This is a genomic window from Pontibacter saemangeumensis, from assembly GCF_039541895.1.
GTDB lineage: Bacteria > Bacteroidota > Bacteroidia > Cytophagales > Hymenobacteraceae > Pontibacter > Pontibacter saemangeumensis.
The window spans coordinates 1-57,671 of record NZ_BAABHC010000002.1; the positions used below are offsets into that span (position 1 = coordinate 1).

General features: G+C 52.6%; 51 protein-coding genes and 1 tRNA gene (1 of these 52 running past the window's edge). 22 read left to right on the forward strand and 30 right to left on the reverse strand.

Going from position 1 to position 57,671, the window contains the following annotated elements; all coding sequences use genetic code 11:
• Positions 1-216: 216 nt before the first annotated feature.
• The 4 genes from moaA to ABD920_RS01635 all read right to left on the reverse strand — a co-directional run bounded on the left by moaA (position 217) and on the right by ABD920_RS01635 (position 4,840).
• Entirely contained in the window at positions 217-1,206 is a 990-nt protein-coding gene (moaA, locus tag ABD920_RS01620; RefSeq protein ID WP_345156394.1) for a GTP 3',8-cyclase MoaA, read from the reverse strand.
• A gap of 350 nt (positions 1,207-1,556) precedes the next feature.
• A complete protein-coding gene (locus tag ABD920_RS01625) occupies positions 1,557-3,701 on the reverse strand; it encodes a xanthine dehydrogenase family protein molybdopterin-binding subunit (RefSeq protein ID WP_345156395.1) in 2,145 nt (714 codons plus the stop codon).
• A gap of 2 nt (positions 3,702-3,703) precedes the next feature.
• Positions 3,704-4,165 carry a (2Fe-2S)-binding protein gene (locus ABD920_RS01630; protein ID WP_345156396.1) on the reverse strand — a complete coding sequence of 154 codons (462 nt, stop codon included), beginning with the start codon at positions 4,163-4,165 and terminating at the stop codon, positions 3,704-3,706.
• 78 nt (positions 4,166-4,243) lie between these two features.
• Positions 4,244-4,840, reverse strand: a complete 597-nt coding sequence (locus ABD920_RS01635) for a nucleotidyltransferase family protein (RefSeq protein ID WP_345156397.1) — start codon at positions 4,838-4,840, stop codon at positions 4,244-4,246.
• 439 nt (positions 4,841-5,279) lie between these two features.
• On the opposite strand from ABD920_RS01635, the gene ABD920_RS01640 reads away from it, so the two are divergent.
• Complete coding sequence (locus tag ABD920_RS01640; RefSeq protein ID WP_345156398.1) at positions 5,280-5,747, forward strand: MaoC family dehydratase; 468 nt, start codon at positions 5,280-5,282, stop codon at positions 5,745-5,747.
• Between the two features lie 26 nt (positions 5,748-5,773).
• Here ABD920_RS01640 and ABD920_RS01645 read toward each other — a convergent pair whose 3' ends face one another.
• Positions 5,774-6,517, reverse strand: coding sequence for a Mut7-C RNAse domain-containing protein (locus ABD920_RS01645; RefSeq protein WP_345156399.1), 744 nt, complete (start codon positions 6,515-6,517; stop codon positions 5,774-5,776).
• 113 nt (positions 6,518-6,630) lie between these two features.
• Positions 6,631-6,933 carry a Dabb family protein gene (locus ABD920_RS01650; protein WP_345156400.1) on the reverse strand — a complete coding sequence of 101 codons (303 nt, stop codon included), beginning with the start codon at positions 6,931-6,933 and terminating at the stop codon, positions 6,631-6,633.
• Positions 6,934-7,267: 334 nt separating this feature from the next.
• On the opposite strand from ABD920_RS01650, the gene ABD920_RS01655 reads away from it, so the two are divergent.
• Complete coding sequence (locus tag ABD920_RS01655) at positions 7,268-8,584, forward strand: NCS2 family permease (RefSeq protein WP_345156401.1); 1,317 nt, start codon at positions 7,268-7,270, stop codon at positions 8,582-8,584.
• Positions 8,585-8,826: 242 nt separating this feature from the next.
• The gene (locus ABD920_RS01660; protein WP_345156402.1) at positions 8,827-9,504 is read left to right on the forward strand and encodes a hypothetical protein; all 678 of its coding nucleotides are present in this window, start codon (positions 8,827-8,829) and stop codon (positions 9,502-9,504) included.
• Between the two features lie 201 nt (positions 9,505-9,705).
• Here the strand turns inward: ABD920_RS01660 and glgX are convergent, their stop codons facing one another.
• Entirely contained in the window at positions 9,706-11,835 is a 2,130-nt protein-coding gene (gene glgX, locus ABD920_RS01665; protein ID WP_345156403.1) for a glycogen debranching protein GlgX, read from the reverse strand.
• Positions 11,836-12,270: 435 nt separating this feature from the next.
• Here glgX and ABD920_RS01670 point away from each other — a divergent pair, with 435 nt between their 5' ends.
• Entirely contained in the window at positions 12,271-13,650 is a 1,380-nt protein-coding gene (locus ABD920_RS01670) for a mechanosensitive ion channel family protein (protein WP_345156404.1), read from the forward strand.
• A gap of 21 nt (positions 13,651-13,671) precedes the next feature.
• Here ABD920_RS01670 and ABD920_RS01675 read toward each other — a convergent pair whose 3' ends face one another.
• From ABD920_RS01675 to ABD920_RS01690, 4 genes are all read right to left on the reverse strand, one after another.
• On the reverse strand, positions 13,672-14,034 hold the full coding sequence (locus tag ABD920_RS01675; protein WP_345156405.1) for a DUF6122 family protein: 363 nt from the start codon (positions 14,032-14,034) through the stop codon (positions 13,672-13,674).
• Positions 14,035-14,135: 101 nt separating this feature from the next.
• Positions 14,136-14,870, reverse strand: a complete 735-nt coding sequence (locus ABD920_RS01680) for an oxygenase MpaB family protein (protein WP_425568531.1) — start codon at positions 14,868-14,870, stop codon at positions 14,136-14,138.
• Between the two features lie 196 nt (positions 14,871-15,066).
• Positions 15,067-16,152 (reverse strand): PAS domain-containing sensor histidine kinase, encoded by a 1,086-nt coding sequence (locus ABD920_RS01685; protein ID WP_345156407.1) that lies wholly within the window; start codon positions 16,150-16,152, stop codon positions 15,067-15,069.
• 484 nt (positions 16,153-16,636) lie between these two features.
• Complete coding sequence (locus ABD920_RS01690; protein ID WP_345156408.1) at positions 16,637-17,173, reverse strand: YceI family protein; 537 nt, start codon at positions 17,171-17,173, stop codon at positions 16,637-16,639.
• A 345-nt stretch (positions 17,174-17,518) separates the two neighbouring features.
• On the opposite strand from ABD920_RS01690, the gene ABD920_RS01695 reads away from it, so the two are divergent.
• Positions 17,519-17,782 carry a hypothetical protein gene (locus ABD920_RS01695; RefSeq protein ID WP_345156410.1) on the forward strand — a complete coding sequence of 88 codons (264 nt, stop codon included), beginning with the start codon at positions 17,519-17,521 and terminating at the stop codon, positions 17,780-17,782.
• Positions 17,783-18,003: 221 nt separating this feature from the next.
• Positions 18,004-18,750: an EcsC family protein gene (locus ABD920_RS01700; RefSeq protein ID WP_345156411.1), complete on the forward strand. Its 747-nt coding sequence runs from the start codon at positions 18,004-18,006 to the stop codon at positions 18,748-18,750.
• A gap of 105 nt (positions 18,751-18,855) precedes the next feature.
• On the opposite strand, the gene ABD920_RS01705 is transcribed toward ABD920_RS01700, so the two are convergent.
• Complete coding sequence (locus ABD920_RS01705) at positions 18,856-19,701, reverse strand: DNA/RNA non-specific endonuclease (RefSeq protein WP_345156412.1); 846 nt, start codon at positions 19,699-19,701, stop codon at positions 18,856-18,858.
• Between the two features lie 750 nt (positions 19,702-20,451).
• Between ABD920_RS01705 and ABD920_RS01710 the strand changes: the two genes are divergently transcribed.
• Both ABD920_RS01710 and pulA read left to right on the forward strand, forming a co-directional pair.
• Positions 20,452-21,291, forward strand: a complete 840-nt coding sequence (locus tag ABD920_RS01710) for a Cof-type HAD-IIB family hydrolase (protein WP_345156413.1) — start codon at positions 20,452-20,454, stop codon at positions 21,289-21,291.
• 296 nt (positions 21,292-21,587) lie between these two features.
• Positions 21,588-23,522 carry a type I pullulanase gene (gene pulA, locus ABD920_RS01715; RefSeq protein ID WP_345156414.1) on the forward strand — a complete coding sequence of 645 codons (1,935 nt, stop codon included), beginning with the start codon at positions 21,588-21,590 and terminating at the stop codon, positions 23,520-23,522.
• 184 nt (positions 23,523-23,706) lie between these two features.
• On the opposite strand, the gene ABD920_RS01720 is transcribed toward pulA, so the two are convergent.
• The gene (locus tag ABD920_RS01720; RefSeq protein ID WP_345156415.1) at positions 23,707-24,165 is read right to left on the reverse strand and encodes a Crp/Fnr family transcriptional regulator; all 459 of its coding nucleotides are present in this window, start codon (positions 24,163-24,165) and stop codon (positions 23,707-23,709) included.
• Between the two features lie 6 nt (positions 24,166-24,171).
• Positions 24,172-26,916, reverse strand: a complete 2,745-nt coding sequence (locus ABD920_RS01725) for an NTP/NDP exchange transporter (protein ID WP_345156416.1) — start codon at positions 26,914-26,916, stop codon at positions 24,172-24,174.
• Positions 26,917-27,312: 396 nt separating this feature from the next.
• Between ABD920_RS01725 and ABD920_RS01730 the strand changes: the two genes are divergently transcribed.
• Complete coding sequence (locus ABD920_RS01730; RefSeq protein ID WP_345156417.1) at positions 27,313-27,783, forward strand: DUF4126 family protein; 471 nt, start codon at positions 27,313-27,315, stop codon at positions 27,781-27,783.
• A gap of 76 nt (positions 27,784-27,859) precedes the next feature.
• Here the strand turns inward: ABD920_RS01730 and ABD920_RS01735 are convergent, their stop codons facing one another.
• The 4 genes from ABD920_RS01735 to ABD920_RS01750 all read right to left on the reverse strand — a co-directional run bounded on the left by ABD920_RS01735 (position 27,860) and on the right by ABD920_RS01750 (position 30,766).
• Positions 27,860-28,666, reverse strand: a complete 807-nt coding sequence (locus tag ABD920_RS01735; RefSeq protein ID WP_425568544.1) for a DUF4249 domain-containing protein — start codon at positions 28,664-28,666, stop codon at positions 27,860-27,862.
• Between the two features lie 82 nt (positions 28,667-28,748).
• Positions 28,749-29,447, reverse strand: a complete 699-nt coding sequence (locus ABD920_RS01740; RefSeq protein WP_345156419.1) for a CPBP family glutamic-type intramembrane protease — start codon at positions 29,445-29,447, stop codon at positions 28,749-28,751.
• A gap of 149 nt (positions 29,448-29,596) precedes the next feature.
• Positions 29,597-30,034 carry an acyl-CoA thioesterase gene (locus ABD920_RS01745; protein WP_345156420.1) on the reverse strand — a complete coding sequence of 146 codons (438 nt, stop codon included), beginning with the start codon at positions 30,032-30,034 and terminating at the stop codon, positions 29,597-29,599.
• A 294-nt stretch (positions 30,035-30,328) separates the two neighbouring features.
• Entirely contained in the window at positions 30,329-30,766 is a 438-nt protein-coding gene (locus ABD920_RS01750; RefSeq protein ID WP_345156421.1) for a nucleoside deaminase, read from the reverse strand.
• A 965-nt stretch (positions 30,767-31,731) separates the two neighbouring features.
• Between ABD920_RS01750 and ABD920_RS01755 the strand changes: the two genes are divergently transcribed.
• Positions 31,732-31,959 (forward strand): helix-turn-helix domain-containing protein, encoded by a 228-nt coding sequence (locus tag ABD920_RS01755; protein ID WP_345156422.1) that lies wholly within the window; start codon positions 31,732-31,734, stop codon positions 31,957-31,959.
• Between the two features lie 209 nt (positions 31,960-32,168).
• Here ABD920_RS01755 and ABD920_RS01760 read toward each other — a convergent pair whose 3' ends face one another.
• Positions 32,169-32,876 (reverse strand): response regulator transcription factor, encoded by a 708-nt coding sequence (locus tag ABD920_RS01760; protein ID WP_345156423.1) that lies wholly within the window; start codon positions 32,874-32,876, stop codon positions 32,169-32,171.
• Positions 32,877-33,131: 255 nt separating this feature from the next.
• On the opposite strand from ABD920_RS01760, the gene ABD920_RS01765 reads away from it, so the two are divergent.
• The gene (locus tag ABD920_RS01765) at positions 33,132-33,719 is read left to right on the forward strand and encodes a heme NO-binding domain-containing protein (protein ID WP_345156424.1); all 588 of its coding nucleotides are present in this window, start codon (positions 33,132-33,134) and stop codon (positions 33,717-33,719) included.
• 11 nt (positions 33,720-33,730) lie between these two features.
• Here the strand turns inward: ABD920_RS01765 and ABD920_RS01770 are convergent, their stop codons facing one another.
• Positions 33,731-34,246 carry a DUF1905 domain-containing protein gene (locus ABD920_RS01770; RefSeq protein ID WP_345156425.1) on the reverse strand — a complete coding sequence of 172 codons (516 nt, stop codon included), beginning with the start codon at positions 34,244-34,246 and terminating at the stop codon, positions 33,731-33,733.
• Positions 34,247-34,640: 394 nt separating this feature from the next.
• Between ABD920_RS01770 and ABD920_RS01775 the strand changes: the two genes are divergently transcribed.
• A complete protein-coding gene (locus tag ABD920_RS01775) occupies positions 34,641-35,117 on the forward strand; it encodes a DinB family protein (protein ID WP_345156426.1) in 477 nt (158 codons plus the stop codon).
• A 90-nt stretch (positions 35,118-35,207) separates the two neighbouring features.
• Here the strand turns inward: ABD920_RS01775 and ABD920_RS01780 are convergent, their stop codons facing one another.
• Together ABD920_RS01780 and mscL are read right to left on the reverse strand one after the other, a co-directional pair.
• Positions 35,208-35,495 carry a hypothetical protein gene (locus ABD920_RS01780; RefSeq protein ID WP_345156427.1) on the reverse strand — a complete coding sequence of 96 codons (288 nt, stop codon included), beginning with the start codon at positions 35,493-35,495 and terminating at the stop codon, positions 35,208-35,210.
• Positions 35,496-35,787: 292 nt separating this feature from the next.
• Complete coding sequence (gene mscL / locus ABD920_RS01785; protein WP_345156428.1) at positions 35,788-36,222, reverse strand: large conductance mechanosensitive channel protein MscL; 435 nt, start codon at positions 36,220-36,222, stop codon at positions 35,788-35,790.
• 485 nt (positions 36,223-36,707) lie between these two features.
• Here mscL and ABD920_RS01790 point away from each other — a divergent pair, with 485 nt between their 5' ends.
• Positions 36,708-36,944 (forward strand): hypothetical protein, encoded by a 237-nt coding sequence (locus ABD920_RS01790; RefSeq protein WP_345156429.1) that lies wholly within the window; start codon positions 36,708-36,710, stop codon positions 36,942-36,944.
• 613 nt (positions 36,945-37,557) lie between these two features.
• Here the strand turns inward: ABD920_RS01790 and ABD920_RS01795 are convergent.
• The 5 genes from ABD920_RS01795 to ABD920_RS01815 all read right to left on the reverse strand — a co-directional run bounded on the left by ABD920_RS01795 (position 37,558) and on the right by ABD920_RS01815 (position 42,264).
• Positions 37,558-37,917, reverse strand: a complete 360-nt coding sequence (locus tag ABD920_RS01795) for a hypothetical protein (RefSeq protein WP_345156430.1) — start codon at positions 37,915-37,917, stop codon at positions 37,558-37,560.
• 415 nt (positions 37,918-38,332) lie between these two features.
• Positions 38,333-38,917, reverse strand: a complete 585-nt coding sequence (locus ABD920_RS01800; protein WP_345156431.1) for a TaqI-like C-terminal specificity domain-containing protein — start codon at positions 38,915-38,917, stop codon at positions 38,333-38,335.
• Between the two features lie 56 nt (positions 38,918-38,973).
• The gene (locus ABD920_RS01805; RefSeq protein WP_345156432.1) at positions 38,974-40,074 is read right to left on the reverse strand and encodes an Eco57I restriction-modification methylase domain-containing protein; all 1,101 of its coding nucleotides are present in this window, start codon (positions 40,072-40,074) and stop codon (positions 38,974-38,976) included.
• Complete coding sequence (locus tag ABD920_RS01810; protein WP_345156433.1) at positions 40,059-41,393, reverse strand: type IIG restriction enzyme/methyltransferase; 1,335 nt, start codon at positions 41,391-41,393, stop codon at positions 40,059-40,061. Before ABD920_RS01810 ends, ABD920_RS01805 begins: the two co-directional genes overlap by 16 nt.
• 79 nt (positions 41,394-41,472) lie before the next feature.
• A complete protein-coding gene (locus ABD920_RS01815; protein ID WP_345156434.1) occupies positions 41,473-42,264 on the reverse strand; it encodes a DUF7149 domain-containing protein in 792 nt (263 codons plus the stop codon).
• Between the two features lie 1,000 nt (positions 42,265-43,264).
• Between ABD920_RS01815 and ABD920_RS01820 the strand changes: the two genes are divergently transcribed.
• Both ABD920_RS01820 and ABD920_RS01825 read left to right on the forward strand, forming a co-directional pair.
• Positions 43,265-43,645 carry a hypothetical protein gene (locus ABD920_RS01820; RefSeq protein WP_345156435.1) on the forward strand — a complete coding sequence of 127 codons (381 nt, stop codon included), beginning with the start codon at positions 43,265-43,267 and terminating at the stop codon, positions 43,643-43,645.
• Between the two features lie 126 nt (positions 43,646-43,771).
• On the forward strand, positions 43,772-44,938 hold the full coding sequence (locus tag ABD920_RS01825; RefSeq protein ID WP_345156436.1) for a sigma-54-dependent transcriptional regulator: 1,167 nt from the start codon (positions 43,772-43,774) through the stop codon (positions 44,936-44,938).
• A 454-nt stretch (positions 44,939-45,392) separates the two neighbouring features.
• Here the strand turns inward: ABD920_RS01825 and ABD920_RS01830 are convergent, their stop codons facing one another.
• Positions 45,393-47,144, reverse strand: coding sequence for a hypothetical protein (locus ABD920_RS01830; RefSeq protein ID WP_345156437.1), 1,752 nt, complete (start codon positions 47,142-47,144; stop codon positions 45,393-45,395).
• 306 nt (positions 47,145-47,450) lie between these two features.
• Here ABD920_RS01830 and ABD920_RS01835 point away from each other — a divergent pair, with 306 nt between their 5' ends.
• Together ABD920_RS01835 and ABD920_RS01840 are read left to right on the forward strand one after the other, a co-directional pair.
• Positions 47,451-48,794, forward strand: a complete 1,344-nt coding sequence (locus ABD920_RS01835) for an MATE family efflux transporter (protein ID WP_345156438.1) — start codon at positions 47,451-47,453, stop codon at positions 48,792-48,794.
• 81 nt (positions 48,795-48,875) lie between these two features.
• The gene (locus tag ABD920_RS01840; RefSeq protein ID WP_345156439.1) at positions 48,876-49,451 is read left to right on the forward strand and encodes a DUF922 domain-containing protein; all 576 of its coding nucleotides are present in this window, start codon (positions 48,876-48,878) and stop codon (positions 49,449-49,451) included.
• Positions 49,452-49,942: 491 nt separating this feature from the next.
• Here ABD920_RS01840 and ABD920_RS01845 read toward each other — a convergent pair whose 3' ends face one another.
• Complete coding sequence (locus ABD920_RS01845) at positions 49,943-51,475, reverse strand: FAD-dependent oxidoreductase (RefSeq protein WP_345156440.1); 1,533 nt, start codon at positions 51,473-51,475, stop codon at positions 49,943-49,945.
• Between the two features lie 213 nt (positions 51,476-51,688).
• Between ABD920_RS01845 and ABD920_RS01850 the strand changes: the two genes are divergently transcribed.
• The 5 genes from ABD920_RS01850 to ABD920_RS01870 all read left to right on the forward strand — a co-directional run bounded on the left by ABD920_RS01850 (position 51,689) and on the right by ABD920_RS01870 (position 56,651).
• Positions 51,689-52,750, forward strand: a complete 1,062-nt coding sequence (locus tag ABD920_RS01850) for a PA0069 family radical SAM protein (protein WP_345156441.1) — start codon at positions 51,689-51,691, stop codon at positions 52,748-52,750.
• Positions 52,751-53,021: 271 nt separating this feature from the next.
• A complete protein-coding gene (locus ABD920_RS01855) occupies positions 53,022-53,816 on the forward strand; it encodes an FRG domain-containing protein (protein ID WP_345156442.1) in 795 nt (264 codons plus the stop codon).
• A 317-nt stretch (positions 53,817-54,133) separates the two neighbouring features.
• Positions 54,134-55,033 (forward strand): hypothetical protein, encoded by a 900-nt coding sequence (locus ABD920_RS01860; protein ID WP_345156443.1) that lies wholly within the window; start codon positions 54,134-54,136, stop codon positions 55,031-55,033.
• Between the two features lie 513 nt (positions 55,034-55,546).
• Entirely contained in the window at positions 55,547-56,440 is an 894-nt protein-coding gene (locus ABD920_RS01865; RefSeq protein WP_345156444.1) for a transglutaminase-like domain-containing protein, read from the forward strand.
• 139 nt (positions 56,441-56,579) lie between these two features.
• Positions 56,580-56,651: transfer RNA gene (locus ABD920_RS01870), tRNA-Glu, on the forward strand.
• Between the two features lie 194 nt (positions 56,652-56,845).
• Here ABD920_RS01870 and ABD920_RS01875 read toward each other — a convergent pair.
• On the reverse strand, positions 56,846-57,671 hold the 3' portion of the coding sequence (locus tag ABD920_RS01875; RefSeq protein ID WP_345156445.1) for a TolC family protein. 347 nt of this gene lie beyond the right edge of the window; only the last 826 of its 1,173 coding nucleotides appear in the window; its start codon lies beyond the right edge, outside the window; the stop codon is at positions 56,846-56,848.

The window sequence follows — 57,671 nt, forward strand, 5'->3', positions numbered from 1 at the left end:
AAGCCATAAGTCTGCAAACTTTTCTTACCCAACAGCCGGCACCTGCTTTTTTATCCAGCTAAATCAAAACAGCCTCTTATATGCTTTGATGGAGTTGCTTCAGCCTTGAGTTATCCGCCACCATGACAGGCTTGCTTCTGATAGGCCCTTGTGATGTGTGGCGCAGCTCTGCCACTGAAAAACCCGGCAGAAGGAGCTTGACTAACCTACGCAATCTTAGCCACCGATCGTAGCCATAGAGGCGCTTAAGGAGGCCAGGCCGGAATTATTTTTCTCGGCTTCCCAACCGTTTAAATCTTTCATGCTTACGGCCTTGTATAAAGCTGCCTGAATTTCCTCTTCACTTGCCCCCGCTCGCATGAGGTCTTTAAAATTAAGCACGCTACCTCCGTACAGGCAGGTTTTCAGGTCGCCCAGCGGCGTAAGCCGGATCCGGTTACAGGTGCCGCAGAAAGAGCGCGTGTAGGCGGCAATGATGCCCACATTCCCTTTGTGCCCCGGAATCTGGTAGTTAAAAGAGGTAGAGAATGCCGGGTCCGGCAGCTTATATAGGTTGGGATATTTGGCTTTGATCGAATCCAGAATCTGCACATGGTCCCAACTAAGGAGCTTAGGCGCCGCATCGCCGCCGTTGAATGGCATTTCCTCAATAAAACGCACGCTGATGGGCAGTTCCTTGGTGAGTTCCACAAGCGGTAGGATATCGTCAGTGTTCTTCCCCTCCATCACCACGGCATTCAGTTTCACGTCTACATCGTGCTGCAACAGCTGCTCCAGTGTTTCAAGCACGTTTGGCAATTCATCCCGGCGCGTGATGGCGAAGAAGCGGTTCCGGTCTAGCGTGTCGAGGCTGAGATTGACGGAGCGGACGCCGATCCTTTTTAGCTCCGGCACGAAAGGGGCCGTCAGCACACCGTTGGTAGTGATGGTAAGCTGCTGCAGGCCATCAAGTCGGGATAGTTTTGTCAGGAAGGGCATGAAGCCTTTCCGCACGAACGGCTCGCCGCCTGTGATCCGGATCTTCTCGATTCCCATTTTCAAGAACACGGAACAGAGGCGCAGCATTTCTTCGTAGCTCATCAGCTCTTCCCGGCCAAGCCAGTCGATTCCCTCCTCGGGCATGCAGTAAAAGCACCGCAGGTTGCACCTGTCGGTTACGGCAAGCCTTAAGTAGTTGATCGTCCGTCCGTGTCTGTCCTTTAACATAAATATTTCATTTCGATATATGGCGGCTATATCTCAAACAGCGCCATCGGCAACAGCCTGCTGCCTATATAAACCAACCTCGCGCTGCTAATAGTTTAAACCTCAGCCGAAATTCTGTTAATGCTGTTCCCAGAAACTTTCGGAAGTTGTGAATCCGGAAGAAGCCAAAAACTTAAACATGCCGCCCGGCGATGGCATGAACCTTCGACCGGCGGCATGTTTATATATAAATCCCCTCCTGAACAGAAAACCCAGACATCACAAAACGCAAATGCTGTAAAGCCTCCTGCACTAAAACAGCAGTGAGATTTACATATGAGTTTGTTTGTCAGGCTTCTTTAGGGCGCTTGCTAAACCGTTTTCAGTTCTTCCTGCTCCGCGAATGGCTGGTTGCGCAGCCGCTTGCCCGTTGCCTTGAAAATAGCATTCGCCACTGCGCCGCCTGTCGGTGGTAGCGCCGGCTCGCCCAACCCGGTGGGATCAATGCCGTTGTGTACGAAATGCACGTCCACCTCCGGTATCTCCTTCATCCGGATCAGGCGGTAGGAATTGAAATTTTCCTGCTCCGGCGCGCCGTTTTTGAAGGTGAGGTTGCTGTACATCGCATGCCCGAGCCCGTCCACGATCCCGCCGCGCACCTGCTGGTTCGCCCCGCTCAAGTTCACCACCATCCCACAATCGGCGGCGGCATATATCTTCTTGATCACGGGTTTGTTATCTTTCAATTCTACCTCCCCGACCTGCGCCACATACGAGCGGTGCGAGAAGTAAACGCTGAATCCCTGTGCCACCCCTTTTTTCTTGCCCCAACCCGATTTCTCCGCAGCCAGGTTTATTACGCCTCTCATGCGGTCGATGTCGTACTTGATTTCGCCTACTGGCGATTTCTTGGCTTTGTCCAGCAGCTCCAGGCGGAACTGCACCGGGTCTTTGCCTGCGGCATGCGCCACCTCGTCTATAAAGGACTGCTCCGCAAAGGCCAGGAAATTGGTAATCGGTGCGCGCCAGGGGCCAGTGGTGATCGGCGATTTATGCTCTACTGAATCGATCAGCAGGTTATCAACGGCTCCCGAAGGGAAGTTGTCTTCGCGTGTCGGGTTACCGGAGTTCATGCCCACGCCACGCAGCTTGTAGCCGATCATATTGCCTTTGGCATCCAGGGCGGCCTCAAAACGGTAACGCACGGCAGGCCGGTAGGTGCCGCCGGTCATATCGTCTTCACGCGACCAGATTACCTTCACAGGAGCCTTGATGATGCTGGACAGTTCTGCGGCCTCCAGTGCGAAATCGGCGCTCAGCCTGCGGCCAAAGCCGCCACCGAGCCGTGTCAGCTGCACCGTTACCTTTTCAGGGGCGATTTTCAGCAGCTCGGCCACCTGGTCGCGTGCGCGCTCCGGCGTTTGCGTCGGGCCAACCAGTTCCACGCCATCCGGGCGCACATGTGCAAAAAAGTTCATCGGCTCCATCGGGCTATGCGACAGGAACGGGCACTGGTATTCGCTTTTGATGACCTTCGCAGCCGATTTGAACGCAGCCTCCACATCGCCGTCTTTCCTTCGGACAGTGGCATCGGTGCTATTAAGGAGCTCCTTAAAGATGCGGTCGTGGTCGGCGCTGCTTTCCAGCGCTGCCTCTGCCTCATATTGCACCTTTAATGCTTTGCGGGCCTTGCTGACCTGCCACGTCGATTTGCCCACGACGGCCACATTGTTTTTGAACGTCACGACGTCCACGATGCCGGGCATAGCCTTGGCGGCCGTGGCGTCCACTGATTTCAGCTTCAGGCCAAACGCCGTCGGCCGCTGGATCATGGCGAACAGCATACCGTCTTTATAGAAATCAAGGCCATATAGCGGTTTGCCGGTGATCATTTCGTGGTTGTCCACGTTGCGTACGGCCGTTCCGATCAGCTTGAAATCCTTTGGGTCCTTCAGCTTCACATTTTCCGGCACCGGCACCTTAGATGCTTCTGTGGCCAGCTCACCATAGCTTAGCTTCTTGCCATTGGCTGGGTTCAGCACAAATCCGTTTTCTGTTCTGAGCGTGCCGGCAGACACTTTCCAGCGTTTAGCGGCGGCCTCTAGCAGCATATGGCGCGCGGTGGCACCCGCTTTCCGAAGCCGCTCCCAGGAATGCGGCACGGCGCCGCTGCCACCAGTCACCTGGCGTTCAAATTTATTCGTGTCCAGCGGCGCCTGCACCACCTTCACCTTCGTCCAGTCGGCGTCCAGCTCCTCGGCCACGATCATCGGGAAGGAGGTTTTGATGTTCTGCCCCAACTCCGGGTTAGGGGAAAGGATGGTCACAATGCCATCCGGGGAAAGCGCCAGGTAGCTGTTGAAGTTGATCTCGCCTGCGGCAATCGCGGTGTCGCTCACCACCTCGAGGGCCGAAGCCAGCGAACCGGTCCAGCTAAAGCCTAAGAAAAGTCCGCCGCCCGCTGTGGCAGCCAGCTTCATGAAATTGCGTCTGCTTGGTTTGGATAGAGTCGACATGGCTATTTGGTTTTAGTGGCGGCTAAGGCAACAGCTTCGCGGATCCGGTGATAGGTACCGCAGCGGCAGATATTACCGTTCATGGTGTTTTCTATTTCCGCAGTGCTCGGGTTCGGGTTCTTGTTAAGCAAGGCCACGGCCGTCATGATCTGTCCTGCCTGGCAGTAGCCGCACTGGGCCACATCTACCTCGTCCCAGGCCTGCTGCATCGGGTGGTCGCCATTGGCCGACAGCCCTTCAATAGTGGTGATGCTCGCATCTCCCACGGCAGAAACGGGTAAAACGCAGGAGCGGAGGGCTTCGCCGTTCATATGCACTGTGCAGGCACCGCACTGCGCAATGCCGCAACCGTACTTTGTTCCCACCAACCCGAGATTGTCGCGCAGCACCCACAGCAAAGGGGTGTCTGATTCAACGTCGGCCTCGTAGCGTCGGCCGTTGATTTTCAGCTTATATATGGCCATAAGAATAAGGTAGTTTGATTTTTAACCTAAGTTAAGGATATAATCTCAAACCAAGAAAAAATGTTCCGCCATTCCTGTTCAATCCTCTGACTCTGATCTTTTTAGAGCTGCATAATCCTCCGGCGTGTCCACATCGATTGCACCCAAAGGGAAAGAGACAGAGGCAACATGCTCGCTGTGGCGGAACAACAGCTTTTTGGCCCCCTCTTTCCCCCGCAGATACAGCAGCTCGTCGAAATAGGCTTTATCGAATAATACAGGAGTGCCGAAAGTATCCTTGTACTGGCAGGCTACAATGCCTTTTCTGCCTGCAGACTTTGTGTGTAGGAGACTCTCCAGTAAAGCCGCTTCCACAAAAGGCTGGTCGCATACCATAAAGAGCACGCTCTCGGCCTGAGGCGCGGCCGCAAGCAAGGCGGAAAGGCCGCAGCGTATGGAGGAACTCAGCCCCTCCTGCCATTTCGGGTTGATGGCGGTTAACACCGTTTTGCCATCTGAGGCCGGGAGCCGCACTTCAGTGTTAGCCCCTAAAACCACCACCACCGGTTCGCAGGAAGTGGACACTGCGGCCTTTACGGCATGTTGCAGCAGGGTCTCACCTTTATAAAGGAGTTCCTGTTTCGGCTTTCCCATCCGCGAAGAGGCGCCTGCGGCCAGAATAACGATCCCTATCATCGGCAGTTTGTTTAAGTGAAGGCACAAGCCCCAGGAGATAAAGCTCAAGATAGTAAATCTTTAGGATCACTGCATACAAGCACCGCCTATTGTGTAACAGGAAATACTATATGCTGCTTTGCCGAAATCCGCTCAGAAATATGCTTAGTTGTCAGACAAAGGGGAAGTAGGTCCAGCTATCCGGCCGCACCCCGACCTGCTTTATTTTGAGGCAAAGCGTATATAGCTTGCTATATAGTTTTTAAGTATCTTGAACCGGTTTTTCAGGGCATCCGTTCTTAGGGGCATTTAAGCTCCTGAATCAAGCGGTGCCGCTGCCAAGAAATCTAAGCAACCAAAAAGTACTCTAACCACTGAAAAAATGTAGCCGGGCAGGTCCCCGGCAGCATGTACGGGAGCACGGCAAGACCTAACGTTATACTTTGTTATTATATAGTTGATGAGCAAACTAATTATCCGGAGCCTGAAAGAGCTCGAGCAGTACGAAGGGGCTGAAATGGGGGTGTCAGATTTTCACACGATCACGCAGGAGCAAATAAACAAATTTGCGGATGCCACGCTCGACCACCAGTGGATACACCTCGATGCCGACCGGGCTAAAGCAGAGACTCCTTTCGGCAGCACCATTGCCCACGGCTACCTGACCGTATCGCTCCTGCCCTACCTGTGGACGCAAATCGCCGGCATAGAGAACCTGAAGATGCAGGTAAACTATGAAATTGAAAGCCTGCGTTTTAACCAGGCCGTGACGGTAAACAGTGCTGTGCGTCTCCGGGCAAAGCTGCTCTCGGTGAAAGACCTTCGCGGTATCGCGAAGGCACGGCTGGAGGTAACGATGGAAATCCAGGACAGCAAAAAGCCCGCGTTCACCGGCATCATCACCTTCCTTTACCACTTCAACAGCTAAACGGAATACGCTTATATATAAACCTCCTAAGGGTTTAAATAGCGCCCGATAAACTCCTGCATCCGTTCATAATGGGACCCTTTCCAGTAAACGCGGCCGCAGCAGTTGCATTGGTAAAATTCATCAAAATATAGCTTTGTTTTAGGAGGAAGCTGTGTCACTACGCTTTCTTTCTGAACTTCCACGATAGGGCCGTTACAGGCGATGCATCGGGTAAAGGGGCGAAACTTCTTTTTCAGGTGGAAGCAGGAAATCACTTCCCCCAGTTGCTCCGTTAGGAGCTGCGAGCGCAGCCAGTAGCCCCACCGGATGGACTTCTGCTTCAAAAGCCCGACATCCCGTGTCAGGGCAATCCGATTCTCAGACTGGGCGATGTGCGAGATGTCTTTGTCGGTGTAGTCGTTGCGGTAGCAACTGTCGAAGCCCAGCATCCGCAGTGCCCGCACCAGCTTGCCCAGGTGCACATCCAGCACAAATGCATCAGGCGGCAGTAAGCCGGCGCGCACAGAATAACTTTCGGGGTGCTGGGCTCTGCTCGCCGCGGGATATATGGCCACCTGGTCACCGGCCTGCAACGGACGGTAAAAATCCACAGGCTGCCCGTTTATCAGGATCACCTCTACCTCCGGGTGCGGCACGCCCAGGGCTTCAATGGCGTCTTTCACGGCCGGGGCCCCGGCAAAGCAATACGGCAGCGGCTGCCCCCGCTTTGACACGGGAATAAAATCGTTTAAGCTACCGAAGAAAGAGAATGTAGCGGAGTGGTCCATAGCACGTGCCGCGCTGGCGGATGTTCAGGGAGCGAAGGACTCCGGTTTACATAAGCCCGGTACCGCTTTAAAAAGGCGCAGCGGCACCGGACATGCTCCTTTGATATATCGATTTATATATCGATGGCGTCATACACCACCACTTTAGACCAGAGCGAGGAGCACTTCTCCACGAATGCCTTGTGCTCCGGGTGCACCTGGTAAATTTCCTGGTCATCCGGGTTATCGAAAATCAGCAGCCACGACAGATCATAGCCCCGCTCGATCACCTCCCTGTTTGTGTTTGCGGGCACCCCGATATGGGATGTTTTAATAACATCAATGGAAGTCATGCCTTTTAGGCCTTCCAGCAGCTTCGCTTTATCTTCTTCCGATCCGGCGTTTTTCAGCCAGAAAAATACGTGGTGTACGAACATGTTTTTCGATTAGGTTATATAGATGATCTTAGAACCGACCAGTTGCGTTGATGGTCTTTCGCTTGAAAATTAAACGTAATCCTAAACAATAGCAATTCTTTCTTACAGCCAGCGCCTGCCACCGTTCCGTTTTGCCCAACCTCCCCGCCGCCCTTCCCTTGCTCCTCCCGCCAAAAAAGCTGTTTTACCTGATTTAGTAATTTAGCACCTGTGCAAGTGGCGCTTCCGGCGGCTTTGCTTAATTTTATATACCAATCCCCCGGTTTTTATTAATTTTAACTTTCTATGCCGGGTCACGCCCGGAAGGAGAACTCGTGTTAAACGCAGATACAGCATGCAGGACTACTTTGAACTGAAGAAAAACAAAACCTCGGTACAGACCGAGATCATTGCCGGGGTCTCTTCTTTTCTGGCTACCGCTTATATCATTGTCGTCAACCCCAGCGTCCTCAGTCAGGCCGGGATGCCCTTTGCCGGAGTGCTGACGGCCACTGTTCTGGTCTGCTTCTTCAGTAGCCTGATGATGGGGCTCTATGCGAAGAATCCCATCATTGTTGCACCCGGCATGGGCCTGAATGCTTTTTTTACTTATTCTGCCGTGTTAGGGCTTGGGGTGGAGTGGCCTGTTGCGCTCGGGGCCGTGTTCTGGTCGGGCGTCGTTTTCCTGTTGTTGTCGGCGTTCAATATCCGCACTTTCATCCTGCTGGCTATCCCGCGGCCGCTGCGTTATGCCATCGCGGCGGGCATTGGCCTGTTTATTACGTTGATCGGCTTTGCCAACGCCAAATTCATCGTGCCCAACCCGGCCACCATCCTGAGCATCGGCGACCTGACTCCCTCTGTAGTAACCTTTCTGGCCGGGCTGCTGCTGACGGCAATCCTGCTAACCCGGCAGGTGAAGGGAGCCATCCTGTTTGGGATTCTGTTCACAACGCTGGCGGCTTACCCCCTGGGCCGCTGGTGGGGCCTGGATGCGGTATCCGGTGCTGGCACGCTGGTGAATTTTCAGGGCGTTTTTGCCGCTCCCGATTTCAGCCTACTGCTCCGGTTAGACTTTGTAAACTCCCTGCAATGGGCCGTGGTGCCCGTCATCTTTGCGTTTGTGTTCACTGATATGTTTGACAGTATCTCCACCTTCGTGGGGCTGGCCGAAGCGGCCAACCTGACGGATGCGCAGGGCGAGCCTAGAAATGTGAAACGCTCGCTGCTGACAGATGCTTTTGCCACCACCCTGGCCGGTCTGGTCGGCTCAAGCCCCGGTACAGCCTATATAGAATCCGCGGTGGGCATTGAGGCCGGCGGGCGCACGGGGCTCACTGCCGTGGTGGCCGCGCTGCTGTTCCTGCCCTTCCTTTTCCTGGCGCCGCTGCTCTCTGTTATCCCAGCCATCGCCACAGCGCCGGCCCTGGTGCTGGTGGGCGTGTTTATGGTGCGGCCCGTCACCCGGATAGACTGGATGCAGCTCGACGAGGCGATCCCCGCCTTTCTGGCGATGGTGCTGATCCCCTTCTCATATTCCATCACCCAGGGCATTATCTGGGGTTTCCTGAGTTGGACCGCCATGAAGCTCGTAAGCGGAAAGACAAAAGATATCACGCTGGCTTTGCTAGTTATAGATGCATTTTGTATTCTTGCGCTGATAGTATCCTAAACAACCTCCTTAACCCCTGCGCATCATGGACTTAGGTTCTGCTGCTGCAGCGCTTACTATCATAAAAAACAGACCACTCCGACACCTACTTTTAGGGGCTTGAACAATAAAAGGTACATTTGTAAAGTTAATTTTTAGTAGTCTTGCAATTCATCTAAACCGCAACACACTTTTACTAACGCTATACCGCAATACATTTTGTTTAACCCAGGCTACTTCGCCCGGATTTTATCATCGAAACCATGAAGCCATTCTTTTTACTTTTATTCTTTGCGTCGTCTTTCACCGTTGCCAGCGCACAGGGAACAGCTAAAAAAGGAGCTCCTGCCAACAACACCCTCGCCAGGCAGTTTAACAACCTGAAAGATAATGCCAACTCCTACGTCGAAAACAACAGAACCTACAAGGTGGTGGGAGTTACCTCCCTCGACGCGTTCTGGAAAAGCGTACAGGACACCATAGAGGCAAGGGAGAAAAAACTGATCGAAGCCGGCAAAGAAAGAGACCAGGAACTGGCCGAGGCAAAAGAGAGCATCCAAAAGCAGAACAGCCAGTTGGAGGCCATAAAGAAAGAGTTTGCTGCCAAAGAGCAGGAAGTGCAGCAAAGCGCTTATAACGTAGCTAACCTTTCGGTGCTGGGCATCGACATGGAGAAGCAGAATTATGTGATCCTCAGCTTTGCCGTTATCATCACCCTGCTCGTGCTGCTGGGCATTTTCCTGATGCAGTACAGGAGCAGCAAACTGGTAGCTGTTGAAAAGCAGAAGGCTTTCGACGAGATAGACCAGGAATACAACGAATACAAGAAGAACGCCCGGGAGAAGGAGCTAAAGGTAAAGCGCGAACTACAGACCGAGATGAACCGCATCGAAGAGCTGAACCAGCAGATCGCGTCCCTCAAGAAACAGTCGCACGTCTAGTAGCGGATTTCATGTTTCGGCCATAGAGGGTATATAGACCTGTAGCCATTAGCATGGAGGGAACTGGAGGAAGATGCACTGGAGACAGTTAGCGCTTTGAATTATAAATGCGCTTATACTGACCAATAAAAAAGATTATATATGAAAAATGCCGCCGACCTGATTGGTCGGCGGCATTTTTCATATATGGCATATTTGACGCTAACTAAGCGGGCACCGCAATAGCACCATAGACCGTCCCTCCACTTTCAGCGTTTTCCGGAAGGCATAGATGTCATGTTTCACGTTGAAGCTGTCGTTGCTTGTGTCGAGGATCTTCGTCCATTTCTCACCATACTTCTTTGGCGGTAGCTTATACGTGATCGGCTCATGGTGTGCATTGAAGATCATGTAAAAGCTATCGTCCTTCACCGCCTCCCCTTTCGGGCCCACCGAGTGAATGCCATGCCCGTTCATAAACACGGCCAGCGACTTCGCATAGTCATGGTTCCAGTGCTCATCGTCCATTTCATTGCCCTCTGGCAGGAACCAGGCGATATCATATACCCCCGTTCCTTTGATGGGTTGCCCCTGAAACCACCGGCGCCTGCAGAAGACCGGGTGGTTCTTCTTCAGCTCAATCAGCTTACGCGTGAACTCAAGCAAATCCGTATCCGCTTTGTCCCAGTCAAGCCAGGATATCGCATTGTCCTGGCAATACGCATTGTTATTACCGAGCTGGGTGCGGCTGAACTCATCCCCTGCCACGATCATGGGCACGCCCTGAGACAGCAGCAGGGTAGTAAGGAAGTTGCGTTTCTGCTTTTGCCTGAGCGCGAGCACCTCCGGGTCGTCTGTGGGACCTTCCACCCCACAGTTCCAGGAGCGGTTGTGGCTCTCGCCGTCCTTGTTGTCCTCTCCGTTCGCTAAGTTGTGTTTTTCGTTATATGACACCATGTCGTGCAAAGTGAAGCCATCGTGTGCCGTGATGAAATTAATACTTGCAGTCGGCCGGCGGTAGTCATCGCGGTACAGGTCTGAACTGCCCGTGAAGCGCTCAGCGAACTCCGCGAGCATGCTGTGCTCCCCACGCCAGTAGTCGCGCATGCAATCCCGGTATTTCCCGTTCCACTCAGTCCAGCCAGCGGGGAAGTTTCCGACCTGGTAGCCGCCCTCCCCTACATCCCAGGGCTCGGCGATCAACTTTACCTGCGAAATGATAGGGTCCTGGTGAATGATATCGAAAAAGGATCCCAGTTTGTCCACGCCATGGAGTTCGCGGGCAAGCGTGGAGGCCAGGTCAAAGCGGAAGCCGTCGATGTGCATCTCCGTTATCCAGTAACGCAGGCTGTCCATGATTAGCCGGAGCACACTGGGCAGGCTGGAGTTCAGGGTGTTGCCGGTGCCGGTATAATCCATGTAGAAACGCGGATCTTTGTCGACCAACCGGTAATAGGACGCGTTGTCAATCCCTTTAAAGGAAAGCGTGGGGCCCATATGGTTACCTTCGCCGGTGTGGTTGTACACCACATCCAGGATCACCTCGATCCCTTCTCTGTGCAGGGCCTTCACCATGTCCTTAAACTCCACCACCTGCTCCCCGAGGGTGCCGTTGCTGGAGTAGCGCACATCGGGGGCAAAGAACCCGATGGAGTTGTAGCCCCAGTAGTTCGTCAGTCCTTTCTCCGCCAGGTACCTGTCCGTGATAAAATGGTGCACGGGCATCAGTTCTACCGCCGTTATACCTAATTCCTTGAGGTATTTCAGGGTTTCCGGGTGCGCCATGCCTTTGTAGGTGCCCCTTATATCCTCCGGAATATTGGGATGGAGTTTTGTGAAACCCTTCACATGCGTCTCATATATAATGGACTTGTGGTACGGAATCTTCGGGGCTTTGTCCCCACCCCAGTCATAGTTGTGGTCTACCACGACAGCTTTGGGCATATAGGGGGCACTGTCGCTTTTGCTGAAACTGAAGTCTTCATCCGGGTGCCCTACCTCGTACCCGAAGAGCGAGTCATGCCACTCTACCGTTCCGGAGATGGCTTTCGCATAAGGGTCTAACAAGAGCTTATTGGCGTTGTAGCGGTTGCCACGATGCGGCTCATATGGGCCATGCACCCGGTATCCATATAGCTGCCCCGGCTGTAAGCCAGGCAAGTAAACATGCCATATCTGATGCGTGTGTTCAGTCAGCTTGATTTTTGCAATTTCCTTTTTATGGTCTGTCGGGTCGTATAAGCAAAGGTCGACGGCTGTGGAATTACCGCCGTAAAGGGCGAAATTGACTCCTTCCCCATCCCAGGTGGCTCCCAGCGGATAAGGAGAGCCGGGGTAAACGGATATCTTCATATAATGTTAAGATTTATATATACCGCCCGCTACATCAGCTAAAGCGGCTTTAAGAGGTGACATTCGAACGTAATCCGATTTTTCGGCTTGGTTTGTTTACAAATGCCTCCCTATTATACTTCTTTCTTGCTAAATAGTTAGTACAAGGATTGCGACGGCTCACGGCAGGATAGGAAACCGATATACCGTTGCATTTTACTTTGATCGGACGGCATCAGTGACTTCATAGCTCCCGTTCTGGCTTCGCAAGCCCATTCCTTTCTCCTACTGTAGTTTGCCTTCTGCTGTTACATAATAGCTTCAGGGGCATGAAAACCCGTAAAGCTATAGGGTTGGCTGCCGGAGCTCGGCAAGCCCTGTGCAACAAATGGCTGCAACACACTCTTTCACAGAAGAGTACAACCTAACAGATTTATCAGGAATTACCGTGCCTATATGCCCCGCTACTACAACAGAAACCGAAATGCAGGAAGCCCCTCAGCGCAGTCAGGCGCCTTACCCCAGCGCGCGAGCGGCATACGGGTCGGCAACCGGCTCAAAAAAACCACACCTGCCAGCGGAAGAGTCAGGGAAAGGCGCCTGGCGGGGCCCACCAGGGTGAAAGGCGCAGCAGAAAACAGGCTCAAGAATTTCCGGCAGGCTTCTATCCTCGCTGTTGCGATCACAGGTTTTATCATCATGCTGGCTTCTCCGGGCGAGGCGGGGCTGGCGGCCCAGGATGTGCCGCAGCAGGAGGCGGCGGCGGACACTGCCATTTCGGACTCCGGGGCGGTTGCCGAGCTGTCAGACACCACAGCAGACACTGCCCGTTCGGTGATACGCGAGACGGGTTCCAGCAAGGAGTCTGCCGACGAGGCCATCGGCGCGTTGCAAAACCTCTGGGACAGCTTTTATTTTAACCTGCCAAAAATGCTGATCGCCTTCAGCATTCTGGTGCTGGCCTGGCTCCTGACGCGGTTCCTGCGCATGGTGCTGCAGAAAACCCTTGGGCGCTGGCAGAGCACCAGCGCTATCACCACCTTGGTACTCATTTCGGTCTGGCTGCTGGCCATCGGCATTGCGGTGAGTGTTGTGGCCGGCGACATCCGTGCGCTCGTGGGCTCCTTCGGACTGATCGGCCTGGCCCTCTCCTGGTCGCTGCAGACGCCGATCGAAAGCTTCACGGGCTGGTTGTTAAACTCTTTTCAAGGCTATTACAAAGTCGGCGACCGCATTCGGGTGGGGGAAGTTTTCGGGGACGTGTACCGCATTGATTTCCTCACCACCACTGTTTGGGAGATCGGGGCCCCGTACCAGCCTGGCTTTGTGCAGGCGGAGCAGCCGACAGGCAGAATGGTCACCTTCCCGAACAACGAGATACTGACCGGCACCGTCACCAACCTGACCGGCGACTTCCCCTATGTGTGGGATGAGCTTAGCGTGGCCATAGCGAACGAATCAGATATCCGGCTCTCGATGGAAGTGCTGGAGAACCTTTCCACGGAACTGCTGGGGAATTACATGATCGCGCCTGCCAAAATGTATGCCCAGCTGCTGCGGAAAGCGGGCCTGGAGGACCATGTGGCAGAACGGCCACAGGTGTTCGTCTCCATCGAAGACTCCTGGACCAACATCACCATCCGCTACCTGGTGGGTGCCCGTGAGCGCAGGAAATGGAAAAGCGAACTCACCTTCCGGATAACGCAGGAGCTGGCGAAGCAGGAATACGTCGAAAAGATAATCCCTGTCTATCCACGGCAGCAGGTGCAGTTTATCAACCCCGAGGGCGTTCCTGTGAAAACAGACGGCTTCAGGGGAAGTAGCCCTGCTAATTGACTTACCGGGGCAGAAAGTACCCTATAGAGGCGAGATTAACTCCAGGGGCTGCCCGTACCGGATGCATTCTGCGGTATCCAGCACGATATGAATGACAAGCCCCAGCCCAATGAGCCGCGTTCTGGGATATAAAGCCAGTGTGACGTAGACGGGTATAAGCCAGAAACTGTGCAGCAGGTGATAGCCTACGCTGCACCGGCTTGGGTCTACGATGGGGCTTGCCGCCAGATGGTCTATATCGATGAGGATGCCCGCCAGCATCAAAAGCGAAGCGTGCCGGAAATCTTTTCGGAAAAATAAGGCTGCCACCCCCACAGGCACTGCCACGTGCACAAACATATGAAGAAGAAACGACGGGGTCAGCGCGCTCAAAAAGACATCCATACCTGTTGAAGCTTTACAAGGTCCCTTAACTGTGCCGCTTCGCCCAAGGTTCTATGAATGGTCTCTTCTTTTCAAAAAAAGCGTCTTTTTGCTATACCTACTCACGAAGGAGACGTATCCAGTGCTTTGATCTCAGTTTTGTATGACGGAGGCAGGATGGCTGCCTTCAGAAGCCATTCGAGGCGGAGCTTTCGGCATACTTTGTAGATAGCCAGCACCGGGGACAGCAGCGAAAAGCTTCCGAGCCGCAGCATGTTGTTTACAATGGCCGGCACCACCAGCACCTGCCCCTGCAACAGCAAGGCGTAGCGAACCGGGCCCAGGTGCTTCCTGTATTGCTGATACAGGTTAAGGGTATAGGGCCCTTTCTGCAGGTTTTGCCCCAGGTGCTCCTCACGCATCACCATCCAATCTTTATATGCAGCGGGTAAGCCGTGAATACCCATCCGGCTTCCCACCCGGTTAAACACCTGAAACACCTCTGCTTTCTCAGTCTCAGTCAGCTTTCGCTCCAGAAGCTCATAAGAGCGGATCGAATAGTCGATGAGCATGAACAGCACGTCGCGGTATGCCCAGTCGGGGATGGCCATCCCGCGCTTGGCCTCCACCGCAGCATGGATGGAAGCCATTTTATCGATGGCCCGATGGGCACCTTCCAGCTCCGAAAAAACGATCTGCCGTGCATAGGCGACTGTGGAGAATAGCCTTCCGAGCGGGTCGGCGGGTAGCTTTCCGGTGAAATAAAGCCAGTCAACTGCCTTGTTCAGGGCGAATTCGGCGGAAGCACCGGCAAAAATAAAGAGGATAGTATCGCTCTTCCCCCAAATCTCTCGCACAACTGAGCCTTCTTCAACAAAATACCTCATGTTACCTGAACAATGATGCCACTCAAAATGTGCATTCTTCTGAAATTTATACAGTATACAGGCAAGGGCACCGTTAATCAGTGGTTTGAATACGCCTTTCGAGCCACAGTTTTGGGAAGTAGGTCAGTGTTGTGGAATGGGACTTTAGTATCATCCCGCGCTGTTCCTACTCTTCCGGCAAGGGAAAACTGAGGAAAAAGGTAGTGCCCTGGCCATCCCCTTCGCTTTCGACCCATATTTTTCCGCCTTGCACCTCTACCAGTTCCCGCACAATAGAGAGCCCCACGCCATTGGTGGACTCGCCGCGCAATCCCTCCCGTGACAATTTGCTGTACCTTTGGAAGATATGCGACTGCAGCTCTTCCGGAATCCCGATGCCCGTATCAGAGTGCAGCACCAGCAGGTTGTTGTTCTCTTTTTTGAATTCTATCTTGATCTGTCCGCCTGCAGGTGTGAACTTAATGGAATTGGAGAGCAGGTTGTTGAGCACCTGCATCAGCTTGACCTCATCCAGCTCCACCATGATCTTTTCGTCGCTGCTCACCAACTCAAACTGATAGTCCATTCCTTTCGCCACCTGGTACGAGTGCAGCAGTTTTCGCACCCTTTCCACAATCTCAAACCGCTGGGTGTTCATATAGATCAGGGGAGACTTCAGGTGCTCGTCGCTCAGCACATCGGTTATGATGCCCAGGCAATTGTCGTAGGCGCCGAGAATGATGTTGGTGTAGGTGCCGACTTCCTCGTAGTTCTTCTCCTGGTGCTCACTCTCAAGCAGTGAGGCGATGCCTTTGACAATGGAGAGCGGCCCGCGCAGGTCATGGGCAATGATCTCAAGCGCGCTGTTTTTCCTGCGGGTATACTCCCGGAGGTAGTCCACGTACTGCGACTGCCTGGTGACATCCTCTACATCGCCTGCTATATGGGTCAGTTTTCCTGCCGCATCCTTTAGCGGGTGGGCATCTATTTTCACCTCTTTCCGGGTACCGTCCGGCAGTTTCAGGCTTACCTCCACCAGATGGCTTTTCTCTTCCTGCAGCAACAGTTCGTAGCGCTTGACAACTGCCTTCCTGTCATCTGGATGGATATGGGAAATGAGCCGCACAGGTGAATCCAGCACCGCCTGCCGGTCTAATTTCCAAATAGATTCTACGGCCTTGTTCAGGTAATCGAATTGCATGGTGCCCAGGTTAAACAAAAAAAGGATTTTCTTGCTGGACTCCCCAAACTGTTGAAAGAGGTCGTTGTTCATGCTGGCAGCCTGGTATTTGCTTGTAGATGATATAACATATAAGTGAGAGGTTATCTGCTACATCCGAATATGAGAATCAGAGGGTGAAGTTATAAAATATTATGGAGAGTTTCAGTGCGCCCCGTTGAATTATTCCTCAGCAAAAACCCTCGCTGTTAATGTTCTGCAGCTTGTGTCTTCAAGTAAGCACGGTGTGGATGCGGCGGCAGGTAAATGGCATTTCAGGCTTTCCCACCCTTTCTCAAAGATACGCTCCTATATATAACGGCTAGGTAATACATTTTCAACTGAACTCTGCGAACGAAGATGTTCTATAAAACCCACCCCCTGCCCCTCGAAGGAGGGGAATCTGCAGACAGGTAACTGCATTGCGCATCAACCAATTGATATTGGCATTACACCGCTTCATGCCAATGGGGGAAAAAAATAGCCGCCTCTGCCGCGAGGGCAAAGGCGGCTACCATAGCTCACGCTATTTCAGCTATCAGTTCTGTTTCACCAACTGTATTTCGGCATGTAGCCTGATGTCGTCGCTCACCACCACGCTACCGGCTTCCGTCACAGCATCCCAGGTCAGGCCAAAGGCTTTACGGCTTATCTTGCCTTCGATCGTAAAACCGGCTTTTGTCTGTCCGTATGGGTCTACCACTGTGCCATGGTACTCTACGTTCACGGTCACGGGCTTCGCTACGCCCCGAATGTTCAGCTCACCATGTAGCTTGGCGGTGCCATCTGAAATTTCCTCGTACTTGTTGCCGACAAACTTAATCTGTCCGTGATTGGCCGCATCAAAGAAATCCTCCGACTTCAGGTGCGTATCGCGCTGCTCGTTGTTGGTGCTGATAGAATCGACATCAGCCGTGAACACAATACTTGATGCTTTTGTAAAGTCCTCGTCTTCTGTTTCCACCTCCACGTTGTAACTGGTAAAGAAACCGGTGACAGTCGTGATCATGAGGTGCTTTACCTTAAACTGTACTTCACTGTGTGCCGGGTCAACGGTCCATTTTACTTTTGCCATAGCTCTGTTCTTTATAATTTAAAAAAATTTATGGGTCACCGGCTTGTTTTAATGGGATTGGGTTGCCGGCCTCTCCTATATATTATATGCTTGTACGTACCGGAAGGTTATGTTAGAGTAATTCACAACATTGGGATATATACCGCCCGTTTTCTTTGGCAGCGGGTTCCCTACCCGTTAGTATCGGGTTGCCAACCTGCCCGATGTAGATTCTTCCAGCTCAGCTGTATCCCGGGTTTGACTTACCGGCATGCCCGGATATTTATTGCAACAGGCATCCCGGCGGTGCATTTTGCAGTAAGTGTACCGGGGATGATTAAATTGTTCTCCTTTTATATTTTATATATGATACAACGAGAAGTAACAGATACTCAGAATACAGCCTGGACCTGCGTGCAAGCCTATAGCGGCCTGGAAGGTAAAAAAGGAGACAAAGCAGCGGCTTTATCCGAGAACGGCAACGGGCAGGTGCCGGTGGTCTGCACGCCAGGCGGCGGTGCACAGTCGGTGCGGCTTGAACTGCCGAAGAACTGGCTGGAGGAAACCACGGACGAGGAACTGCTGGCTGGTATCTCAGAGGCGCAGCAGGAAACTAAAGTGCAGCAGTAATGTCGTTTATTTGCGGTTTTAGACGACTTTTATGCGAGCGCTTATGAGCAGAGGTGTCGTGTTATGCTAAATGTGTTTACACAATAGCGGTTCAAACCTCATCAGCAGTTAACGTAATTTTTGGGTAGAGCACGAGGTGGCACATCCCTTGAAGCGGTTTGTTGAGGAGCTCCGAATGTGTGGCACATCTTCTGCCTTAAGCCGTTTAATTGAAACAGCCTATGTCTGCGCAAGCTTATGAACAACACGCTTTACGGGAGCTAAGAGCCTGGCAACAGGAAATGCTGCGGCCGCCTTCCCTGGTTAGCAAACTTGCGACGAGGGTGCAGCACAAGCTCAACAGTTACATTCCGGAAAAGGTACACAACGCTATCACCACCACCATCAAGCAGATGATCCGGGGAGTGCTGTTTGGCGCTAAACTGACCACAAAAAAGCCGGAGAAACACGGCGCTCTTTTTATGAAGGAGGCGCTGGTACAGGAGCGCATCGCCTTCTATAAGCGGGCGGCAGCGGCAGAAGGCGGCATCACCGGGGCAGGCGGTATCTTGCTGGGCTTTGCGGACTTCCCCCTTTTGTTGAGCCTCAAACTGAAAATGCTGTATGAGATAACGGCGCTCTACGGCTACTCCGTCGAAGATTACCGCGAGCGCCTGTTCCTGCTGCACGTTTTCCAGCTGGCTTTCAGCAGCCAGGAGCAACGGCGGCGGGTCTACCTGCAAATGGTGAACTGGGAAGAACAGAAGAAGCACCTTCCGGAGGATATCCACCAGTTCGACTGGCGCACCTTTCAGCAGGAGTACCGCGATTACATCGATATCCCGAAGATGGCACAGCTCATTCCGATAATCGGCGCACCGGTAGGCGCTGTCGTAAACTACAAGCTGCTGCAGAAGTTGGGCAACACCGCAATGAATGCCTACCGCATGCGCTGGCAGGAGGAACAGAAAACCATGAAACAACCATAGTTATCTGAATAACAGGACCTTCATCCATAACTCTTCTTCCTGAAGCTTAACCTCCTGTAACACTCCTTCTACCGCACGGGTGCTTAAAAAGAAGGACTCCTGATTCTACTTCAGAACCCCTTTGTCTAGCCGGCTTTCCAGCACTTCCTGCACCTCCCCGGGCACCGCCTTTAGCAGATCGTAGCCTGTCGCTTGCTCAATGGCGTCCACCGTGGTGAGATAGGACGTCCAGTCTGGCCGCACCGAATTGGTGTTTGGCGTGTTGACAGCGATTACGCGCGTGGCAGTCGTGATACGGGAAAGGTCATCATCCCCTTCGGGTAACACCACCAGCACTTTCCAGATGCGGCTGGGAACCGTCACACGGCCATCATCGATCTTGCGGGAAGTGCCTTCGCTGCCGGTACCGCCCACACCGTAGCTGCCCATCATCACGTACACCTCCTGCCCTTGCTGCACCAACTCCCGTGTATAATCCTCCAGCCTGGCCCAGGTCTCCTGGTTGTTGCGGGGGGCCTGCGGGATCATGTTGGTCATCAGAAAAGTAGCGGCATTTTCATCCACCGAGCGGGTGCGGTCGGCGGAGGGCGCGTTATGGCCCCGGTCAAAGCCACTGCCGCTATAGCTGGAGGCCGTGACGCGGTACCAGCCCTCCGGCAGCGAGGCATCGCTCCTGAAGTTGTCCTGGCGCGGGGCGCTGCCAAGCCAGTCCTGGCTCACGTGCCAACTCACCCAGTTGGGCGTGCCCCTGTCCCGGCTGTACGACAGCGCGTACTGCGGTTTCAGGAGCAGAAAGTTGTTGTAGTCGCGCACCTCGGCGGTGGCACCGCTGGGGTTACCCAGCAGCATCTGCTCCGCTTCCAGGGAGATGCGCGGAATGACTTCAGCTTGCTGGCACCCGAAGGTGATCACCCAGATAAAAAAGAATAACGAATAGGAACGGAAACGCATAAGTGTCTAAAGTTAATGTGCCGGATGAAGCATCCCTGCTACTGCTACAACGCCCGCAGAATGCGCTTGTTTTGGTTCTGAAGGGACATTTTAAATATCCTATACCCTCATCAACGCGTGTAGCGCCTGCAGAAGCCTGCCTGTGAGCTGCTTACTTTGCCGTAGAAGAATTTGGAAGTGCGAAGGTAGGTGCAAATATTTATTACTGCTATATTTACTGCTATTGATCACGCACCCTGATGCGCTTTACGCTGCCACAGGCCGGAACAATGGCTGTAAGCATAAGGCTTCAAGATTATTATGGTGTATAATGCATCCCACGGCCCTGTTTTTAGGTATAGAGGGGGCAACCTTGCACACTTTCCCTTATATTTATAACGTTCAACCTTTAAAAATCAACCCATATGGCTAAGTCACAAGACGCGAAGAAAGAAGCGAAGAAAAAACCCGCGAAAACAGAGAAGGAGAAACGCGCTGCCAAGCAGGAAAAAAAGAAAGGCAGGGAATAGTTTTCCCATTCCCCGGCACGTTCCAGTAAAGCCAGTAGCAGCAGCGGGACCAGCATTCGTTGGCCGATCCCGCTGCTTTTTACCACCGTAGCCGATGCATACTTCCTGTGTCGCCGTAGAAAATTCCCTGACATTGCTTTTTCGCTTTGCAAACGCCTTTTTTTCCGCCGATGCAAAGCAAACATTTTATTACCCTGCATCCTGATATGCAACAGGATCCCTCTTAGCGTAACCATCAGAAATGAAGATCAAAGCTATTTGCTCCGATATAGACGGCACCCTGCTGGACAATCGCCGGGAGCTATCCCCCAGAACCGTTGCCGCATTCAGAAAGCTCGATAAAAACATACCGGTTATCCTTGCCTCATCGCGCATGCCCGGCGCCATGCGCCACCTGCAGGAGGAGCTTGGCATCCTGCACCATCCCATGATCTGCTTCAACGGCGGCTATGTGCTGCTTTTCAACGAGGGGTCTGCTGCCCCTGCCGTCATCGACTCGGTGCAAATACCGGTTTCAATGTGCGCCGAAATAGTGGAGATGGCCCATGGCACCGACATCCATGTGAGTCTTTACAAAGAGGACAATTGGTATGCCCCCCAGTTCGATAAATGGGCTGAGAAGGAAGAGCGGGTAACCAAGGTTTCCCCGAATATAGGGGCGCTGAACGCGGTGCTGGGCGAGTGGCATGCAACAGACACTGGGGCGCACAAAGTCATGTGCATGGGCCCGGAGCAGGAAATAGCCGACATGGCAGAGGCACTGACCAGGAAGTACGGGGAGGAGATTTATATATACCGCTCTAAGTCTACCTACCTGGAGCTTGCCCCTCGCTCCATTTCGAAAGCAACGGCCCTGGAGCTGATCCTAAAGAAAAACTATGCCATATCTATGGAGGAGGTGATGGCCTTCGGGGACAATTACAACGACATTGAACTGTTGCAGGCGGTAGGTAAAGGCATCGCCGTGGGCAATGCCCGCGAGGAGGTAAAAGCCGTAGCCGCTGAAATAACGCTGCCCAGCACCGAAGACGGTGTAGCCGTGGCGATAGAGAAATACCTGCTGCAAACGGAAAGCAGGTAGCATATAAATTCCGCCGCTACACCTTGTAGTAGTGCTTTAAGTATACATATATAAACTCCTGCTTTACTTATTTATACGGGTTAAATAAAAGGGCATTTTTACACTACCCCAAGGTACGCGGGCAATTTGATGTTCAGAGCAGGGCACATTTCCCCGGGCACGCGGCAAAGCGACATTATCCCGAGTTATCCCCCAGCCTTTCGTCAGGCAAAGTTTTTGTGGTTGTCTTACCAGCATACGAAAAGCCGAAGCACCCATTCGCTGTCTGTTCCCTCACTCTTACGGTTTGATTCTACATGAAATTTTATTCAGCCAAAGCGCCTTCTGTTTTCAGGACCTACGCCCATTACCCGACTTACCCGAACGCCAACCTTTGGACCTGCTACACCCCGAGCAGCACCACTTTCCGTATATGGTCGCCGGCGGCGGAGAAGGTGAAGGTAAACTTTTACGAAAAAGGCTGCGGCGGCCACTGCCTGGGCAAAGCTGAGCTGGAAGAAACGGAGGCGGGGCTCTGGACGCTGACTGTCTGCGAGGATCTCCTGGGGATTTACTATACTTACCAGGTAAAATCAAACGGGGTATGGCTGGACGAGACGCCCGGTATATATGCCACGGCCGTCGGGGTAAACGGCCAGCGCGCCATGGTGCTCGACCTGGCTGCCACTGACCCGGTGAACTGGGAAAGTGACCGCGGGCCTGCCATCTCCTCCCCGAACGAGGCGGTGCTGTACGAGGCACATATCCGGGATTTTACGATCTGTAAAAATTCCGGCAGCACAATCCCGGGCAAGTACCTGGGGATGGTGGAGCAGGGAACCGCGAACCCTGCCGGCCTCGCAACGGGCATCGATCATTTGAAAGAGCTGGGTATCACGCATGTGCACTTGCTGCCTGCTTTCGACTTTATGTCTGTAGACGAATCCGCTCCGGAAAAGCCGCAGTATAACTGGGGCTATGACCCGCAGAACTACAATGTGCCGGAAGGGTCCTATGCATCTGACTCTTACCGCGCAGAGGTGCGCATCCGGGAGTTTAAGGAGATGGTGCAGGGCTTCCACAGCCAGGGCTTCGGGGTCATCCTGGACGTGGTGTACAACCACACGGGCGTCGCGGAAAACTCTAATTTCAATCTTGAGTTGCCAGGTTACTACTACAGGCATACTGCCTATGGCAACTGGTCTGACGCCTCCGGCTGTGGAAACGAAACTGCCAGCGAACGCATCATGATGCGCAAGTTTATATTAGAGTCCTGCTGCTATTGGGCGCGGGAGTACCATATAGACGGCTTCCGGTTCGACCTGATGGGTATCCACGACATCGAGACCATGAACCTGCTCACGGTCGTGCTGAAGGACATCAACCCCCATATACTGGTATATGGCGAAGGCTGGACAGCCGGTGAGAGCCCGGTGCCAGAAGCCCTCCGCGCCACCAAAATTCATACCCATAAGTTAGAACATATAGCCGCCTTCAGCGACGACCTGCGCGACGCCCTGAAGGGCTCTGTTTTTGAGAAAAAAGGCAAGGGATTTGTGCAGGGAGCCAGCGGCATGGAAGAGAAAGTCAAGTTTGGCGTGGTCGGGAGCACGCAGCACCCGGAGGTGCACGCCGGGCGGGCAGCGTGGGCAAGGGAGCCCTGGCAGGCGGTTTCCTACGTCTCCTGCCACGACAACCATACGCTTTACGATAAACTGAGGCTATCAACGGCAGGCGCTTCGGAAGAGGAACTGAAAAGGATGCACCTGCTGGCCAATGCCGTCGTGCTGACCGCACAGGGCATACCGTTTCTGCACGCCGGCGTGGAGATGCTGCGCACCAAGAAAGGCGAGCACAACAGCTACAACCTCCCGGACGCCATCAACCAGATCGACTGGAACTGGAAAACTGCCCATCAGGATGCTTTCTCTTATTATAAAAACCTGGTATCGCTGCGAAAAGCACACCTGGCCTTCAGCATGCCAACAGCCGGGATGGTGAGACGGCACCTGCATTTCCTGCAAACGGAGCCGGGTGTCGTTGCATTTCATATAAAGGACCATGCGAACGGCGACAGCTGGAAGGATATCATTGTGGTATATAATGCAAACCGGACGGTTGCCCGCGTAGCACTAGAAGGGACCTGGCGTGTGGCTGCCGCCGGCAGGGAGATTGACCAGACAGGCCAACTCCGGATACACGGCTCAGCGGGAGCGGCTCCTATATCCATGTTGCTCCTGTTTCAGGACTGACATTTTCAGGCATTGTGCTCCTGCTATAGTAGTGCTGCGTATCTCCAAACCAACATTTCCTTTGAATGACACTGGAAGATAACTGCTTTTCAGTCCGATCCTTTCCCAATGCCCGTGCTACTGTTTAAGTTACGAGCGGTTTATATATAGCTTAGACCTCTGTCACAGTAAGCTAAGGAGGAGGCTAAACTGTCGGAACGGCGGGCAGTGTTTTATTGTGGAAAGACACGCTTTTATCATCCATGATGCGCAGGCGGCGGCAGAGGGTGTTGAGGATGCCTTTGAGTACCTCCACGTTGTTCATCATGATCTCATAGAACGGCTCCTGCTCCAGCTTCAGCAGAATGGTCTCATCGATGGTTGTGGCGCTGGCCGAACGCGACTCAGAATCCAGCACAGACAGCTCCCCCACGATATCATTGTCTTCCAGCACCGCAAGGGTATAGTTTCCGTCGTGTATGCGCACCTGGCCCTTGTATATAAAATACATGCAGGTTCCTTTATCGCCCTTCGAAAAAAGGTTTTCTTCCGGCTCCAGGTACATTTCCTCCAATATACCTGCCAGCCCCACCAACTCCTGTTCCGGGGTGTTCTGGAAGATATCAGAGGATCGCAGAATCAGCACTTTCTCTATCAGCAACATTCTTTCTTAATTTAGCAAGGTCATAACATAATCCCGTGTCTCCTGAAACAACGGATCTTCCTGGTCTTCGATTTTATTTAACACCCCAACCGCAAAATGCGCTTCCTCCAGTCTCGGAATCATATAGCATGCTACCGACCTGGTCCAGTTGTTAAAGTGCGCTTTATTTCCCGTCAGTATTTCCTGTATTATGCCACTGACAGACAACTCTTTCGTGGGGTGCATCACTACCTGGCCTTTCAGTGTGTCCTGCTCCAGTTCCATGAGCGTGTTCAGACTATTGAAGTACTTCCGCGGGATGATCAGTTCGAGCATCTCAATGGCATTGTACACCTTGGCGCTATCCGGTTGGTTATATAGCTCCATTACCCGTTCAATCTGCCTGCGCTCGTATACCAGCGACAGGCACTTAAACAGGCGCTGTATATCCTGGTGTATTTCGGAGCAGACGGCCTCCTGCAAAGGCTTTAGCGCATCATTGGTTTTCAGGTGCACGTAATAAGTAGCTTTCAGGAGGCTTTGCTTTAACTGTAGCTTTAGCTGCTTCTTCAGCAAAAACTGCGTTTCTGTGGTTACTGCCGCTTTTTTCTGCCACAGCGCATCAATAATGCCTGTCATATCGGAGCTACTCTCCTGCACCAGCTGCTCTAAAAAAACAGTGGCGCTCTCCCCTTTACTCTTACTTGCCACTTTCAGCAGCACAGGGTTCAACGCCTGCGGGTAAGCCCTGCGCTGGATATAGGCCGTTCCAAAAATTCTGTCACCATAGAGTAGCAGCGATTTCTGCAAAGCCGCCGGCGCCGTTCTGGCAAGCCCCACCTGCACCACCTGGGCCAGCAGCCCTAGTTCCTTTACTTCTCCCGCCGCCTCCATGGCCCTGGTAAACACTGCCTGGTCATCGTCCTGCAACAGCGTCCCGAGTACCTGTTCGTGATCCCCACGCTGTATTTCTTTGATGATGTCGATGGCTACTAATTTATCCTCATTGGCTTCGCTGTGGGTCATGCGCTGTAACTCCTGCGCCACAATGGCGTCGGCACCGGCCTCTTTCCGGTGTAAAAGCCCGGCTAAGGCCGCTTTTTTATTTTTCTGACCCAGGTTATGCAGGGCGGCAACACCGGTCGTCAGGATGCCACTATCGAGGTAATAAAGGGCTTTGACCATCAGAGCTTTCACCTCTACATCCGGCTCCACCTCCAGTTTTGCCTTGATGAGCGGCACGGCGCTTACCATTTTGTTGGCGATGACCCGGAAGAGCACATACTCCCGCAATTCATAGGTTCCGGACTGCAGTTGCCCGAGCAGCAGCGAGTCAATGTCCGCGTAGTCCGCCTTTTCAAGCAGGCTAAGCGCATGAATCGCCACTTTCGGATCCTGGCTGGCGGCTTTCTGCACCAGCACATCCTTTACCGACTGCTCATTCAGAAACAGCGTGCTGCCTGTAAAGTAGCCCTTGCTGATCACGCCCTCCAGGGTGCGCCGGTACGCGTTGCGCACCAGAAACACGCTTGCCCCCCAACCCAACAGCATAAACAACAGCACCTTGCTCACAAAAGGGATAGCGATATGCTCATGATCGAAATACTCGAAGTAGAGCGCCAGGAAAGAACCGACGAACAGCAAGGCGACAGGCAACGGGTACCCTTTGGCGATGAGGTGCCCCTTCAGGCGGCTGTGCGGGTGAAGCGGCTGGAAGAGCACAAAAAACACAGGCTCCTGCAGCGTGGACCGCAGAATCTCAGACAGCAGCACCATCACCCCGAATGCGTATAGGTGCGACTCGAGCGGCCCGCCTGCCAGCAGTATAAAGACATTGACAAGCAGCAACAGCAGCGGCGCGATCAGCAGGCAGTTTGCCAGCCCCAGCCGCGCGATCACCCGGCTGCTGAACAGCAGTTTGATGCCGATGGCCAGCAACCGGCCAAAGGCAAAGAAAACTGAGATAAACGTGGCCAGTTCGTGGTCGGTGGTGTAGCGGCGCTTGATCTCAGAGAGAAAGGTAAAGTCAATGACAGAGTAGATCGTGTAAGCGAGCAGCGACCAGAAGGCGATGAACAGGATGAGCCTGTTCTGGAAGAAGCGCCTCACAAAAGAGGGGCTTTCGGAGGCATGCTGCTCCTGCGCATGCGTGGCCGGGCCGTGAGCAACGCTTAACCTGCTGGAAAAGTCGAATTTGCGGAGCAGCACATCCACCACAACAAACGCCAGAACCGACACCCACAACAGGTTCACGACCCCGATCAGCGGCACCAGGGCCGTCACAGAGAAATAGCCCAGCATTTTGGCAGGTATATCGCCTGCGCCCACGATAGAAAAAAGGCGCTTGCTCTCCCGCACATTAAACAGGATCGCAGCCATCCCCCAGAAAGCGTAGCCCACAAGCATATAAACCACCATGTTCCAGACGGCCAGGAACAGTGGCAGCCATTGCGAGGGAATATACGTCAGGCAGGCCCAGTGCAGCAGAATAGACCCGGCAGAAAAAGCCACGATAACCTGCAGCAGTTTCTCCGGGGCAAACCTGGCTTCCAGCCGGCTGTAAAGCATATTGGCGATGAAAAGAAAGCCAGCCGCCAGTATATAGATCTTCGGGTAAACGGTAACAGGATAGGAAGAGAGGATGAGGGTGAGCGAGCTAGTGAAAAGGAAAGCCGTGGCAACCCCTATAAAGTATTGCACCAGGAAAAGGTGCCCCACCAGTTTTGCTTCCGAGGGCTTGATGTTCAGCAGCAGGTTTATGCGTCTATACATGTTACGTCCATTCTAATGCCTTTTCATAAAACCTACATTTTCAGATCATCCCTCCTGCTCATCCCTAACGTACCACATAATTTAACGAAATAGTTACAAAGATTCCATCTTTCAATTTCAATTATTTTTTGGATGAACGCGCTGTGGTCCGATTGACTTGCTGCTGGCAATAACGTAGGTGATTTTCTTAGCTATTAGATTGGGGGAATTTTCACTTCACGGGTTGAATATCAAAGCACTTGAAGTATATATACTCCCTTTCCTCGGTAAGGAATGGAAACGCTGATTCACAGCCGCTCCCGGGCAGCAACCCGGTTAACAAGCGCCATTACAGCCTTTAACTTCAATAGCTGTCTGACTCTAAATTGCGTAAACGGGCAGACAAAATGTAAGACGATGGAAAACACACTTTATAAAGCTTTGGCCTTTGGTGCGCTTGCAGGCTTGCGCTCTCAGGCTGCCCCAATGCTGCTGAGCCACTTCCTGAGTAAAAACCACAGCAGCCCGCTGCAGCGCACGCCCCTGCGTTTTTTGGGCAATGCAAAAGTGGCCATGGCCCTCAAAGGACTTGCCGCCAGTGAAATGGCTGGTGACAAACTCCCTCAGGCCCCCGACCGGATTGCAGTGCCGAGCCTGTTTGTGCGCGGTGCCTCGGGCGCATTGGTGGGCGCGGCTGTGTATATGATGAGCAACGAAAAAGCCTTTAAGGGAGCCGCCATAGGGGCAGCAGCAGCTGTGGCGGCTACTTATGGCAGTTTCTATCTCCGGCAGTACCTCTCCGGGCACACCCGCCTTGCAGACCCTGTCCTTGGGGCCATTGAAGATGCCCTGGTTATCGGAAGCGGCATGAAAGCGGCCAGGATGTAAGTATCTATATATAAAAGGCCCGGTTGCTTTAGAAGTAAAGCAACCGGGCCTTTTATATATACTTTCTCCCTGTCTTTTACCAGTTCTCCGGTAGCCGGGTGGTGGCGTTGCGGATGGTGCGGCAATCATCGGGGTACACATACTCGCCCACATTCGCCTCTGTGATGTTCTCACGCGCTATCACGATCTGCTTCATGCTCACCGCTGATGCGTCGAAGTAGCCGATCACCTGCTCGTCCGGGTTCTCCACATTGTACACATTGCCTTTTAACTGCGACGGCGGCGGGTCGAACACCGTACCTGTCGTTTGCCGCTGCTGCTCCACCACCTGAAAGAAATTATACGCCTCCTCAGAGATAACATGTTGGTAAACGGTCATTTTGTGTTTGGCCTGCAGGTCGCGCTCAAAGGGGACAAAGCGCAGCTCGTGGTTAATGTTTTTCCGCCCGTCGGTGAGGCGGTCGCTCTCCACATCATACAGTTCTGATCGCTCATATATCCAGCAGTGGGCACAGCAGTCTTTGGGTGCGGGCCTGGGGCATCCCCTGCAACTGTAATCTACATAGTCCTCTGGCTGGGTAAACACCTCGATCACGCTGGCGACAGACCACCGGTAATAGTTTTTCTGCCCTGCAGGGTCCGTGTAATCCAGGATAAACCTGTAGCCGGGCATCAGTTTTTTTTCCCGCTTCCCCCAAAGGCCCACCTCTACCTCCGCAAACGCGGTGTAGAGCGAGTCGATGGGCACCGGCTGCAGCATCTTCACCTTTCTGGATTCGTAGGTCTTGTCGCCTACCTGCAGGTGGAGCTGGTAGGTGTTTCCCACCACCGCAGCCACCTCCCCCTCCGGCTTATAAGGATATGTGATTTTTAATTTGAACAGCGTATTACCCGGCTGCTGATTGGGCCTTCAGGAGCAACCGCCGGTATTCTGGCGGTTCCGCCGGCTCACCTGGCAGGGTAAATCAGGAGTGCTTCGAAAACTTGGCTGGCAGCCTGTACTGCGAGAGCAGCACGATAACCGCAACAGCGAAAAGAAGCGGCGGAAGCTGCAGCCATATCATGCTTTCAAGGCTGCTCAGGTAGCGGGTGTGCACGGAGGTAAGCGCAGTGAACAGGCTGCCTCCCCGTTCGTTGTAGATTACCTGGTCCACGAGGTTCCAGCCCCAGTGCAGGCCGATGGGCAATGCCAGTGAGCCGGTGCGGGTGTAGGCATAGGCAAGCATCAGCCCCCAGAAACCGGTATAAACCAGCACCCAAATCATCAGCGCAGGGTTGCCCCAGACCGAGAATGTAAACCAATGATAGATGCCGAAAGCAGCGGCGCTGAGTAAGGCCGCTTTCTTCTCCCCTGCCAGTTTCATTAACCGGTAAAGCAGGTATCCCCGGAAGAGCAACTCCTCGAACAAAACGGACTGAAAGGTATTGTACAGCCCTTCAAAAAGGAAACCCGTGCCTAAGCCAGGCATGGGTACCCATTCGAAACTAGCCAGGAAAGCAAAAAGGTTGCGGAGCAGGATGGCCAGGGCCAGTGTAGCCAGGAACCCCAGCACCAGTTGTAACAACCGCAGCAGCGAAGGAGATAAGCCCAGCACAGACAGGCTCCGCTGCTCGAGCCGGAGCAGCAGCCAGGAAAGGAGTAGTATAACGATATTGCCAAGCATATGCTGTATCTGAACTACCTGACAGGGAAATCTGCAGCGGACTAACTCAACTCCTCCCGATAGCAGGCAACTGGGTGCTACTGTTTAAGCATTTGGCTCCTCCTGCAGGAAGCAATCACCCACAAAGCATGCGAGGCATTTAAAGGAGCTTAGGTTGGTATCTCCTCGTAATCGATGCTCTTGGGCAAGAGCGAGAACTTTTCAGCCTGTTCTTTTGGCAGCACGGTCAGTTTACGCTTCACTACATCCAGCCAGGCACCGTCTACCGTCACCACCGCGGCACGCAATCCATCTTCGCGGTAAACGATGTGCCGGATCGACCAGCGGGAGCCATCGGGGCGGCTCCTGAACAGTTCGATGGTTACTTTTATGTTCTCGTTGATGCCGATCTCTTTCAGGTACACCAACTCCTCGCGGAAAAGAATTGGCCCAAGCTTCAGGTCCTGGAAAACTGCGAAGGTAAGCCCGAGGCTATCTAACACGGAAATGCGTGCCTGGGCCGCGAAATCGGCATAGGCAGAGTGGCGCATATGCATGTTAACGTCCAGGTGAGACCACATCACTTTTCCTTCGTAAACATTATTCATGGTGTTGGTTATTATAATATTGATCAAATTTTCTGACACACGTTACCCAGTCCCATAAGCGCCGCGCATATGAATAGGCTGAAACGAGAAAGGCTTTCCCCCGATCACTCCATCTCCGTTCCAAATATAGGATAATCCGCAAAAAATGCAGCGTATTGTATAAAACTTAAAAATTGATGCAGCTTTGTACTCTTGGCACCGTGGTTTTAGCTGTTTGCAACTGCTTTTTTAGTAAATCCCAGCGAGTACTGTACAAAATATGCTGTTCTTGTTGCAAATTACGCTATATTTTAGCTATACCCCTATATCTTCGTTCCAGAGAGCCGGCTTTTCCTGTATAAATTTCTGCATCAGCTCATAGCAGGCGCTGTCATCTATCACCTCAACCTCCACTCCCCGTGCCCGGAGCAGTTCCTCTTCGCCCCTAAAGGTGCGGTTCTCGGCTATCACTACCTTCGGAATTCCATATAAAAGAATGGTGCCCGAACACATCGGGCAGGGCGAAAGGGTGGTATATAAAGTGCTCTCTTTATAGATGGATGCCGGCTGCCGGCCCGCATTCTCGAGGGCGTCCATTTCGCCGTGCAGCACCACACTGCCTTGCTGCACGCGTTTGTTATGGCCCCTCCCCAATACCCGGCCCTGGTGCACAAGTACCGATCCGATCGGAATTCCGCCCTCGGCATATCCTTTCTGCGCTTCCTCGAAAGCTATTTTCATAAATTCGTCCATATGGCTTTTCTTGTGGTTGAGTGTGTAAGTATATGATTCTTTGCTGCCAGCAAAAACTATTTTGAAGCGAAACTGACACCTTCGTTCTGGTACTAAACAGCAGCACTGACTGTCCAGATAAAATGTGTTGGACTGCCCGCCTATAAGAAAAATTTGCCGCACACAGAACCTGTGTTAAAGGTGCCTGGATTCAAAACTAAAACCATGACGTTGATTTACCTAATAATTACACAGCAAGAATGAAGGACAGACTACCCAAAAATTCGGCTAACTGTGTGCGATAATGCGCAGGATAAGATCATCTCACAAGTGCCCCGAAGCTTTAGAGTTAATTACAGGTAAGTCTGCAGGCACAGGTAGGGCCAGCTTTATTTGACAGCGATACTTCCGTAACACAGCGCATCATATATAGCTGGTCCCTTCACCAGGAGGCACCACACGCAGGGCATCTGCCTCACGCCGATACAGGCTATTGGAGGCGGGCTTCCGCTTGTGAAGAGCAAGGCACTGCAATTGTTGAGAAAAGCTAGCCATAATCAGAAATTAGTCTAATATTTATGGTTATTGACAATCAGAATAATAAGTAAATTTCAATAAAGTAAAGGTTTATATATAGCAGCAGTTAAAAACACATCTAAAAATGAAATACCACAGGAGCACGCTCTTCTAAAGCCATTTTTACAGGCACGCTACCGGCATCATCGCGCAGGAATGCCATAGATGGCGCTTTAACGAGACAGAAAGAGAGCAGCAGCCCGCCTGGCAGGGACGTATGACTGCCCGTAGGAACAGCCGAGGGAGCAGGCGGCAAACGGGCGTAAAGACATGGAATACTGCACATAAGCTAACCTGTCATGAACAACACATTTAGCATTTAAGGCGAAAATCATCGAAAGTAAGTATTGAAAATATACGCTTAGATTAAGATATTTGAGTATTGTTTATTTCATACCTTACCTGAAGAGATGAACCAGCATGTTGCTTTACATAATACCTTAGGATTGATCAGCAGACGGGAGTGCTCCATTATTGCCTGCCTGGCAGATGGAGATACAAACAAGCAGATCGGGGAGAAAACAGGGCTAAGCGAAACGGCCGTACAGCAGTACCTGCACAACCTGATGATCAAGCAGGGGGTGCGGCATTCGTATGAGCTGATCAGCTGGGCTTACCTGAACGGTTTTCTTAAATAGGCTCTCCAACTCGGGCTAATCGCCCGGGTACACCCTTGTAACCTTACACACCACTATGCGAAACAAGCTTTTTAGCTTACAGCAGGCCATGCTGCTAAGTGTGTTTTTTCTGACCTTGCTGTTAAAGTATTTGCGCAGCAACAACAAAGCCGATACCTGAACAAACTTGTTCACCGCGTTTATTCCCGAATAAGAATTTTTTATATCTGTCAGATCAGGTTGAAGGCGCGGGCATACTGCGTCAGTTCAAAGAAAGAGTTGGTGTCTAATTTCTTCTTGATGTTGCGCCGGTGGGTTTCCACGGTGGTCACAGAGATACAGAGTTCTTCCGCGGTCTCGCTGGCGCTTTGGCCCAGCGCCATTAGCTGCAGCACCTCCTGCTCCCTGCCCGAGAGTTTGCTGAACCGGTGGAAGTTTTTCCGCAGAAAGTTATTCTCATCCAGCAGCCGGGCCACCTTAGTCGTCACGTGGTGCAGCGGGTCTATTGGGTAGGCCATCGTGATGGTGAGCAGCGGGGCCCCCGCTCCGTCACGCATAAATATCTTGGTAGTGCTGAAGTGCCAGGACCAGGGATCCCCTTTTCTGGCACGCACCTGCTGGAAAAAAGAGACGATGCCGTCGTTGTTCTCCTCGATAAACGCTGTTACCTTGGGCACGTAATCTTTTGCATCCTCGGGGTTAAAGTAGGTGTTGTGATACTCCGTTCCCATTTCCCTTAATTGCTCCAAGCTCACACCTAAATGCTGCAACCCACGCGGCGACATATACTCCACGGCCAGTTGCTTCCGCAAATTGTGGATCAGCAACACCCCAGGCAGCTCATCTGCTACCGCCGCTATAGTGTCAATCTTCTGCCTGATTTGTTCCTCCAGCCCTTCTTCGAATAGTTGAGAGGAGTCAATTGCTTTTGTCGTCATAGGTGCGCGAATAGGGGTAGACCTGATACAGGTTTTATATACAAATAGCATTTAAGCATATTAATATAATTCATACATATATAAATTGCTATTTTAAAATGCAAAATATCCTATCCCGAAAATATTTTACAGGTTTCATACCTACCCGATAGGTGGCAGCGTTTTGTGGTTACTACTTAAAGTCGGTTATTTATACAGCGCAAAAGCAATTATTCCTTAAGTTTGTAACCCTTAAACTGCAAGACCGATTTATATATGAGTAGCAGCGAAGTACAGGAAGATGGTGGAGTTGGGGATAAGATGCACGGATCTATCTTCGTTTTCCTGAAAAGATACATCGAAAGCACCTACGATTACAGCACCTGGGTGAAGCTGATGGAAAGCACCGGTATTGACCGGATCAGTTACCAGATGCAGGAAATGTACCCTACCCGGGAGCTGACACAGATCATCGGAGCCGTTTCCAGTTTGTCGGGCAACCAAGCCCATGAGGTGCAGGAGCAATTCGGCGCTTTCCTGGTGCCGGACCTGTTGATGATCTACAAAAAATACGTATTGCCGGAATGGACCACCTATGATCTGTTGCTGCATGCAGAGTCAAACATGCACGGAGCCGTTCGCTCGCAGGATACACGCACCACCCCGCCTATACTCTCTGTTAATAAGGTTTCCTCCAGGCTGCTCGTGATCGATTATCACTCCAGGCGACGCATGGCCAGTGTGGGCATTGGCATTGTGAAAGGCATTGCCGCCTATTTCAACGAATCCGACAAGGTAACGGTAAGCTCCATCACAAGCCCGGACGCTGAGCGCGTACAGCTGCGCGTGGAATTTGGTGAGTAACGCTAGGGCACTTACCGCGCAAGTCCCAGCATCTGCCGGAAAGACTCCTTCCCTGGCGGCAACCGCTTCAGGTTCCCGATCAGCAGGAGGGCGCGGTCGATGCGCAGCTGGCTGTTTTTAACGCCCCCGACGTACTGGATGATGTACCGCTGCTTGCCGGGGGGCAGCCCTTGAAAACGCTCCATCCCCTCCCCGTCCTGATCCAGCAGTTCCGCCAGTTCAGGTAGCATCTCTACCCCATAGGTACTCTCGTCTTTTGCAAGGGCTACAGTCACTTTGTCGCCGTTGCGGAGGCTGGCCTGCTTCATGCGCTGCGCGTTCAGGGTGATGTAGCCGCTCCCGTTGCCGAGCGCCACCAGGCCGCACTGGAAAGTGAACTTCTCGTTTACCGTACACAGCAGCCGTACCTTCAGCCTGCCGCCCAGTTGCTGCACCACTTCCTGCGGCACCTCCACATAATGCACCCCCAGCAGGTGCTCAAGCCTTTGTATAATGGTAGAATAGGTGATAACAGGTGCAGGAGTCATGATAGGTTTAAAATGTTTGCCCGACAGGAGACACAATATATAAAAGAGCATACAAAATGCCGCCCAGCCGCCACTTTTGCTTCTGTATCCTTGAAAAGCACACCTGATGCGGGCACTCCTTCATGCTGTTTTAAGCTAATTTACCTTAGAAAGCATATATAACTCATTTTCGATATATAAATCTGCTGAGTGAAAACCTGCCCCTCCGAGGAGGAGAATAAAAATTCCGTATTTGAAAAATTCCCCTCCTCGGAGGGGCGGAGGTGTGTCATGTTTCGACTTAGTAAGTATAGCGCAAATGGGTTATATAATTTAGAAAAAAACTATTAACCTGACACGCCACAGCCTTACTGCACCGGTCATGCGTAAAAGCCAGCAGTTAATAACTTATACCATGGAAAAGGAGAAACAACTGCGAGAGCACCTCGTGAAACTGCTGCACGGCGGCCAGGCCTTCCGGACGCGGGAGGAGATACTGGATGGGATTACGCTGCGGGATGCAGGGAAAAAAGTGGGCCAGCTGCCCTACTCGCTCTGGCAGTTGCTAGAGCACCTGCGCATCGCCCAGCATGACATCCTGGAGTTTAGCCGAAATCCGCAGTACCAGTCGCCGGAATGGCCGGACGGGTACTGGCCACAGGAGATTGCCCCTGCCGACCAGGAAGCATTTGAAAACACGCTGCAGGCGATAGCCGCGGATATGAATGCCATGGTGCAGTTGGTGCAAAACCCTGCAAACGATCTCTTCGAACCTTTTGCACATGGCTCCGGCCAGACACTCCTCCGCGAAGCCATGCTGGTGGCCGAACACAATGCCTATCACCTGGGAGAAATAGTAGTGCTACGGAGGCTGCTGCAGGATTGGGAGTAGTTATATGTCAGGTAGCCAGCGGCTGACCCGGAAAAGCCCTTAACCGCGCAGGTGCGACCGACGGCACTGCCTCGTGCTTTGCGCGCGATGTTACCTTTCCCGCAGCCATTCCAGGGCACTTTGCTCTGTCGGGAAATTGCGGTAGCGCTGTCCCTCGCTTTGTAGCTGGGTCTGCACCTGCTGCGTCACGTGCGCCGCCCTTTTCTCCCGGGCAGGATCAACGGTCTGGAGGCGTACCACTTTCATTACGCGCGAGGTCTTCAGGTCGCGGGTAAACGCCAGGGCTAACCCGGTATAGGCATCATCCGTTATTTCCACGATGTTGCTCCTAGAGTCGACAAGCAGGTTTTTGATGTCGTAGTGCTTCAGCGTATCCACGATGTTTTAGAACGCGAACCGTATTTCAGCCGTGGTGAAATTCATCATGTCCGGCCACTTCGCGGTCAGGATGTCCGTCGCCACATCATAGTTCAGTTCAATAAGCCCGTCTTTGTGCAGTAGCATGCAGTTCATCGATAAGTTTACTTCAAAGGTAGAATTTAAGCTACTTATATTAAAGTGTATTAGCCTTTAATGAAAAAACTCCTGCCACCAATGGAAAATATACCTGGCAGCAGGAGTTGCTCCTATAAAACGCCGGAATCAGCATCCGCAGCGCAGAAAAGAGAAATTATTTGGTAGCGATCACGCGGAGCGAGTCACGCATTTCGGTGAGCAGCACCTCTTCTTTGGTTGGGGCGGGCGGCACGGCCGGCGCGGCGGCTTTCTTGCGCATCATCCTGTTCATGGTTTTCACGAGCAGGAAGATGATGAAAGCCAGGATAAGGAAGGAAAAAAGCACTGTCACGAAATTTCCCCAGGCAAACACAGCGCCCAGTTTGCGGGCTTCTTCCAGGGCCAGCCCTTCGGGCACATCGGCGGAGAGCGGCACGTACAGGTTCGAAAAATCGATGTCGCCGATCAGGGCTCCCACGAGCGGCATGATCAGGTCGTTGACAATGGAATCGACGATGCGGGCGAATGCCGCCCCGATGATCACGCCTACCGCGAGATCCATCACGTTGCCACGCATGGCAAATTCTTTGAATTCAGAAAGCATTCCCATAAATACAGTTGGTTTGGTGAATATATAAGTGTGAAAGGTGATTGCCCGTTGATTGCTGTCTCCTGCACTGGCCTACCAAACCCCAACTTCACCGCCTGCTTCTGAAAACTTATATCAGCATCAGTAAATATATATTTTTTTTTGTTGCGCTTATATCCCAGCATATATAATATGCCTTGGCAGCGGTATTAAAAAAGTAAGCCTGGCTGTGTAGACTCCGAGGCTGGGGAGAATGCACCTGCCATTTCAGATTCCTGCACATTGCAGATGTGCTGCAAGCGCGATCTGTTGTGCCCGACTGTATTATTCCAAGGTTAAAGGCTTATGCAGGCTGTGCAAGAAAAAAAAGCTGCATTTGCACTTCGCTGCGATAGATTATTCCGGACAATATACCTTTTAAGGCTTATATATCGTAATAGGGCTTATATAGTATTAGCGGTATTTGCTGCTGTATTGTAAATAAGGTAGTACTTAAAATCTGAACCATGAAAAATATATTTTTTGCTGGTGTTGTCATAGTAGGATCGCTGAGCCTTGCCGCCTGCGAAAGAACCGACAAGACGACCAGCCTCGAAGCCGATGAAGAGGACAACAAGGTGGTGGTAGACCGCGACTCTGTCGCCACGGAATACGAAGTAACTGAGACCGTTGTGGAATATGACACCACCACCCGCACCAAAACCATTGATGCGAATGTGAAGGAAGAAGAAAAAGAAGATTAAGGACAGGCAGCGCCTGTGCCGTTTTTCTGAAAATTACCTAACAGTAGCGCGGGGCAATAGTCCCGCGCTCTATTTTTGCCCCGGCCCCACCAGGTTACGCATCACAATTTCTATTGAAGCTATCGGGATCGTTTAAATGTATTGTTTGATTGCCAGGCTGCTGGTATCCAACCACCCCTACCCCTCCTTGTCCTTTCGAGGGCCCCTACCCCCAGGAGGGGAGTCTGCTTCTGTTTCCTTAAACCTTAAAGAATATAGTTAAAGATATAGCTGTAAAGTAAACTCATCCTATATAACCATATATAGCTTGCCGTACGGAAGAGAGAAGAAGGAGTAGGTTAAGCTCCCCTCCTTGGACAAGGAGGGGCAGGGGTGGTTTGACCCGGAGCAGAGTTCAGGTAATTCAGTCAGCGGGATGCTATTTTGACATGGAACCGAAATAAACTATCCATACCAGCATCTTTCAGGTTTGACCCGACTCCGAAGAAACGACACAAGTTTAACTGGAAACCCGAACGCGGCAGACATAAAAAAACCCACCCGGCCTGTTGCATCCGGGAGGGTTTATATTTAACGTGTTGCGCTGTGGGCTGTTGAGCCGGGGGCAGCGTGCTTAGTTGTTGTTCGACTTTTCGGTGGCGCGGGCTGCTTTTTCGGCCTGCTTGTCGGCGTCGATGCGGTTTTGCTGGGTCTTGGCTTCCATGCGGGCAGCTTTCTTGGCCTCCCGGCGGGCATGCTTAGCGTCTTTTTCTACGCGCTTGGCTTCCTTCAAATCGGCTTTGGCGGCTTTCGAATCGGCCTTGGTGTCGTTTCTCAGGTCTTTGGCATCGGAGAGGCGCTTCTCATCGGCCTTGGCAGCCTGCTTTTCCCATTTCTGTTCCTGCTTAGTCTCGGTGCCCTGGGCAAAAGCCGGCATGGACACCACCGCGAACAGGGCGGTCACGAACGAAAATAAAAGTATCCTGTTTTTCATGATTGTGGTCCTTAACATACACTTATATATACGTATGCTTTGATGTAACAACCGGAAATAATCAGTATATATACGGGAATAACAACCTGACTTGGAGGCTTGCAGTGATATATGGCCTTTGCTGCCTGCATTGGACATAATTTACTCACAAGCAGGAGTTTACGAAAAGGCAGTTCTCTTACTCCTCCACCACGAATTGCGCTTTGCGCGTCGGCCGAAGCACGCTATCTCCAGCGGCCCTTTACCCTATAAGTGTTTCACGCAATAAACGCTGCGGCCAAAGACCTCACAGCGCGCAGCTCCTGCGAGGGCCTGGAGAGCAAGGCCGTTGCTTGGCGGCGCAGACGCTCGCCGGACCTTCGGACGCCGCGAGGTCTTCCGGCGGACGTGGGGTGCCGGGTGTTGCCGCCTCCCCTTAACGTGGCTGGCTTACGGTGGCCGCGCTTTCATAGGCGGCGCGGGACAGGGCGAAATCCGGTTCCACCAGCAGCACTTCGTCGTAGGTGAGGCGGTAGAGGCGGTACACCAGCAGATCGATCTCCGACTCCAGCGCCGACGTGTCCGCGGCCGCATCAGCTTGTTTTATATTTAAAATCTGTTTGACGAGGGAGGTTATGGCTGCTTTCGTTTCTTCGTCTTCACTCACAATTGGTATTTGAAATGTGTATGGCGTCTGCATTGCCAGTGCTCCGCCCTGAAGTTTTGAAGCAACCTGATTAAGAAAATGCCATATAAGACTTGAGTTCAACAGGCCCAATAAATAAAAATCAGCATTAGGAATAATGAATGTTTTATTATTTGAATAAGCTCCACTTTCATCCCAAGCAAAAGCTTGATAAGTAGCTATTTCTTGAAACAGGATTTTTGGCTTTTCAAACTCTTCAAAATAAGCTATTGGGTCTTGTACTTCATACCATTTATATGTTCCAGTTTTTCTTCCAGTCCATATCTTGTGAGTCCAATCTTTTGGTTTTGGTAATAATCTATCTTTGTACTCCAAAAGATGCTGAAGTACTGCAGGATAATCATCGATGTAGATTCCTCTTCTCGTAAAAATTAAATATTTTCCGACTTTGGCGGCTGGTATCGTTTTATATCCCTGCCTGCCAGAAATGGCTTGATGATTTCCGCACTCCGTGGGTCTTCATATATAAGCCGTTCTTTCGTGGCTTCATCAATCACAAACGCTTCATTTAAACCCGTGAGAACGCCACGAAAGATTTTTCCCTCCACATACTCGCCCAGCGGTATGCCGGTGTTTTTCAGCTTCTCCAACAATTGCTGCGACACGCTGTTCGATAAATTCCAGCCGCCGTCCGGCAGCAAATCGGCCTGCACCTGAAAAGCGTGTTCGGCTACATGCGCTGCCAGCCCTTGCTCATATATAAATGTGCCAATGTTGGCCGCTTCGAACGTATAGCCTGCTTCCGGCTGCGTTTTCTCAACGGCCAATATGAGCGGGTAGGTAGTGGCCTCTTCAAATACCGGCAAGTCGCCGAAGTCCAGCAGCTGCACCAGCGTGTGTTTTTGCAGCCACGCCCGCAGCCCCTGCCCGTAGCCGGCGCGCATCCATTTGTTTGGCAGTATATAACTGAACTGGCCGCCCTCCTTCAGCAGCCGGATGCCCTGCTCCACGAAGTAGATATATAAATCTGCGGTTCCGGCGTAGGTGCTGAACTGCTTCTGCAGGTACAGTTTAAAGTCGCCGAGTTCTTCCTGGCGTATATACGGCGGGTTGCCCAGCACCACCTCGAAGCCGCGGTAATTGCCCTGCTCGTCCAGCACCTCCGGAAACTCGAAGCGCCACTCAAACGCGCCCTCATATACCTTGTTCGCCTCGATGGCGTCGCGTTCGGCCTCCTGCTTCTCCAGGTCTTTCTTCAGCTTCGTTAGTTTCGCCTTGTCCACCTTTTTGGCCCCAAACAGGTCGGGGTCCTGCATCACGGCAATCTGGCCGCGCAGCTTGCTCATGCGGGCGCGCATAGGGTCGTTGTTGGCCAGCGTCGTCCGGAAGCCCTGCTTTATCTCCTCCAGGAAATGCACCAGTTGCTTCTTGTCGGCCTTAGAGTTGGTGTGTTTGTAACTGGCCACGGCAGCGCGGTAAGCGGGCAAACTGTGGCCCTTGCGCCCGAAGGCTTCCATCAGGTCGGCATCCAACGCCGGCGGCTCAGCAGCGAGTTGCCCTGCTTGATGTTGATGTCGATGTTGGGCAGCGTCTGCAGCTCGGTATAGGGTGCCACTTTCTCCTCCGGCGCAAAGCCCTCGCGCAGGCCGCCGGCGTTGGCGTAGCACACGGGGCTGCTGCCCTCCGCCACCTGCTCCGGGCCCAGGTAATAGGCGTTTTTGAGCAGCTCGATCCAAAGGCGCAGGCGGCATATCTTCACCGAGTTGGGGTTGATGTCCACACCGAACAGGCAGTTCTCGATGATGGTCTGCTTCTCATGGAACAGCGCCTCCTGCAACTCCTGTGCCTGCGGGTTCACGGTGCGGTGGCCGTTGGGGTGCTGGTGCACGAGGTAGCTGAACAGTTCGCCGTGGTGGTCGGTCACGATCAGCTCGTCGTTCTGCACCTCGATGCTGCCGTACTGCAGCGGCTTGCCCTGCCGGTTCAGCAGCAGCCGCAGCTCCGACTTTATCACGATCAGCTCGTTCAGGGCGCTCACCAGGTAATGCCCCGATCCCACCGCCGGGTCGCATATATGTAGGCTGTTTATCAGCCGGTTATAGTCCTTTACCTTCTCCAAAGAACTATGCCGGGATATATAAAATTGCAGGGCTTCGAAGTCCTTCGCCTCCCAGTTATATGCCTCGTTGAAGCGCTGCACCACCGCCCGCCGGATGGCTTCGCGGCTCATGTACATGGTAATGAAGCCGGGCGTGTAGAAAGAGCCGTCGCGGTAGCCGTTAATCTTCTCGAAAATGAGGCCCAGCACCGAGGCCGTGATCAGCGTCTTGTTCTCCTCCTGAATCGCCTCCTTGCCCTCGGCCCCGAAGTCGTAGCTTCCCAAAAAGCGCAACAGGTACTCCAGCGTGTGCAGCTCCGGTGCCGCGCCCTTCGCCAGCGATTTGCCCTGGCTGTCGCGCAGCACCGTTTGCGGGTACAGGGGCAGGCGGGCGCGGTCTTTCAGGTTCGAGATGCGCATGGTGCGCTTCTCCAGCTCGGTGGTCTCGAAAAGCGAGGAGTTGAGGTATGGGATATGGGCGAACTTCCGGCGCACGTGCCCCGACCGCAGTTGCGGCCGCTCGGCCAGCACATCAAAAAACAGCTCGTTCAGGTCGTCGAACTCCTGCAGCTGCTGCGTGCTCATAAAGGCATAGCCCTGGTCGGAGTGGTGGTAGCTGATGAGCTGCGCCTCCAGCAGCTTCAGGAACAGCACGCGGTTCATCCAGGTGATGCACAGCTCCAGCGCCACGTTAAACAGCTGCTCGTCGCGGGTGCTGCCGAAGCGGTGGAGGCTGTCAAAGTTGGAGAGCAAATCCTCGGAGCGCAGTTTCTGCAGCGTGGCCTCCAGTAATGCTATATTATTTTATGAATCTTTTATATTGACTCGTCTCCTAAAATCCCTCCCTCATATCTTTTAAATGTGCATAGCAAACTGGACTGCTATTTTCTTGTACTTGTTCGTCAATAAAAGCTTCTTTGAGCAAATGCACCGGCGAGAGCAGCTTATATAGCGCCACCAGTTTCACATCGTCTTTCAAATCCTGGTTCAGCAGCGGCTTCCTGTAATCCTGCAGGTTAAAGTGCGTAAACGTCAGGCTCTCCGTGAGTTGGTTTATATAGGGTGCCGCTATATGTTTGTAGAAAAAGTCGGTGCCGGTGCTTGCTTTTCTTCCCTCCTGCCAGTCGGTGTAGTCTTTTTTAAACTGCGCGTTGCGGTAAAATACGCGGTCAAATTCCAGCGCATCGAACACAAACCACTCGTGCACGCTGGTAACGATGAGGTGGCGCAGGTCGTGGTTCTGGTGCTGCACCCGCTCCCGCATATAGTAGAGCAGCAGTTCGTGCACCGCCTTTGCGTTTAGGTTGGCGGGCGTGGGCATGTCGGCCTTGTTGGTGGGCCGCTTCACCTCCAGCAGCACCCCGGCCTTGGTTTTGGTCGTCGGCCCGGTATGGATCACCAGGTCGGTCTTGCCTTTGGTGTTCACGCCGTACTTAACATAAAATACCGACTGCAGAAAATCCCGCAGGTAGTTCTTGGCGTGCTCCTCGCTCTCGTCCAGGTTCAGGCTGTCGAGCAGCGTGCGCAGCCCAGCCTTGAACTGCTCCATGTCGGCGCGTGAGGTTTTAAGGCGGAGGTAAGCTTTGTTCAGCGCCTGGCGCGGGCGCAGGAGGTGGTGCTGCATGGGTCAGTTTATGTTTAAACCCCAATATAGCAATTGCTGCTTGTTATTTGGTGATTGTTGGTTGATGATTGTTGGTTGTTGATTGATGGTCGTTGAAGGTTGAATTGCTAAATGGTTGAATTGCTAAATGGTTGGATTGCTCATGTATGATATAATTCTGGCGCCGGTTTCCGACTGGTGACGTGCAGTGGGTGCGCGTCTCCAGACGCGCCTGCACTTTCCCTGGTCCAACCACCCCCACTTTTCTGTCATCCTGAAAGGATCTTGTGGGCAGGCAACAAGAACTTACACGTTCATGCCCCAAGTTTAGGGGAAGCGTAAATGTGGCTGTCCTTGAGGCAAGTCTGTGACTTGCGTTACCCTTCTATCTACTCTCGCAAGTTGAAAACTTGCTGCCATCTCTACCACCAGTTCCGCTTTGCTAAAACTGGCCGTAAGTACCGGGTCAAACCACCCCTACCCCTCCTTATCCTTTTCGAGGTCCCCTACCCCCAAGAGGGGCGTTTATTGTCATGACGCGGGCGTCCACGCGCGTGTCGTCCTAACCCGCGTCCCCTGACCGCCATATAGATACTGCTGCTAACTCGTGCTCCCCACGCGACGCAGTGCTTTAAATATAACTATACCAAGTTGAGCCTACATGTAACTGCCTTATATACAGCTTTTTAAAATTAAGTGAAGCTATAATGAATTTCTTTACATTATATAATGTCTTTACCGTAGCTTTGCCTGGGGAAGATACGCTTCCTCCTGGTGCGGATGTTCTCATTTGGGCCGGTTTGGGCCTGCGGAGGCAGGGGTTCCGGCAACGGTTGCTGCATATGTGTATATAATTTTAGAAATATTCTTCGTTTATGTCTGCAGCCAGCTTAAACCACCTATCCCGCCACTGACCAAGTTACAGGAACTAAATACAACTAATAGAGACAGTTGAGAGTAATATGCTTTCAGCTAGTCCAAAAATCAACTTACCAATAGTAATTACTAAAGTCTAAATTATATGGAGTGCATTGATCTTCGAACCGGCTATATGCTGCTTGCTTTTAGAAGCCAAAAGGAAGTAGAGCGGGCAAAATCCCTTAGTGAGTCACGGGGTATACGCGTTGCCAGCGCCCTCGCCTACGAGGATATAACAGAAAGCGAGGCCGCCGGCTTTGTTAAAAAAGTACAACAGGAGGACAGAGAGCTGTTCTGTAACTATACCACCCAAAGTGCGGAAGCGCAGTGTGAAACGGCCAGAGCCTCGCTGCGTACCGCCCTGGATTACCTCAACGCCATCAACGGCGTGGAGTGCGAATACATGCTGCTCTACAAGAAAGAGGAGCCGCTGCTACAGTTGCGCGTGCAGGAGCAGGCGCAACCCGAGGCACCCCTTGCCTAAGGGGGCTTTCGGCACGCAATATTGTCGGGGCGGTATCGTGGTGGGCTCTTTTCCGTAAAACCCACCAACCGCCTTGACAAGCGGCCGATATATCGCTATACTTATCCTGACAACACAAATAAAACTATGCCCAAAATATTAATTGTTGATGATGAACGGGCTATCCGGTACACGCTGAAAGAGATCCTGGAATTCGAAAACTACACTGTTGACGAGGCCGAGGACGGCGAGAAAGCCCTGCAGCTTCTCAGCAGGTCCAGGTACGACGCCGTGCTCTGCGACATCAAAATGCCCGGCATGGACGGCATTGAGGTGCTGGAGAAAGCCATGGAAATCTCACCCGACACCCCTTTCATCATGATCTCCGCGCACGGCACCATCGACACGGCCGTGGAAGCCACTAAGAAAGGCGCCTATGATTTCCTCCAGAAGCCGCCCGACCTGAACCGCCTGCTGGTAAGCGTGCGCAACGCCCTCGACAAATCGAGCCTGGTAACGGAAACCAAAATACTGAAGAAGAAGATCTCGAAGACCTACGAGATGGTCGGCGCCTCTGCCGCCCTCACCCGCGTCAAGAGCGCCATTGAGAAAGTAGCGCCCACCGATGCCCGCGTGCTCATTACCGGCCCCAACGGCTCCGGAAAGGAACTGGTGGCCCGCGCCATCCACGAAAACAGCAACCGCAGCAACGGCCCCCTGATCGAGGTGAACTGCGCCGCTATCCCAAGCGAACTGATCGAGAGCGAGCTGTTCGGCCACGAGAAAGGTTCTTTTACCTCGGCGGTGAAGCAGCGCATCGGCAAGTTTGAACAGGCCAACGGCGGTACCCTCTTCCTCGATGAGGTGGGCGATATGAGCCTGTCGGCGCAAGCCAAAGTGCTGCGCGCCCTGCAGGAGCACAAGATTACCCGCGTTGGCGGCGACAAGGATATCCAGGTGGATGTGCGGGTGATCGCAGCCACGAACAAAAACCTTTTAGAGGAGATTGAGGCCCGGCACTTCCGCGAGGATCTGTACCACCGCCTGGGCGTTATCCTGATCCACGTGCCCCCGCTCAACGACCGCCGCGAAGACATCCCGGACCTGGTGCAGAAATTTCTCAACGACATTGCCAACGACTACGGCAACAAGCCCAAATCCATTACGCCAGAAGCCATCAGTTTTCTGCAGGAACTGGACTGGCGCGGCAATGTGCGGGAGCTTCGCAACGTGGTGGAGCGCCTCGTGATCATGAGCGGCCAGGAAATCACCCTGGAAGACGCCCAGGCCTACGCCCGCCCCGTCACGACGTAAAGAAGATACTTATATATAAAAACAGCCGCTGTAGCTTTAGTGCCGCAGCGGCTGTTTTATATATGGTAGCTCTATATACCTTATCAATTGAATACTGCGCACGCAGCTGTTCAATAGAACCCACCCCTGCCCCTCCGAGGAGGGGAACCTGCAGACAGGCAAATTGCAATGCGCATGAAACAACTGATAGGGTTATAAGTCCTATTCCCCTTCAAGGCCAAGGCCCTTAAGGCTTTAAAGTTGCCCATAGAGTAAGCGTTTTTCAAAGAACCAGCAATCGTAAGCCCCTCATAACCAATCAGGTTATAAAGCCAATCACCAGCTAAGGCAAAGGTTAAAAAACTTGCACCTTGATTTTGAGCAGAGTTGACCTATGCATAATGGCTTATGTCGATAGCGCTGTACCTCCGAAAGTTTAAGAATTAAAAAATTAAAAATTGACTTCTCAACTCGTTTATCTTACCACCTCAGACGCCGCCAGTTTCACGTCCGCCCATTGCCAGGCGTCTTCAAAGTCGCCTTGTGCCTGCTTCGCTTTTGCAGAATTGCCCAAACCCGCATAGGCTTGTGAAAGCCCGCTAAGGGCCCAGCCGTTTTTAGGCAGTGTCATCAGGTCCTGCTCATATATGGCTGCCGCCTCCTGATATTGCTCCGCCTGTAGCAGTACGTTGCCTAAATGATGACGCACAGAAAAGAACCAGTCCGGCGGCTCGTTGTAATTGAGCTGGTCTTCGATGGCTACTGCTTCGCGCAGCAGTTGTATGCCCTGCTCATGTGCAGCCTCGCTCGCCAGCACCTCCCCTTCCAGCACTAGTTGCGCGATCCGGGCGATATCATACATGGAGTTGATACCCCAGATCGTCATTTTCTTCAGCTCCTCTTCATCGTTCAGCGCCTTCAGCTCGGCCAGCTCAGCCTTGGCTTTCGCAAGGTCGTTTTTGCCTATGTAAGCCATCCCACGGGCAAAGTGCCGGATTAACTCAGGGTAAATCAATGTCGTATCCGCGTTCTGCATCTGCAACACCTCGTCCCACAGGCCAAACTTGGTTGCCACCATATAGGGGATGGTATAATAATGCTGCAGCGTCTCCCAGCCCGGGTTTTTCATGATGTCCGTATCCACGTGCTCCGCCAGCTTCTCTGCGCCCAGCATGGCCAGGCGGCTGTTGCCTTCCAGGGTTGCGGTGGCTGCCATAAAATGGTAGTTGTGGGGGTAGTAAGCCAGCGGGTAAGCGCCTTGCGCATAGCAGGCGGTGGTATAGGCACTGTCTGCTTGCACGGCCCGCAGGTTCGCGCGGGTGCCGGCGTGGTAATCGCCGGTGCGGATATAGGTGTGCGAAGGCATATGCAGCAGGTGCCCAGCCGCTGGCACCAGTGTCTCCAGCAACTGCGCGCTGCTTTTTGCCGCTTCTGGGTGCCGCGAGGCTTCAGTGGCATGGATATAAAAATGATTGGCCCCCGCGTGTTTGGGATTAAGTTTCATTACCGCCTGCAACGTGTGCACGATCTCCTCCGTCCAGGGCTGTGGCTGTCCGTTTTTCTGCCAGAGGTCCCAGGGGTGCAGGTCCATGCGGGCCTCGGCGTAAAGCGCCCCGATGTCAGCGTCCCTGGGGTACTGCGTGTATACCTGCTGCATGGCCTCTGCATACGCCTCGTCATAAGGAGCCCGGTCCTCTACGGGGTTGGGCGGGTAGCGCTGTTCGAGTGCCCGGATTAGCGCCTGCTCCTTTGCTGATGCTTTCCCTGCCAGTTGCCTGGCCTGCTGCACGGCACGGTAAGCGCGGCTGAAATTATCCGGCTCCATGCCCCCGTTATAGTTCGGCCCCAACACATAGCTGTAGCCCCAGAAGCACATGGCGCAGGAAGAATCCTGCCGGGTGGCCTCAAAAAAAGAGCGCGCCGCCTCGGCATGGTTAAAACCGTAGGCCAGCATCAGCCCCTGGTTAAAATAGCGCTGCGCCTCGGGATTGCTCGTCGTAATGGGAAAATTCACCCCTTGCAGCCCGTCAAACAAAGGCGCCTTCTTGTTCTGGGTGTACCATAGCGTGTCAGAGGTTGGCGGGGGGGCGCACATCGTAATCGGCTCCCCCACAACCGGTTCAGATATTGCGGTAGCTGATGCCCCATTTTCCTGCTGCTGCACCTGGTGGCCGCCGCAGCCTGCCAGCAGCAGCACCATATACGGAAGTAGAATTATCTGTCTCATATAGGAAAATTAAGTTTGGGAGTGACATGAAGCAGAGGCTGGTTTCCTGCATGTACATCCTATATAGCAAGTAGCTGTGCGGCAGGCACCTGTGGGAGTGATAAACTAAAGAGAATTGATATTATATACGACGATTCCCTAAAGGAGGCATAAGCCACTATCTAAACTTACGGCACCAGCATGCGCGCTTTATCTATCAGGCTGCTGACAAAGGCTTTCGCCACGAAGCTGTGCTTCCTGAATTTCTGCACCGCATCGGAAGAAAAACGCTACTTTTGCGGGCCAATCTAAGAGAGACCGCCCCGCATGGACAGCTTCACCTATAAACAACATTTTTCGAAGAACTTCACGCTTGCCTTCCCGGTGGTGCTCAGCCAGCTGGGCCACATTATGGTGAGCGTGTTCGACAGCCTGATGGTAGGCCAGACTGGTACCCTGCCCCTGGCAGCAGCTTCGCTGGGAAATAGTATCTTTACCGTTACCCTGGTGTTCGGATTGGGCGTCTCTTACAGCATCACCCCCCTGATTGCCGCCGCCGACGGCCGCCGGAACTACACCCGCATCTCGCTGCTGCTCCTGAACGGGCTTGTCTCTAACGTGCTGTTAGGCATCGCCCTTTTTGTGGCGGGTTATTTTTTCACGCCCTACATCAACTTGCTGGGGCAGCCGGCACAGGTGGCAGCGATGGCCGTGCCTTACCTCAACATCCTTTTCCTGTCGATGGTGCCCCTGATGGTGTTCCAAGCGTTCCGGCAGTTTGCCGAAGGCCTCTCACTGACGAAGCAGGCGATGTGGATTTCTTTGGTCGCAAATTCCTTGAATATTTTGCTGAATTATATCTTAATTTTTGGTAAGTTAGGATTCGAGCCGATGGGACTGATAGGGGCCGGCTGGGCTACGCTGATTTCCCGTGTGGTGATGGCCCTGATGATGGCGGGCTATGTGGTCTATGGCAAACGATTTGAAGTATTCAGGCATTTTCTGCGCCTGCGCCACCTGTCATTTTTCCACATGTACCGCATCTACAAGCTGGGATTGCCCATTTCTGTGCAGATGATCTTTGAGATGGGCGCCTTCAGTTTCTCCGCTGTCATGATCGGGTGGCTGGGGGCCAAAGAACTGGCCGCGCACCAGATTGCCATCAATGTGGCCTCTGTTACCTATATGATGGCCAGTGGCATTGCGGCTGCGGCCACCATCCGGGTAGGCAATCAGAAAGGCCTCGGAAACTTCAGGGCCATGCGCATGGCAGGCATCAGCAACCTGGTGATGGGGGTGCTGTTCATGGTGTGCAGCGGATTGCTCATGGTGCTGGGGAACAAACTCATCCCGATGCTCTACATAGACGATCCGGAGGTGATTCGCATTGCCTCCTCGCTGCTTATCATCGCCGCCCTGTTCCAGATTTCGGATGGGGTGCAGGTGGTGGGGCTGGGTGCGCTGCGCGGCCTGGAGGATGTAAAAGTACCTAGCCTGATCTCGCTGCTGGCCTATTGGGGAATTGGATTGCCGGTCGGGTATTTACTGTGCTTTAAAGCTGGATTTGGGGTAGATGGTATATGGGCCGGTCTACTGACGGGCCTGTCTGTGGCTGCCGTTCTGCTTACCTTGCGGTTCCGGTCGCTCAGCAGCCGCCTTCTCCACAGCTAAAACAAAGCAGGGGTACACCTTCCGGGAATGTTAACTGCGATTCCCGTTTTGAACTGTATTTTTAACTTTTAGTCGAGAAGAATGTACACCTTTACCATATTCCTGTCGCTGTGGGCAAGAATATTGATCCCCTTCCTCTTTCCGGACGCTGCCGCCGTGAATGCAAACGCCCCTGCGCCTCCTGTTGAAGAAATACTGGTTGATCAGGTACGCTGGTCGCCGGACCGGCGCCTGTCCTGGGATGATTTCAAAGCGCTCCCGGATGAGGAGAACGCGCACCATGCGCTCACCGCGGCTAACTTGGCCGTGAATGCCCGCTGCCTGGACAGTGGCTTTACTTATCAGGTGAGCTGCGTTTTCCTGCCGACCCAGTCATGGACGAAAAACACGAAGTCGAAGAAGCTGCTGAAGCACGAGCAACTGCACTTTGACCTGACGGAAGTACACGCCCGCCAACTGCGGAAAAAGCTTGAACTGTTCAGTTGCGCAGACGTGAAAAGCAAATTGAGCGGTACCGTCACCAGCGCCTTTGCGCAATGGAAAGCAGAGCAGGACGCTTTTGACACTGCCTGCAAACATGGGCTGAACGCGAAGGAAGAAAGGCTGTGGGCAGCCGACATTGCACAGCGCCTTCAGGAATTGGAGGCATATAAATGAAGGCCCTCTGCTGCCCTTCAGAAAGGGTATAAATAGCGGAAATGTGGATCAGATTATTTTTCATTTGGTGGCTTCGTGAAATACCGCTGCCCAACTTTACAAAGAAATTTCAAACTGAAACTCACACATGGGTAAAGCGCCTGCTCGAAGCAATTTATACAAGGCGGTACAATTTTTATCAACAAGGAAATCTGGCTAACAAAGAGTTATATATGCGTGATGCTACCATCACCTGCACACGGCAAAGAAGCTTTTCTATAGAACAGCTTCTTTGCGCGAATTCCATTTGAAAATGGTATAAATCCCCTCTAATTGGTTATCTCACCTCCTTTAGATCAAGCAGCCAAACGCGATACTATTGATAAGCAAAAGCCAGTGAAACAAGTAGTGTCACTGGCTTTTGCTTATATACAGAAGAAGTAGCGGAAGCAACTTCTGGAGCAAGTTATCGCCGTCTCTGCTTCTTGCAAACCATTCCTCCGTCTGCCTGCTTACCTGATTTCGTCCAGATCGGAGCTGGCAGGCCCGGTGATCACCTTCCCAAGCGGGTCGAAGCGGGAGCCGTGGCACGGGCAATCCCAGGAGCTCTCCACGTCATTCCAGGTTACAATGCACCCCAGGTGCTTGCAGACAGCCGAGAACTTGTGCCGCACACCGTCCTGGTCGCAGTACACCGCCACCTTCGAAACCCCATCGCGCATGATGCGGCCGGTGCCCGGCATTACCTGCATAGGGTCCTCTATCTCGCCCGGGGTAACGTATTCCTTCATCTGCGCCGCCACATTCAGGTTGTGTTTCAGGTATTCCCCGGCCGCTTTCATAGGGCTACGGGCCGGGTCATACAAAGCCGACCAAGGATTTGCGCGGCCCATAATCAGATCGGTGATAACCATGCCACCGATGGTGCCGTGGGTGGTGCCGTGCCCGGAATCGCCGGTGATGATATAAACGTTTTCTGCATCGCCGGGATTACGGCCTATATAGCCCAACCCGTCCAAGGGCTCGAACACCTGACCCGACCAGCGGTACTCCACCTCCTGCGACATCGGGAACATGAGCCGGGTCCAGCGCTCAAGTTCCTGGAAATGCTTGATCAGGTGATGGTCCTGCCCGGTCTTATGATCCTCCCCTCCCACGATCAGCACATCATAATCCATATCCTCGCCGGTGCTTCGCTGCAGCCTGATGTAGTGGTAAGGCTCCTTCATATCCCAGTACAATGCATCCGGCACAGCGTCTTTCGGCACCCGAACACCTATGGCATAGGTGCGATAAGGCGTCATTTTGGTGTGCATGGTTACTTTATCGTTCACAGGTGTATTGGTGGCAACCACCAGGTGGTTAGCCGAAACGGAATGCCCCCCCTCCGTTACTACGGTTGTCACCGGCCCCGTCTCAAAACTAACAACATGCGTACCTGAAAAAATTTGCCCCCCCTGTTCGATGATGGCGCCGGCAAGGCCGGCCAGATATTTCATCGGGTGAACCCGCCCCTGGTTGGGATAGTGCAGGCAGGGCAAGGCAGTCAAGAACGGTGCAGGGCACTGCTTCCGAAGCACCACATCATGCCAGCCTATCTGCTGCAGGGCCTCCAGTTCCTGAAGCAGCTTCTGCTCCTCGTCCAGGGTAGTGGCCACCAGATAACCGTCCACGCGGGCAAAATCGCAGGCTATATCGGCGTCTTTGGCTATTTCCTCTATTTTGGAGATGGCCTGCCCATGGCTTTGGGCGGCAAGGCGGGCTCCGTCCTTTCCAAAGTGCTTCACCAGGTTATAGTATTGCTCATCAAGGGCATTCGAGAGATGGGCTGTTGTGCGGCTGGTTTCACCGCCGCCAATGCTTTTCGACTCCAGCACGATCACGCGCTTCCCCTCTTTACCGAGCAGGTAAGCAGTGGTAAGCCCTGCAATGCCAGCGCCTATCACACAGACGTCGCATGTCAGGTTCTCATGCAGTTGCTGGGTGCTGGGCAAGGTGATGTTTTTCTCCCATATGGGCAATGTGGCTCCGGATTCTTGTTTCATAGTTTATAGCTTTTAGCACTTATGGTGGTTAGAATAGGCCTTTTGCAGGCACTAAACCCATTGAATAGGATTACGGTGTGGCGGGGCTTATGTTGCTGAAGCTCCTTTGCAGGCATTGCTACCCTAGTTCTAATAATTTATATCCTTCCTAAACACTTCATATATACCAATTATAATAGCAAACTAATTATATTAGCACAAGTATAAACAGATATGAAAGCAGAAGATTATTTAAAAGGACGGGGTGCGCAATATAACCCGGTAAACCCTTTCCTGAAGCAGGAATACGTTGCGGCGCACGTAGAAGGCATTGATGAGCCGATGCTGTTAAACTCTTCCACTGAGTTCCTGACCGAGCACCCGAAAACAGTAGTCAATAAAGTAGAGAGTCCTGACCTGGGGCTGAGTTACTCCCTCAACCCATACCAGGGCTGCGAACACGGTTGCATTTACTGCTATGCCCGCAACACCCACCAGTACTGGGGGTACGGGGCCGGGCTTGATTTTGAGCGCAAGATAATCGTGAAGGAAGACGCGTCGCAGACCCTGGCGCGCCAGCTGGAGAACAAAAACTGGCAGGTCATGCCCATCATGCTGGCAGGCAACACCGATTGCTACCAGCCCATAGAGGCGCGGAAAAAGCTGACGCGCCAAATACTGGAGGTACTGCTGGAGTACCGCCACCCGGTCAGCATCATCACGAAAAACGCGCTGATCCTCCGCGACCTGGACCTGCTACAGGAACTGAATAAACTGGACCTTGTGCATGTCAACATCAGCATTACCACCCTGGATGAGAAACTGCGCCAGAAACTGGAGCCCAGAACAGCGACGGCGGCGAAGCGGATGGAAGTGGTAAGGCAGCTAAGTGCGGCCGGATTACCGGTAAACGTGATGGTGGCCCCTGTTATTCCCGGCCTCAACGACTCCGAAATCCCCCGGATTATTCAGCGTGCGGCGGAGGCAGGCGCCTGTAACGCCGCCTACACCATTGTGCGCCTCAATGGCAGTGTCGGCCCTATCTTCGAAGATTGGATCCGTCAGGCTTTTCCAGAGAAGGCGGACAAGGTTTTGAGTCAGATTGCCGACTGCCACGGCGGGCAGCTTAACGACAGCCGCTTCGGCACCCGCATGCACGGTGAAGGCAGGTTTGCCCAGGCCATCGGCAACCTTTTCCGGATAAGCAAGCAAAAGTACATGCAGGGCCGCAGTACCAGGCCTTTTAATTACACCCACTTCTGCCAGCGAAAAGGCAGGCAGTTGGGCTTGTTCTGACAGCATTGGTTTTACCAACCAATATGCCTCCTGCGGCAGGGAACGGCTAACTACCACCTGCGTCAGGTAAAGCGTCTAACTACCGGCAAAACTGAAGCATGTACCTGCCATCCATCGATCCCGAAGTTGCGGGGCATGTGCTATTTCAACAAAACTTAAATTAGAGAACTCTTAACGGAGGCATAAAATTGTTTAGCCACTGTAACCTACAATCAGACTGGCAGTATGTTAAACCGAGCTCCCTTTATACCACTACTTATATATACCCTTTATGGAAACCGGAAAAGACATTGTGGTGAAGAGTTGGCTGGAGTTGCAGGAGGCATTGTTCAACCACAGCTGGGACCCTCGGCTCAGTCGCTTTCGTTCGTCGCATGTCTACCGCGGCACCTGGAACACGGATTTTAACCTGCTGACCAGCATCATGCGTATCGGGAGCGAATATGATAAACTGGAGCCGCACCTGCTGCGAAACTTCCGGAAATACGCCCACTACGATGCCATACCGCCGGGCAACTCCATCTGGAACTGGCTGGCGGTGGCGCAGCACCATGGCCTGCCCACCCGCCTCCTGGACTGGACCTACTCGCCGTATGTGGCGCTGCATTTTGCCACCGCCGATTTATCTAAATATGACCAGGATGCGTGTGTGATCTGCATCAACTACGTCAAAACAAGCGAGTACCTCCCTGTGCCGCTCAAGAAGGCCCTCGAAGAGGAGGGGTCCAATGTGTTTACAGCGGAAGTACTGGAGCCGGTAGCCCCTTCATTCAAAGCACTGGAGAATTTCCAGCAGGAAGACTTTGTCATTTTCCTTGAACCTCCCTCTCTGGATCAGCGGATCGTGCATCAGTATGCGCTATTCTCCATGATGTCGCGTGTCAAAGCAGACTTAAGCACCTGGCTGCTGCAGCACCCCGAGCTTTATTTTAGGGTGATCATCCCGGCTTCCTTAAAATGGGAGGTGCGCGACAAGCTCGACCAGGCAAACATCACAGAGCGCGTCTTGTTTCCCGGCTTGACCGGCTTAAGCCAATGGCTGAAGCGGCATTATACCCATTCATGATTTTCACTAAGTAATTCTGCATCCTGTAGCAGACTTGCCTTAAATAGGCTATATTCAAACCACCTTACCTTAATAGAATCTTAATGAAGTCGCACAGCTTGTTCCGAAAGGAAGTCACCCTGATATCACCACACAAATTAAACGGCCAAATGGCTTTTACCCGAAGCCACCGTACGTACACCTCCAGAGCCGTCGCAATCGTGTGTGCGTTGCTACTTACAAGTGGCTGTTCAGAAGAACGGGAACCGAAAGGTTCTGCGATGGCTGCTGGTCATCTTGATAGCCTGACGACCACCATACCCTCTCAGCCTGATACCTTGGCTGTAGCGGAAGATACGACTGCCTTGGAAGCGAGTACCGTGGCAACTGCCGAACCAGCTGCAGAAACGGAGAATGCCTCCTATGAATATCCGGGACCGAGACCGTTGCCAGGTGCCATCCTGCCGCACAAGCGCATCCTTGCCTTCTACGGCAATCCGCTTTCAAAGCGCATGGGCATCTTAGGCGAGTTTCCCCCGGAGGAAATGCTGCAGAAGCTGGACCAGGAAGTCGCGAACTGGGAGAAAGCGGATTCTATTACGCCGGTGCAGCCTGCCCTCCACGTGATCGTGGTGACGGCACAGGGCGAGCCAAGCGCCGGCGGCAAATACAGGTTGCGGATGACTGACAAGATGATTGATGGGGTGCTGGAAACAGCTAAAAAACGCGATGCCATCGTTTTCCTGGACATCCAGATCGGTCAAAGCACGCTGCAGGAGGAGTTGCCAGAGTTGGAGAAATACCTGAAACTGCCGCAGGTGCATTTAGGGATAGACCCGGAGTTCTCGATGAAAAACGGAGGCGTACCCGGGCGCCGCATTGGCACCTACGATGCCGCGGACATTAATTACGCCACCCAGTACCTGGCCGAGTTGACTAAGAAACACAACCTGCCACCTAAGCTGCTGGTGGTCCACCGTTTTACGCAGGGAATGGTCACGAATACCGCCGACATTAAGCTGCGTCCGGAAGTGCAGGTAATTATGCACATGGATGGTTGGGGCGGCCCCACTCTCAAAAGAGACACGTATCGCCGGTATATCAAGAACGAGCCTGTGCAGTTTACGGGCTTCAAGATCTTCTACAAGAATGACCTTAAGCGGCCACCGGGGCGCCTCATGACACCAGAGGAGGTGCTTGCTCTCAACCCAAAGCCACTTTATATACAGTATCAGTAAGCAACACAGCAGCTGATCATTTAGCAGATGCACGCGCCGGATTATACTCCGTTCAGACTGTGGTATAACCGGCGCGTTAGTCATATATACCTAAGACCAAAGTCTGTCAACCAGCGGGACAGGTATCGTGGCTTTAACTTTAGCTACTTTTATTTATAAACCGAAAGTAATTCTTTAAGATGACAGCTCTATATATTTATTGATATCAACACCTATATAAACGGCAGCCTCCATAGGAAGTCTTCTCCTCCCCTGCTTAGGCTATAAACTACTGTATTTGATACTGTTGCATTTTCAAAGAGATATTTCCCTTGCCATATGCATCCCAGCATTTTTTTCTCAGCTTTTTAACACATGTTTTCGCTCAAAAAATAAATTCAAAAAACCGCCACTTTAAGGAGCAAAAAGGACTGGTATTTGCGTTAAGATAATAACTACGCTTTACTATATTTTGTCTCTGTTCAGGCAGGAACAGAGACTCTAAAGCACCCACACTTTAAAAACAATTTCATTATGTCGCAAAATTTACATTCTTCACACCTTGTGAACTTTGCGGTGCGGTTCATTCAGATCATCATTGTGTTCCCGATGGCTGTATTGCTAAGTTTCTACATACCGCCTTATAACTCAATGGACTATGAACTGCACTTCCTGCTCTGCCTTATTCTCTCCACTGTAGTTTCCATAGTTGCAACCAGGTATAGTCGTAAACTTGTTGTACTTATGTTCATCAGTATTTTAGGTACGTTCATCTACAACAGCACCTTCAAGAATCAGACATTTGAAGGTATATATGATGATTACAATGCCCTGCTGGTAAATATGACGAGCAATCCGCACAAGGTTTCCTATTTCAAGCCTGTGCGTGGCACCTATTTTCAGAACCAGCGCGTGAAGAGCGCCATGCAGGCCACGCATCCGAAAGTGAGGGATTTTGGCGTAAAAAACTCTACCCGCTATTTCCATGATGAGTATTACCAGAAGTTCGGTAAAATGACAAGGTATTTTTCTCTGTTCAAGCATATTCGCCTCAACTGGAAATACGTGAACGATCCCCTCGGGATGGATTATTATTCCCCACCGGTGGAGAGCATGAACCTGTTAGCAGGCGATTGCGACGACTATGCGATTCTGATGGCTTCTTCCGTAATGTCTATCGGTGGTGAGGCCCGTGTGGTCATTTCGCCCAGCCATATGTATACGGAAGTCAAAGTCGGCTCTGTTGATGATTTGGAAAAGGTCAGCTATGCCATCCGCACCCTTTTCCCTGATGAGGTAGCGGGCGGTAAAATACACTTTCATGAGACTGGCGACGACCTTTGGATTAACTTTGACTATACCGCCAGCTACCCTGGTGGCCCTTTCCTGGAGCCCGAACTCTACAGTGTTATATCTTTCGAGAAATAGCCAATAGATACCGGCGCGTTAAGTTTTCTTGCTGTTCCCCAGCATGTTCTGCAGTATGTATATATTTTTTCTTATCTATACCTTGTATATAATATCGTAGCGAGTATATTTGCACCATCAATCAGGAAAAAGAATACCAGGCCCGTTCGTCTAGGGGTTAGGACGCCAGATTTTCATTCTGGTAACAGGGGTTCGATTCCCCTACGGGCTACTACAATTAAAAGCCGCTCCACTTCAAATGGAGCGGCTTTTTGTTTCAATAAAATTCCCCTAAGGTTTGTGTGAAAGCTGTGGCTATACATAGCAGTCATTACGCCCAATGTTTAACGGCTCTATACTTTACCTTTGCTGTTGCTTAATCGGTACGGATTCCAATAGCGTTAAAGTCTATACTTTATCCAAATCCTACAGCGTGTAGCGCAGTAACTCAGCTACCTTCTGTTGCGCCTCAGTCTCCAGCTCCAAGTATCTATCATACGTATCATAGTAAAAGCTGAGCTCCATAAAATACTCGGCGGCCGATATTTCCCCCAGTCGCAGGGCCTTCTCCAGCAGCCGCAGGTTCTCCGGCTTGGCCATCAGTTCCTGGTAATCCTGCAGCGACTCCTGCAGCACCCGATACTCCTCGTAGGCCTGCCTTACCTCCTGCCGGTGCGCCACCCGCTCAGATTCCAGCTGCGCCTGTGCGTACTGGCTGTAGGCCTGCTGGGTGTTTACGGTATTGCGGCGCTCCCACAGCGGAATAGAAATACCAGCGTGCATACCTTGGAAGGTTTGTCCGAGTATACTTTGGTAGCGGTAGCCGCCCTCCAGCTTGGGCAACGACAGGGCCTTGGCCAATTCAACCTTTTCCTCCTGTACCCTTGCTTGCTGCTCCAGGGTTTTTAGGCGTGGGTCCGACACCTCTATCAGGGTGTCCAGCACCTCAAACGCGGGAACGGCAGGCACCGCAGCAAATGCCGTGTCTGTGACGATTACAGGCTGCCCTCCGTTCAGTTCCGTCAGGCGCTCTTCCAGCACCCTGCGCCTGGCCCTGTTGGCCTGCAGCGTGGTGCGGATGTCCAGCAGGCGCACGCGCGCCTTGTTCTCGTCCAGCACGTTGCCCTCCCCTGCCCTTGTGCTCTTCTGAAACCGACGGTACAGCTCCTCTATGTCCTGGTATCGCTCCTCAAACACACGCAACTGCCTGTTCAGGTAGATCAACTGCAACGTGGCCTGCTGGGCTTCGAGC

Coding starts and splice junctions, on each gene's coding strand:
- moaA (WP_345156394.1), bottom strand. CDS start 1,206: ATGTTAAAGGACAGACACGGACGGACGATCAACTACTTAAGGCTTGCC.
- ABD920_RS01685 (WP_345156407.1), bottom strand. CDS start 16,152: ATGAACAACGACCTCTTTCAACAGTTTGGGGAGTCCAGCAAGAAAATC.
- ABD920_RS01765 (WP_345156424.1), top strand. CDS start 33,132: ATGAGTAGCAGCGAAGTACAGGAAGATGGTGGAGTTGGGGATAAGATG.
- ABD920_RS01815 (WP_345156434.1), bottom strand. CDS start 42,264: ATGCAGCACCACCTCCTGCGCCCGCGCCAGGCGCTGAACAAAGCTTAC.
- ABD920_RS01820 (WP_345156435.1), top strand. CDS start 43,265: ATGGAGTGCATTGATCTTCGAACCGGCTATATGCTGCTTGCTTTTAGA.
- ABD920_RS01650 (WP_345156400.1), bottom strand. CDS start 6,933: ATGTTCGTACACCACGTATTTTTCTGGCTGAAAAACGCCGGATCGGAA.
- ABD920_RS01705 (WP_345156412.1), bottom strand. CDS start 19,701: ATGCGTTTCCGTTCCTATTCGTTATTCTTTTTTATCTGGGTGATCACC.
- ABD920_RS01625 (WP_345156395.1), bottom strand. CDS start 3,701: ATGTCGACTCTATCCAAACCAAGCAGACGCAATTTCATGAAGCTGGCT.
- ABD920_RS01755 (WP_345156422.1), top strand. CDS start 31,732: ATGAACCAGCATGTTGCTTTACATAATACCTTAGGATTGATCAGCAGA.
- ABD920_RS01675 (WP_345156405.1), bottom strand. CDS start 14,034: ATGGATGTCTTTTTGAGCGCGCTGACCCCGTCGTTTCTTCTTCATATG.
- pulA (WP_345156414.1), top strand. CDS start 21,588: ATGAAATTTTATTCAGCCAAAGCGCCTTCTGTTTTCAGGACCTACGCC.
- ABD920_RS01655 (WP_345156401.1), top strand. CDS start 7,268: ATGCAGGACTACTTTGAACTGAAGAAAAACAAAACCTCGGTACAGACC.
- ABD920_RS01645 (WP_345156399.1), bottom strand. CDS start 6,517: ATGGACCACTCCGCTACATTCTCTTTCTTCGGTAGCTTAAACGATTTT.
- ABD920_RS01775 (WP_345156426.1), top strand. CDS start 34,641: ATGGAAAAGGAGAAACAACTGCGAGAGCACCTCGTGAAACTGCTGCAC.
- mscL (WP_345156428.1), bottom strand. CDS start 36,222: ATGGGAATGCTTTCTGAATTCAAAGAATTTGCCATGCGTGGCAACGTG.
- ABD920_RS01850 (WP_345156441.1), top strand. CDS start 51,689: ATGAAAGCAGAAGATTATTTAAAAGGACGGGGTGCGCAATATAACCCG.
- ABD920_RS01840 (WP_345156439.1), top strand. CDS start 48,876: ATGTACACCTTTACCATATTCCTGTCGCTGTGGGCAAGAATATTGATC.
- ABD920_RS01740 (WP_345156419.1), bottom strand. CDS start 29,447: ATGCTTGGCAATATCGTTATACTACTCCTTTCCTGGCTGCTGCTCCGG.
- ABD920_RS01640 (WP_345156398.1), top strand. CDS start 5,280: ATGAGCAAACTAATTATCCGGAGCCTGAAAGAGCTCGAGCAGTACGAA.
- ABD920_RS01700 (WP_345156411.1), top strand. CDS start 18,004: ATGTCTGCGCAAGCTTATGAACAACACGCTTTACGGGAGCTAAGAGCC.
- ABD920_RS01760 (WP_345156423.1), bottom strand. CDS start 32,876: ATGACGACAAAAGCAATTGACTCCTCTCAACTATTCGAAGAAGGGCTG.
- ABD920_RS01710 (WP_345156413.1), top strand. CDS start 20,452: ATGAAGATCAAAGCTATTTGCTCCGATATAGACGGCACCCTGCTGGAC.
- ABD920_RS01795 (WP_345156430.1), bottom strand. CDS start 37,917: ATGAAAAACAGGATACTTTTATTTTCGTTCGTGACCGCCCTGTTCGCG.
- ABD920_RS01725 (WP_345156416.1), bottom strand. CDS start 26,916: ATGTATAGACGCATAAACCTGCTGCTGAACATCAAGCCCTCGGAAGCA.
- ABD920_RS01730 (WP_345156417.1), top strand. CDS start 27,313: ATGGAAAACACACTTTATAAAGCTTTGGCCTTTGGTGCGCTTGCAGGC.
- ABD920_RS01660 (WP_345156402.1), top strand. CDS start 8,827: ATGAAGCCATTCTTTTTACTTTTATTCTTTGCGTCGTCTTTCACCGTT.
- ABD920_RS01790 (WP_345156429.1), top strand. CDS start 36,708: ATGAAAAATATATTTTTTGCTGGTGTTGTCATAGTAGGATCGCTGAGC.
- ABD920_RS01835 (WP_345156438.1), top strand. CDS start 47,451: ATGGACAGCTTCACCTATAAACAACATTTTTCGAAGAACTTCACGCTT.
- ABD920_RS01770 (WP_345156425.1), bottom strand. CDS start 34,246: ATGACTCCTGCACCTGTTATCACCTATTCTACCATTATACAAAGGCTT.
- ABD920_RS01745 (WP_345156420.1), bottom strand. CDS start 30,034: ATGAATAATGTTTACGAAGGAAAAGTGATGTGGTCTCACCTGGACGTT.
- ABD920_RS01695 (WP_345156410.1), top strand. CDS start 17,519: ATGATACAACGAGAAGTAACAGATACTCAGAATACAGCCTGGACCTGC.
- ABD920_RS01855 (WP_345156442.1), top strand. CDS start 53,022: ATGGAAACCGGAAAAGACATTGTGGTGAAGAGTTGGCTGGAGTTGCAG.
- ABD920_RS01845 (WP_345156440.1), bottom strand. CDS start 51,475: ATGAAACAAGAATCCGGAGCCACATTGCCCATATGGGAGAAAAACATC.
- ABD920_RS01670 (WP_345156404.1), top strand. CDS start 12,271: ATGCCCCGCTACTACAACAGAAACCGAAATGCAGGAAGCCCCTCAGCG.
- glgX (WP_345156403.1), bottom strand. CDS start 11,835: ATGAAGATATCCGTTTACCCCGGCTCTCCTTATCCGCTGGGAGCCACC.
- ABD920_RS01630 (WP_345156396.1), bottom strand. CDS start 4,165: ATGGCCATATATAAGCTGAAAATCAACGGCCGACGCTACGAGGCCGAC.
- ABD920_RS01690 (WP_345156408.1), bottom strand. CDS start 17,173: ATGGCAAAAGTAAAATGGACCGTTGACCCGGCACACAGTGAAGTACAG.
- ABD920_RS01635 (WP_345156397.1), bottom strand. CDS start 4,840: ATGATAGGGATCGTTATTCTGGCCGCAGGCGCCTCTTCGCGGATGGGA.
- ABD920_RS01720 (WP_345156415.1), bottom strand. CDS start 24,165: ATGTTGCTGATAGAGAAAGTGCTGATTCTGCGATCCTCTGATATCTTC.
- ABD920_RS01830 (WP_345156437.1), bottom strand. CDS start 47,144: ATGAGACAGATAATTCTACTTCCGTATATGGTGCTGCTGCTGGCAGGC.
- ABD920_RS01750 (WP_345156421.1), bottom strand. CDS start 30,766: ATGGACGAATTTATGAAAATAGCTTTCGAGGAAGCGCAGAAAGGATAT.
- ABD920_RS01865 (WP_345156444.1), top strand. CDS start 55,547: ATGTCGCAAAATTTACATTCTTCACACCTTGTGAACTTTGCGGTGCGG.
- ABD920_RS01825 (WP_345156436.1), top strand. CDS start 43,772: ATGCCCAAAATATTAATTGTTGATGATGAACGGGCTATCCGGTACACG.